Origin of the sequence: Thermus brockianus (assembly GCF_001880325.1) — a bacterium.
GTDB lineage: Bacteria > Deinococcota > Deinococci > Deinococcales > Thermaceae > Thermus > Thermus brockianus.
The window spans coordinates 1,249,171-1,302,830 of the sequence record NZ_CP016312.1 but is presented as its reverse complement, the minus strand read 5'-3'; the positions used below and the strand labels follow the sequence as shown (position 1 = coordinate 1,302,830).

The following is a 53,660-nucleotide window of genomic DNA, read 5'->3' as shown; positions in this document are numbered from 1 at the left end:
CACCTCCACTTTGCCGCCCGAAGCCCAGAGATCAAGGCCCACCCCTTAACCCGCCTCGAGCCGGGGCCCGGGCTGGTGCCCGTCCTCACCGGACGGAACCTCCTGCCTGGGAGGGTGGACTACGAAACCCCCCATTCCGGCCTCTACTTCCCCAGGGAAGCCGCCCCTCTCCTCAAGCCCTTCTACGCCTTTCCCCACCTGGTGGTGGGCCACACCCGCCACTACCGGGTGGTGGCGGCCTTGGACGAGCGGGCCTATCCCTGGCGGGAGGAGTTCCACCTGGTGCCCAAAGAGGGGGTAAGGGTGGACCTGGATGGCCTCGTGGACTACCTGAATGGCCCCGAGGTCCAAGCCTACTACCGGGGGCTTTACCGGGAGGTGGTCCCCCACCTCACCCGGCCCATGCTGGAGAGGCTCCCCGTGCCGCCCCACCTCCTCTAGCGCCCCGTGAAATACACCCGAAGCATGAGCCCCACGGCGAAAAGGAGCCCCAGGGCCACGAAGACCTCGGGCCGCTTGGGGGGGTCCTTGAGGCTTCGGTGGAACCACCCCCCGGGCTCGAGGCCCCCCAGGTAGTGGAGCCCCGCCGCCAGCAGGAGGCCATAGAGGAGGTGAAGCCCCTCCTTGGGCCTCAAGCCGAGGAGGAAAAGGCCAAAGCCCAGGACCACCTGGAGGATGGCCACCCAGGCCACCCCCCGGAGCGCCGCATAAAAGCGGGAAGGCAGGGGGCGGAAAAACCCCAGTAGCCCCACCAGGGCCAAGGCGGGCACCGCCACCAGCAAAAGGAGGCCCAAAAGGGCGTGGAGGAAGACCCAGACCGGCATGGCAGCATCATACCGGGGAAAGGGAAAATGTATTGGATTTTTTCCGCAAAAGTCCCCGACCCAAGGCCGCAGTCCTGCCCATGCGCAAGGGAAAAATCCCGACCCGCTAGGTGTGGTATACTGGAGGGGTGAGCTACGACGCTTCCGCCATTAAGGTGCTCAAAGGGCTAGAAGGGGTGCGCCACCGCCCCGCCATGTACATCGGCGGCACGGGGGTGGAGGGGTACCACCACCTCTTTAAGGAAATCCTGGACAACGCCGTGGACGAGGCCCTGGCGGGCTACGCCACGGAGATCGTCACCACCCTGAACCCCGACGGCTCCCTCACCGTGGAGGACAACGGCCGGGGCATCCCCGTGGACCTCATGCCCGAGGAGGGGAAGCCCGCCGTGGAGGTCATCTACACCACCTTGCACTCCGGGGGGAAGTTTGAAAGCGGGGCCTACAAGGTCTCGGGCGGCCTCCACGGGGTGGGGGCGAGCGTGGTGAACGCCCTTTCCGAGTGGACCGTGGTGGAGGTCTTCCGGAACGGCCTGCACTACCGCATCGCCTTCAGCCGGGGCGAGGTGACCGAGCCCCTCCAGGTGGTGGGCGAGGCCCCCAAGGGCAGGACGGGAACGCGGGTTACCTTTAAGCCCGACCCCGAGATCTTCGGCTCCCTCGCCTTTGACCCGAGCAAAATCCGGTCCCGCCTCCGGGAGGTGAGCTATTTGGTGGCGGGGCTTAAGCTCGTCTTCAAAGACCTCCAGCACGGCAAGGAGGAGGTCTTCTTGGACAAGGGGGGCGTGGGCTCCTTCGCCAAAGCCTTGGCGGAAGGGGAGGAACTCCTCTACGAGAAGCCCTTCCTCATCCGGGGCCAGGAAGGCGAGGTGGAGGTGGAGGTGGGCCTCATCCACACCAAGGGCTACACGGCGGAAATCCTCACCTACGCCAACATGATCCCCACCCGGGACGGGGGCACCCACCTCACCGCCTTCAAGTCCGCCTACAGCCGGGCGCTAAACCAGTACGCCAAAAAAGCCGGCCTCAACAAGGACAAAGGCCCCCAGCCCACGGGGGACGACCTCCTGGAAGGCCTCTACGCCGTGGTGAGCGTGAAGCTCCCCCAGCCCCAGTTTGAAGGGCAGACCAAGGGGAAGCTCTTAAACCCCGAGGCGGGGAGCGCCGTAAACCAGGTGGTCTACGAGAAGCTTCTGGAGCTCCTAGAGGAAAACCCCCGCATCGCCAAAACCCTTTACGAGAAGGCCCTGCGGGCGGCCCAAGCCCGGGAGGCGGCCCGGAAGGCCCGGGAACTGGTGCGCCGGCAAAACCCCTTGGAGTCGGACGACCTCCCGGGGAAACTCGCCGACTGCCAGACGGAAAACCCCGAGGAGGCGGAGCTTTTCATCGTGGAGGGGGACTCCGCCGGGGGAAGCGCCAAGCAGGGCCGGGACCGGCGCTTCCAAGCCATCCTGCCCCTTAGGGGGAAAATCCTCAACGTGGAGAAGGCGGGGCTTTCCAAGGCCCTAAAGAACGCCGAAGTGCGGGCCATGGTGGCGGCCATCGGGGCGGGGATTGGGGGCACGGGGGACGAGGCCCACTTTGACCTGGAGGGCCTCCGCTACCACAAGATCATCATCATGACCGACGCCGACGTGGACGGGAGCCACATCCGCACCCTCCTCCTCACCTTCTTCTACCGCTACATGCGCCCCCTCATTGAGCGGGGCCACGTCTACATTGCCCAGCCACCCCTTTACCGCCTCCAGGTGGGGAAGAAGGTGGAGTACCTCTACTCCGACGAGGAACTCGCGGAGCGCCTCAAGGAGCTAGAGGGCAAGAGCTACGAGGTGCAACGCTTCAAGGGCCTAGGGGAGATGAACCCCGAGCAGCTTTGGGAAACCACCATGAACCCGGAAAAGCGGGTTCTCAAGCGGGTGGAGCTCCAAGACGCCCTGGAGGCCAGCGAGCTCTTTGAGAAGCTCATGGGCCAGGACGTGGCCCCCCGGCGGGACTTCATTGAGGAGCACGCCCGCTACGCCGAGCTGGACATCTAGATGGCCTGGCTGGACGAGGCGGTGGCCCTGCTGCTCCAGGCGGGCCGCCTTCTCCTCAAGGCCTACCCCGGGGCGGGCAAGAGCACCCTCTTCCCCTTGAGGCTTCTGGAGGCCCTACCCGGGCGGGTCCTCCTCTTTGAGCCCAGGCGGGTGGCGGCCCGGGCGGTGGCGGCCAGGCTTGCGGAAAACCTGGGGGAGCCCTTGGGGAAGACCGTGGGCTATCGGGTGCGCCTCGAGGCCAAGGAGAGCCCGGAAACCCGGCTCCTTGTCATGACGGAGGGCCTCCTCACCCGGCTCCTCCTGGAAGACCCTACCCTGGAAGGGGTTTCCGCCGTCCTCCTGGACGAGGCCCACGAGCGCCATCTGGAAGGGGACCTGGCCCTCGCCCTCCTCCTAAGGGTGCAGGAGACCCTAAGGCCCGACCTCAAGCTCGCCCTCCTCACCGCCACCCCCGACCCCGACCTGGAGAGGACCCTGGCCGGGGCCACCTTGGCGGTGGAGGGGGAAAGCCACCCCGTGGAGATCCTCCACCTGGAAAGGGTGCCGGAAGGCCCCCTGGAGGCCTTGGCGGCCCGCTACGCCCGGAAAGCCTTCCTGGAAGGGGAAGGGGACGTCCTGGTCTTCCTGCCAGGGAAGGGGGCGATAGAGAGGACGCAAAAACTCCTCCAGGACCTCCCCGCCTTTCCCCTTCACGGGGGGCTTCCCTTGGCGGAGCAGGCGGCCCTCCTCAGGCCCGGGCCCCGGAAGATCGTCCTGGCCACGGACGTGGCGGAAACGAGCCTCACCCTGCCCGGGGTGCGGGCGGTGGTGGACACAGGCCTGGCCAAGAAGCCCCGCTTTGACCCGAGGACGGGGCTCACCCGCCTGGTCCTCGCCCAGATCCCGGAGGATTCCGCCCGACAGCGGGCGGGGCGGGCCGGGCGGCTCGGCCCGGGGAAGGTGTACCGCCTCTACCCCCAAGGCCCCTTTCCCCCCAAGCGGCCCGAGATCCTGGAGACGGACCTTTCCCGGGCGGTCCTCCTGGCCTTGGCCTTCGGGGAACGGCTAGAGGACCTGCCCCTCCCCACCCCGCCCCCCAAGGGGGCCCTGGAGGCGGCCCACGCCCTCCTCCACCTCCTGGGGGCGGTGCGGGAGGGCCGCCCCACCCCCTTGGGCCAGGCCATGCTCTCTCTCCCCACCCACCCCCGCCTGGCCCGGATGGCCCTGGCGGCTGAGGGGCTCGGCCTCTTGCCCCTAGCGGCGGACCTCATGGCCCTCCTGGAGGAGCGGGACCCCCTGGAAGGGGAAAGGGACCTCCTCGCCAAGCTGGAAGCCCTCCTCCTCGCCCGCAAGGAGAGGCGGGGGGCTTTCCTTAGGGTGGAGCGGGCCTCGGCCCTTTGGCGAAGGCGGCTCGGCGCCAAGCCCTTGGAAAGCCTTCCCCCTCCGGAGGCGGTGGGGCGGCTTCTCCTCTTCGCCTACCCCGACCGGGCGGCCATGCGGGTAGGCCCCGGGCAGTACCGCCTGGCCACCGGCCCCCTCCTGGGCCTGGAGGGGGATGGCCCCCCGTACCTGGTGGCCGTGGGGGCGGAGGTATCGGGCGGCAAAGGCAGGATCCTCCTCCACGCCCCCCTGGCCCCGGAGGACCTAGAGGAGCGGGCGGAGGTGGTGGCCCATAGGGGCTGGGAGGAAGGCCGGCTTAGGGGCTACCTGGAAAAGCGGTTTGGGGCCCTGGTCCTGGAAAGGCTCCCCATAGACCCCGGCCCGCCCACTCCCGAGACGTTGCGGGAGGCCCTCAAGGGAGGCCTACCCCTTCCCGAGGAGGCCCGGCAGGTCCTCCTCCGCCTCGCCTTCCTCCGGGAGCACGGGGTGGAGGTGCCCGAGCTCACGGAAGAAGCCCTCCTCCAGGACCTCACCTGGCTCCTCCCTTGGGCGCAAGGGGTGCGGCGGGTGGAGGACCTTCGGGAACTCCCTTGGAAGGAGATCCTCCTAAGCCACCTAGGGGAGGCGAGGAAGGCCCTCGAGGCCCTCGCCCCCGAAACCCTCACCCTCCCTTCCGGGAGAAGGAAGCGCCTCCAGTACCGGGAAGGCGCCCCACCCCTCCTCTCCCTCCTCATCCAAGAGGCCTTCGGCCTTAAGGAAACCCCAAGGGTCCTTGGGGGAAAGGTACCCGTGGTGGTGGAGCTCCTCTCCCCCGCCCGGCGGCCGGTGCAGGTCACCCAGGACCTCAGGTCCTTCTGGGAAAAGCGCTACCCCGAGGTGCGGCGGGAGCTCATGCGCCGCTACCCCAAGCACCCGTGGCCGGAACGCCCGTGAAGACCGCCGCCCGAAAGCCCCTTTGGCGGGCCCGCTCCACGAGGAGGGGGTTGTCGTCCAGGAAGAGGGCCTCCTCCCCCAAGGCCGCCACCGCCTGGGCCAGGGCCTCTAGCTTGTCCGGGTGGAAGAAGGCGGTAAGCCCCTCCGGAGGGGGCAGGTCGGAAACCAGGTAGAAGGGCGTGGGGAAAGCCAGGGGCCGGGGGACAAAGGCCTGGGGGTAAAGCCGGGAAGCCCCTGGGAAAAGGTTCTCCAAAACCCCTGGGCCTTCCTCCTTGAGGCGGGGAAGGAGGTCGTAGAAGGCCTGGGACACATAGAAGGGGCTTTCCCCGCCCGCCTCGGCCAATAGCCGGATGAGGCGGGGCTCCACCGGCTCGCAGTACACCCCCGAGAGGTCCAAGAGGTAGACCACGCCTCTAGCCTAAGCCTTTAGGGTTATACTCGGTGCAAAAGGAGGTAGGGCATGGAGCTCTTTAGCGAGGCCTGGGCGAGGGCGTACTGCGAGAAGCTTTCCCAAAGCGAGGCCTACCGCAAGGCGGCGGCCACCTGGGAGGGGAGCCTGGCCTTGAGCGTCCGCCCCGACCCAGGGGCGGGCCTGCCCCAGGGGGTCGCCGTGGTCCTGGACCTCTGGCACGGGGCCTGCCGGGGGGCGAGGGTGGTGGAGGGCGAAGCCGAAGCGGACTTCGTCATAGAGGCCGACCTGGCCACCTGGCAAGAGGTCTTGGAAGGGCGGCTCGAGCCCCTTACCGCCCTCATGCGGGGGTTCTTGGAGCTCAAAAAAGGCTCCCTCGCCGCCCTAGCCCCTTACGCCCAAGCGGCCCAGGAGCTCGTAAAGGTGGCCCGGGAGGTAGCGTGAAAGGGGTGGTGTACCAGGGACCCTTCCAGGTGGCGGTGGAAGAGGTCCCGGAGCCCAAGCTGGAGGCGGAAACCGACGCCATCGTGGAGGTGGAGCTCGCCGCCATCTGCGGCTCGGACCTCCACATCTACCACGGGAAGATCGCCGGGGTCCTGCCGGGCACCGTCCTCGGCCACGAGTTCGTGGGCCGGGTGGTGGAAAAGGGGCCTTTGGTGCCCTTCGCCCTAGGGGAAAGGGTGGTGGGAAGCTTCCAGGTGGCCTGCGGGGACTGCGCCGCCTGCCGCAAGGGACGCTTCTTCGCTTGCCTTAAGGGCGGCGTCTACGGCTTCGGCCTGGCCCTGGGCAACCTTCAGGGAGCCCAGGCCCAAAGGGTGCGGGTACCCTTTGCCCGGACAAGCCTCTTCCCCATCGGGGACCTCCCGGCGGAGGAGGCCATCCTGGCGGGGGACATCCTCGCCACCGCCTACGGGGGGTGCGGCCCTTCTTGGAGCCGGGGATGAGCGTGGCGGTGGTGGGCTCAGGGCCCGTGGGCCTCATGGCCCAGATGGTGGCCCACGCCCTGGGGGCGGGGGTGGTCTACGCCATAGACCCGGAGGAAAGCCGCCTGGAAAAGGCCAAGGCCCTGGGAAGCCTCCCCCTAAACCCCAAGGCGGAAGACCCCGTGGCCCGCCTGCGCAAGGACACGGAGGGCCAAGGGGCCGACCTGGTGGTGGAGGCGGTGGGCGGGGATGGGGAGGCGTTGCGCCTCGCCTTCCGCCTGGCGGGGCCTGGAGGAATCGTGTCCAGCCTCGGGGTGCCCACGGCAGAGAAGGTGGAGTACCCTTGGCTTTCCGCCTTCAGCCGGGGCATCACCTTCCGGAGCGCCCTGGCCAACATCCCCCGCTACATCGGCGAGGTCTTGGCCTTGCAAAGGGCAGGGAGGCTAAGGGGAAGCTTCGTCTTCAGCCACCGCCTTCCCCTGGCGGAGGCACCGGAGGGCTACCGGCTCTTCCACGAGCACCAGGCCACCAAGGTGGCCCTGGTCCCCTAAAAACAAACCCGCTGCCTCCGCGGGCGGCCTTTCTTCTTCGTCTGACTCCTTTAGTATACCACGCTTTGCCGATATGTAAAGTGGTATGCAGAAAATCCCCGCCCCAAGGGGGTTTCTGCGGGGTTCCCAGGGCTTCCTTGAATTGGCCACAAGTTCTTCCCCAAGGAGAATGTGCCCTTATCCCCATGGCCTTCAAGGCCCCCGGCCTAGGCTAAGGCCAAAGGAGGTGCTATGCGCTACCTGGTGGTGGCCCACCGCACGGCCAATAGCCCCGTTTTGGCGGCCCGGCTCCGGGAAATCCTGGCCCAAGACCCCGGGGCCCAGTTCACCCTCCTGGTGCCCGCCGTGCCCCCGCCGGGCTGGGTGTACGAGGAGGCGGAGGTGAAGCGGCGGGCGGAGGCCGAGGCGGAGGCGGCCAAAAGGGCCCTGGAAGCCCAAGGCATCCCCATCGCCGAGGCCAAGGCGGGGGACATCTCCCCCCTCCTCGCCCTCGAGGAGGAGCTCGCCGCCCACCCGGGAACCTACCAGGCCATCGTCCTCGCCACCCTGCCCCCGGGGCTATCCCGGTGGCTTAGGCTGGACGTGCATACCCAGGCCGAGCGGTTTGGCCTCCCCGTGATCCACGTGATCGCCCATCCCTAGAGGCCTCTTTCGCCCTTCTCATGGTCTTTCCGTATACTCGGCCCAGTGTTGGGCCGCTACGTGCTGCGGGAGGTGCTCCCTCCCTTCCTGGTGGGGGTGCTCCTCTTCGTCGCCCTCCTCACCTTTGACCTCCTCTCCAGCCTCTCGGGGGTCCTCCTCAGCCGGGGGCAGGGACGGCGGACATCCTCCGCCTCGTCCTCTTCCGCCTCCCCTGGACCCTGAGCCTGGCCTTGCCTTTGGGCCTGGTCTTCGCCCTCCTGGTGGGGCTATCCCGCCTGATCCGGGGGTCGGAGCTCAAGGCGGCCTACGCCGGGGGGGTGCCCCCCTTGGCCCTCCTCCGGCCCCTCCTCCTCCTCTCCCTCGCCCTCGCCCTTTTGAACCTGGCCAACCTGGCGGAGGTGAGGCCCAGGGCCCTGGAGGCCTACGACGCCGAGCTTTCCCGCCTCCTCTACGGGGAAGGGGCCCTAAGCGGGGTCTTGCGCAAGGAGCTTTACGCCCCTCCGGGCCTTGGGGTGTACTACGCCGAGGAGATCCGCCCGCAAGGGGCGGAAAACCGGCTTTATGGGGTGCGGGTGGTGGACGAAAAGGGCCGGGTTTATAGCGCCCAAGAAGGCGTGTGGGACGGGGCGGGGTGGCGCCTCGAGGGCCACGTGCTGGAGGGGGAGGAGGTGCGGGCCTTCCAGGGCACCCTCCCCTTCCCCGCAAGCTTCCGCCCCAAGGAAAGCCTGGGCTCCCGCGACCCCTACGACACCACCACCCTAAGGGAGCTTTGGGAGCGGGGCAAGGTGGAGGCTTCGGCCCGCTTCGCCCTGCACCGCCGCCTGGCGGATGCCCTGGGAGCCCTCTTTTTGGGCTGGGTGGCGGCGGCTCTGGGCCTTTCCTTTCGGGAGGCAGCCTGGGCCTTTTTGGCCGTGGTCCTCCTCATCTTCGGTTACTACGTGCTTTGGACCTTTAGCGCCCAGCTCGCCCGTTACGACGTGAGCCCCCTTTGGGCCCACCTGCCCAACCTCTTCTACGGGGCCTTGGCCCTTTTCCTCACCTGGAGGCTACGGTGAAGACCTTAGACCGCTACCTTCTCCGGGAAGCCTTGGGGCTTTTCGGCCTCGGCCTCCTCTTCATTGTCCTCCTCTTCCTGGCGGGGGCGGTCTACGAGGTCCTGGCCCCCCTGGTGGCCAAGGGGGCCGACCCCTACACCCTCCTTCGCTACCTCCTCTACCGCACCCCGGAGGCCGTGGCCCGGGGAGCCCCGGTGGCCTACCTCTTCGCCCTTTTGCTCCTCCTTTCCCGCATGGCGGAGGACTCGGAGCTCAAGGCCCTCCTGGCCTTAGGCGTGCGCCGGGAACGGGTGCTCTTGCCCTTTTTGCTTTTGGGCGGCGGGATAGCCCTCTTCACCTTCCTCCTCGGGGAAAGCCTGGTGCCAAGGGCGCTCGCCCAGGGGCAGGACCTCCTAAGGCGGCAGGTCCTGGAAAGGCCCCGCGCCCTCCTCACCCCCGGGGCCACCTTCCAGGACGCCAAGGGGCGGGTGGTGTACGTGGGCGAGGTGGCGGGGGACAGGATTGGGAAGCTCAGGGTGGTCTCCCGGGAGGAGGTGCTCCTGGCGGAAAGGGGAAGCTTCCAAGGGGGGGTGCTAAGGGTGGAGGAGGGGAAGCGCCTCACCTACGAGGGGGACCGCCCCCGCACCCTGACCCGCTTCCGGCAAGGGGAACTGGTGCTCCAAGACCTCACCTTTGAGCCCTGGCAGAACCCGGCGAACCGCATGACCCTCGCCGAGCTCAGGCAAGAGGTCCAAAGGCTTCGGGCCCAAGGGATGCGGGCGGGCCTCGAGGCCACCACCTACTACCGCCGCTTCGCCGAGCCCGTGGCCTCCATGGTCTTCGCCCTCTTCGCCACGGGGCTCGCCTTCTACCTCCTCGGGGGGAGCCGGAGCCTCGGGCTTGTGGGGGTGGCGGTCCTCACCTTCCTCTACTACGCCACCTGGAGCGTGGGGCGCATCATGGGGGAGCAAAACGCCCTAAATCCCCTCCTCGCCGCCTGGGGACCGAACCTGGCCTTTGGCCTTTTGGGGCTTCTCCTTTTCCTTGGGGGTAGAAGGTGAGGTGGGCCCTTATGCTCCTCGTTCTCCTCTCCTTCGCCTGGGCGGAGGAAAACGTCCTCAAGGTCCTGGAGGCGGAAAGGCTGGAGCTGAGGGAGGAAGGGGGGGAGGAGGTCTACGTCCTGGTGGGAAGCCCCGTGCGCCTGGAGCGGAACGGAGAGGCTTTAGAGGCAGAGCGGGTCACCTACTTTCGCGCCCGGAGGCTCCTTTACCTCTCCGGGAAGGTGCGCTACCGGGACAAGGAGGGCCGCCTCATAGCGGCGGAAGAGCTCCAGGTGGACCTAAAGGACGAAAGCTTTGACGCCCTCTCGGTGCGCATAGAGGCCAAGGACCTCCTCCTCACCGGGCCCCTTTGCCAACGGGCGGCGGGGGCCATCCTCCTCCAAAGGGGCTACGCCACCCCTTGCGCCTCCTGCGGCCAGGAGGTGCCGGACTACGCCTTCCGCGCCCGGGAGATCGTCCTCTATCCGGGGGACCGAGTGGTGGCCCGGGGGGTGGTCCTCCTTTGGCGGGAAGAACCCCTTTTGGAGCTCCCCGTCCTCCTCCTCTACCTCTCGGAGAGGCGGCCCCGGCTGGAGGTGGGCCAGGACGAGGGGGGGTTTTTCTTCAAGGCCGACCTCCCCTACGTGACCGCCTTCGGCCTGGGGTACACCCTGCTCCGCTACTACCAGGGGCGGGGGTTTGGCTTCGGCTTTGACCACCAGGGGGTGGGGGAGGCCAAGGAGCGCTACTTCTTCCTCCACACCCCCCGGACACCTTCCAGTACCGGGGGGAGTACGCCCTGAAAAGGCAGGGGTTTTCCCTCACGGCCCTCCTGGAGCGGGACGACACCCGGGAGAAGCTTTCCCGCTTCCGCCTGGAAGCCCTCCTTCCCGGCACCCCTACCCCCCAGGACTTCCGCTACGCCTTAAGGCTCGAGGGCTTCCTGGACCACGACGAAAGCACCCCACCCCCCCGCACCCTGCAACGCCTCCCCGAGCTGGAGGTCCAGTCCCCCACCTTCCGGGAAGGCCCCTTTAGCCTCCAGGCGGGCCTCACGGTGGGCCGTTACCTGGCGGAAACCAACCCCCTAAACCGCTCCGCACGCGCCCTGGGGCCCTACGCCGAGGCGGGAAGGGCCCTTTTTACCCACTCGGAAAGCCTCGCCCTTAGTCCCTGGCCCGGAGGCTCGCTCAGGGCGGAAGGCCGCTTCCGGGGCTTTTACTACACCACGCAAAACCCGGACGGGGAGTACGAGCGGCAGGTGGACTGGAGCCTGAACTTCAGCCTTCGCCAAGCCCTTGGGGGTTTTAGCCTGGAAGGGACCTACGGGCGGAGCGTCCAGGAGGGGGAAAGCCCTTTCCGCTTTGATGTCCTTCCCCAGCGGCGAAGCCACCAGGCCACCCTGGCCCTGGGCTTCCAGGAAAGGCCCCTTTCCCTAAGCCTCAAGGGGGGGCGGGACCTGGAGGGGAATAGGTACCTCCCCCTCGAGGCCGAGGCGAGGCTGCAGGACGCGGGGTACGCCCTTCGCCTCTACCACAAGCGGGGCCTGGAAGGGGAAGGCCCTTTGGAAACTCAAGGGGAAGCGGGCCTCACCCCCTACCCCTTCTCCCTTCGGATGAGCCTCCGCTACGACCACGCCCAGGCCCGCTTTGACCCCCTCACCCTCCAAGGGGCCTACGCCCTTCCGGGGGGAAGCTTCTCCCTCACCCACCGCCACGGCCTTAACGGGGAAGGGGCCCTCACCACCGACCTCACCTTCGCCCTCCGGGAAGGCGTCAACGCCTACACCCTCCAGGGCCGGCGGGACTGGCAACGGGATATCCTCTCCCTCCAGGGCCAGGCCATCCTGGGCCCCCAAAGCCTCTCCCTCCAGGCCACCCTGGACCGGGAGGCCCTGGCCTACGCCCTGGGCTTCCGCACGGGGGTAACCCCCGGGCCCCTCCTGGACCTCCTCCTCTCGGGCCGGCTCCAGGAGGGCCCCCAGGGCACCAACCTTCGGCTTGCCCTCACCCAAGCCCTTCCCGAAGCGGGCTTCCGCCTGGGGGCGAACCTCCACCTCCCGGAGGTGCAGGACCGGGAGGTCTACCTAAAGGACGCCACCTTTAGCGGGGGCGTGGAGCTTTGGCGACCCGTGCCGGGGGACACAAGCGGGGAAGGGGCCATCCCCGGGCTTTCCCTCTCGGGAAGCCTCAGCTACCAGCGCCAGCCCTTGAGGCCCGAAGGGTACACCCTGGCCCTGCGGGCCTTCGGCCCCACCTTCACCTTCCTGGGCCGGGAGAACACCAAGCTTCACCTTTCTGCCCTCCTCACGCAAAACCTGCCCGGAGAAACGCTAAGGCCTAAGTTCATCCTCACCCTGGACCGGTGCTGCTGGGCCCTGCGCTATACCCTGGACGCCGCCAAGGGCGAGGTGCGCCTGGCCTTCCTCTACGGGGGCCAGGCGGCGGAGGTGCTCATGGACGAGGAAGGCGTGCGCTTGGGAGGTCTGCCGTGAGGAAGCTCCTCTTGCCCTTGGTCCTGGCCCTTGCCGCCTGCACGGGAAGCCAAGAACCCCCCTTGCCCGCCCTGGTGGCGGCGGGGGGAGGTGGGGAGGTGCGGTTCTACCGGGCCTCGGAACTGCAGGCGGGAAGGGCCACCCTCGTGGCCACCTGGACCACCCCAGACCTGCAAGACCTGGCCTACAGCAACGCTTCCCAAAGGCTTTTCCTCCTCTTCCCCGACCGCCTCGAGGCCTACCCCACGGCGGGCTTCACGGAAAGCGCCGCCCCCCAAGCCCCCCCCACCGCTGCCCCCCTCCCCACGGGGGTGGACTGCACCGGGGGCTACCTGCGCCTGGGGGCGAACCGGGCCCTGGTCCACTGCCCGAGCGCCAACCGGGCCTTCCTCTTCACACTACCCGACCCGACCAACCTGGAAGAGGCCGACCTCACCGGGCTTCCCCCCGGGGTGCGCCTCGCCCTCTTCCCCCAAGGGGGGGTGGACCTCCTCGCCTACCTCACGGAAGGGGCCCTAGGCTTCCGCCCCGCCAATAACCCCACGGGCACGCCCTTCCAAGAGGTTAGCCTGCAAAGCCTCACCCCCACCGAGCTCCGCCTGGACCCGGGGGGGAGGCTTTTGGGAGCGGGCTACACGGCCACGGACACCCTTTTCCTCGCCTGGAACGGGGCGGGAAACCCCGCCTCGCAAAGCCTTGGGCTTTTCCCAGGCCCCATTCGCCTCGCCCTGGACCCCGTGCAGGGCCTGGTGGCCTACGGCACGGGCTTCCGCGTCCTATCCCCCCGGGACTCGGGGGCGAGGAACCCTTACACCGCCTACACCGCTGCCGCCGTGGGCCAGGACGGCTACCTCTACCTGGCCCGGGGAAGCTTCTTGGAGGTCTACGACCTCCAGCCAAACCCCCTCCCCACCTTCCCCCAAGGGAGCGCCCCCTTGGGCTTTACCCCAAGCAGCCTGGCCTTCCTCCCCGTACAATAGGGCCATGCTCCAAGGAAAAGCCTTCTTGGTCACGGGAGCGGGCGGGGCCCTGGCCCGGACGCTCATCCCCGCCCTGCACCAGGCGGGGGCGAGGCTCTTCCTCTCCGACCCCCGGCTTGAGCGCATGGCGGAAAGGGCCCAGGCCGTGGGGGCCAGGACCTTCGTGGCCGACCTCACCCGCCTCGAGGAGGCCGAGGCCTTGGCCCGCTTCGTGGAGCGGGAAGCCCCCCTCTATGGCGCGGTGCACACCGTGGGCGGCTTCGCCGCCGGGCGCTTTCTGGACGCCGACCCCGGGCTTTACGACTGGATGCTGGACCTCAACCTCCGCACCACCTACAACCTCCTAAGGGCCGTCCTCCCCTACATGGAAAAGCGGGGAGAGGGCTTCTTCGCCGCCATCGCCGCCGGCCCCGCCTGGACGGGGGCGGGTCCCGGCAGGGCCCTCTACACCATGGCCAAAACTGCCCTGGCGAGCCTCCTGAAATCCCTCCAGGGGGAGGTGGAGGGGGTGCGCTTCCTCGTGGTCTACCCCATGGGCACCCTGGACACCGAGGCCAACCGCCGGGCCATGCCCGAGGCGGACCCAAGCCGCTGGATCGCCCCCGAGCTCATAGCAGAGGCCATCGTGCGGGCCGCTTCCGCTAGGGGCGGGAGGTTTTTGGAGCTTCCCATCTATCCCCCGCTTTAGCCCCAACGAAAGCCCCCAAGGCGTCCACCACCAGGTCCAGGCCGAAGGCCTCCCGGCCGGGAACCAGGCTTTGGTGGTACTCGTCCACCCCCCCGTAGGCCGCCCCCAGGAGGAAGGCCAAGGGAAAGCGCCCCAGGCCCAAACGCAACAGGAGGCCCAAGAGGGCGTAGGCCAGGAAGTGGGCCCCCTTGTCCCAGGGGTGGGGAATCCCAAGCCCGGTCTGGGGCTGGTCGGAAAGCCACCAGAGGAGGCCCATGTGGAGGAGGGCCAAGAGGAGGAAAAGGGGGCGCACTAGGCCTCCACCAGCTCCCAAAGGACCCCAAGGCCAAAGGAGGGGTGGAGGAAGGCCACCCTGTGCCCGCCAAAGCCGGGCCTAGGCACCTCGTCCACCAGCCTCGCCCCCGCCGCCTTCAGGCGGGAGAGCTCCCCTTCCATGTCCCGGGTAGCGAAGGCCAGGTGGTGCAGGCCAGGCCCCCTCTTGGCGAGGAAACGGCCCACGGGCGTCTCGGGGGCCAAGGGGGCGAGGAGCTCCAAAAGGGTTTCTCCCTCGGCCTCCAGGAGGGCCACCCGCACCCCTTGGGCGGGGACCTCCCCTGCCGCCACCACCCGGTAGCCCAGAAGGAGGTAGCGCGCCTTCGCCGCCTCCAGGTCCTCCACGGCGATGCCCACGTGGTGAAGCCGCATGGGGCTATTCTAGCCCCTCCAGAAGCGCCTTCGCCGTCTGGCGCCCCGTGAAGAGGCACCCCCCCAGGAAAGTGCCCTCCAGGGCTTTGGAGCCGTGGAACCCCCCGCCCCCAAACCCTGCCGCCTCCCCCACGGCGAAAAGCCCGGGGAGGGGCTCGCCCCTGGGTGTCAAGGCCCGCCCCTTGAGATCGGTCTGGATACCCCCCAAGGTCTTGCGGGTAAGCGTCCAAAGGCGCACCGCCACCAAGGGGCTCTTCCCCGAAAGGAAGGGGGCGGGCTTGGCCACCCGGAAAAGCCGATCCCCCCGGTAGCGGCGGAAGGCGTGGAGGGCGAGGACCTGGCCGTCCTTGGCGAAGGGGTTTAGGAGCTCCAGGTCCCGGGCGCGGATCTCCGCCTCGAGGCGCACGGGGTCCAAAACCCCAGGGGCCAGGGCATCCATCTTCCGCAGGAGGTCTGAAAGGTGGTCCGCCACGAGGAAGTCCTTCCCCCGCTCCAAAAAGGCCCGCACGGGGGCGGCGGGGCCCAGGAGGCGGTTTTTAAGCACCTGGAGCCAGCGCCTTCCGGTAAGGTCCGGGTTCTGCTCGGAGCCCGAGAGGGCGAACTCCTTCTTTAGGGTGCGCAGGTCCAGGATGAACCAGCTCCAGTCAAAACCGGTGTGGCGCAGGTGGCGCAGGGTTTCCAAGGCGTCAAACCCGGGGAAGAGGGGCGGGGGAAGGCGCTTGCCCGTGGCGTCCACCCAGAGGGCCGAGGGCCCGGGAAGGATGCGGATGCCGTGGCCCGTCCAGATGGGGGAGTGGTTCTCCACCCCCTCGGGGTAGTGCCACATGCGGTCCAGGTTGACCAGGCGCGCCCCCGCCCGCTCGGCCAGGAAGAGGCCCGAGCCGTCCACGTGGTCGGGCACGCCGACGAGCATCCTCTTTGGGGGCTTCCCCATGCGCTCGGGCCAGTGGCGGCGCACCAGGTCCAGGTTGGCCCCCATCCCCCCCGTGGCCAGGACCACCGCCTGGGCGCGGAAGGCGAAGTCCCTTAGGGGCTTGCGGCTCGTGGGCGCCCCTCGAGGCTTGGGGTCCTCCTCCAGGACCACCCCCGCCACCCCCACCGCCCTCCCCCCTTCCACCAGGACCTCCTCCACCCGGTGGCGGAGGAAGACCCGAAGGCGCCCCTCGGCGGACAAAGCCTCCACCCGGCGGAGAAAGGGCTCCAGAAGCCCCGGCCCCGTGCCCCAGACGATGTGGAAGCGGGGCACGGAGTTGCCGTGCCCCGTGGCCAGGCCCCCGCCCCTTTCCGCCCAGCCCACCACCGGGAAAAACCGCACCCCCAAGGAGGCGAGCCAGGCCCGCTTCTCCCCGGCGGCGAAGCCCAGGTAGGCCTGGGCCCAAAGTTGGCCGAAGTAGTCCTCCTCCCGGTGGTAGCCGGCGGCGCCCAACCAGTCTTGGAAGGCGAGCTCCACCGAGTCCCGGATGCCGAGCCGCCGCTGCTCGGGGGAGTCCACCAGGAAAAGCCCCCCGAAGGACCAGTAGGCCTGCCCTCCCAGGTAGGGCTCCTGCTCCAGGAGGAAAACCCGCCTGCCCTTGGCCGCCACCTCCGTGGCCACCACCAAACCGGCAAGCCCCCCGCCCACCACCAGCACGTCCGCATCCATAGCTTGGCGGGGATTATACCCGGTTCAAAGGTCGTACCAAGGGGGTTTGCCCCGGAAAAGCTCCCGCTCCCCTCCCAAGGCCTCCTTGGGGGCGGCCTCGAGGCGGATCACCTGGGGTGGGCAGCTCTCCACGCAGGCCCCGCACCCCGTGCAGGCCTCCACCCTAAGCCTTAGGACGTACTCCTCCCCCTCCCGCACCCGGTAGACCGCCCCCGTGGGGCAGACGTTGGTGCAGACCGGGCAGAGGGTGCACCCCTCCTCCACCCGGATCCCAGGCCAGGCCACCGCCTCCGCCCGGGAGGCGGCGAGGCGGCGGAGGCGAAGCTCCGCCGGCAGGCCCTTTTCCTCCTCGGGCCCTTGGGGCAAGGGAAGCTCGGGGACAAGGTCGGCAGCGGTGCGCTTGGCGCTTCCCAAAAGGGCCTGGAAAAGCTCCCGCCTCCCCACCTTCTCCCCGGGAAGCTCCCCCTCCACCACCTCCACCGCCACGGGGAAGTAGCGCCGGGCCTCCTCCGCCATCCCCTCCAGGTGCTCGGGCACCGCAGGCCCCCCGATAGGGCAGCGGGCGCAGTCCCCCCGGGCAAGGACCACCCGGCCGAAGCGGCTTCCCGCCTCGGCGAGAAGCCCCGGGGTGAGCCGGCCCAGGCAGAGGACCTCCTCCCCCTTCCCCTCCGCCTTGGAGCACCGAAGCTGCCCCTTCCCCCGGATCAGGGCCTCCTGGATGGCCCCCAAGGGGTACTCCAGGGCGAGGCCGGGGCAGACCCCCGTGCAGAGGCCGCAGCCCGTGCACAAGACCTCGTCCAGCTCCACCCGCCACCCCTCCAGGCGCACCGCCCCCTTGGGACAGGCCTGGTAGCAGCGGTCGCACCCTCCCACGCTGTTCTTGTAGAGGAGGCACCGGGACTCGGTGTAGCGGGGCCTCGGGTCGGTGGCCTTGAGGAAGGCGTTGAGGAGGTTGTCCAAAAGGCCCATCAGCCCTCGAGGAGGAGGCCTTGGATGGCCTCCAGGAAGCGGTCAAACTGGGCGAAGTCCATCTGCTGTTGGTTGTCCGAGAGGGCCACCTTGGGGTTGGGGTGCACCTCCACGTGCACCCCGTCCGCCCCCACGGCAAGGGCGGCCCGGGCCAAGGGGGCGAGGAGGTCCGTGCGCCCGGCAGCGTGGGTCACGTCCACGATGACGGGGAGGTGGGTTTCCTGCTTGGCCAAGGCCACGGCGGAGAGGTCCAGGGTGTTCCGGGTCCAGCGCTCAAAGGTGCGGATACCCCTTTCCGCCAGGATCACCTGCCCGTTCCCCTGGGAAAGGATGTACTCGGCGGCGTAGAACCACTCCTCCATGGTGGCAGAAAGCCCCCGCTTGAGGAGGACGGGCTTCCCCGCGCGGCCCACCTCCTTGAGAAGGGCGAAGTTCTGCATGTTGCGGGCCCCGATTTGGAGAATGTCGGCGTACTCCGCCACCACCTCCACGTCCCGGGTGTCCATGACCTCGGTGACGAAGACCATGCCGAAGGCATCCGCCGCCTTGCGGCCAAGCTTGAGGCCCTCGAGGCCCAAACCCTGGAAACCGTAGGGGCTCGTCCTGGGCTTGAAGGCCCCGCCCCGGAGCACCCTAACCCCCCGGCTCGCCAGGAAGCGGGCCGTTTCCATCATCTGCGTTTCGGACTCAATGGAGCAGGGCCCGGCGATGAGGAGGGGCCTTTCCCCGAAGACCACGTCCTTTACCCGCACCTTGGTGGGTTCGGGCTTGTGCTTTTTGGAGTAAAGGAACTTCTTCTGGTCCTGGCGCTCCTCCAGGTCCAGGCTTGCCTGGAAGATCTCCTTAAAGAGCTTGCGGATGGTTTCGTTGGGGAAGGGGCCGGGGTTTTCCGCCGTGAGGTAGGAAAGCATCTCCTCCTCCCGCTTGGGGTCGTAGTGGGGAAGGCCCAGCTCCGTCTGGATGCGGCCGATTTCCTGCACCAGCCTCCCCCGCTCGGAAAGGAGGCGGAGCAACTCCCGGTTCACCCGGTCCACCTCTTTGCGCAGGGCCAGGATGCGCTCGTCCATGGGCTATTCTATGGGGCAAAGCCCCTTAAGGTGTCAAGCGGCCTCTTCCTTGGGCCTTTGCCGCTCGGCGAAGCGGGCCACCAGGACGGAAACCCAGTAGAGGACGAGAAGGGGCAGGGTGACGATGGACAGGGAAACCACGTCCACCGTGGGGGTGATGACCGCCGCCAGGGTGAGGAGGAGGACCACGGCCACCCGCCAGTTCCGGGCCAAGAAGGCGGAGGTGAGGAGGCCCAAACGGGCCAAAAGGTAGCTCACCACCGGCATCTCAAAGACCAGGCCCATGACGGTCATCATCATGAGCACCTGGCCCATGTAGCGGCCGATGGAGATCTGGGGGGTGACCACGTCCCCCAGGAAGCCCAGGAGGAAGGGGATGGCGAAGGGCAAAAAGCCGTAGTAGGCGAAAAGGGCCCCCAGGGCGAAGCTAAACCCCGCCCCCAGGAGGAAGGGCCCCGCCAGGCGCTTCTCGTGCTCGTAGAGCCCGGGGGCGATGAAGGCCCAGACCTGGTAGACGATGAAGGGGAGGGCCAGGACCAGGCCGCCAAAGGCCGCCACCTTCAAGGACACCAAAAAGGGCTCGGTGATGTCCAAAACGATGAGGTTGACCTGGATGCCGTTTTGCCGGGCCGCCAGGTCCAGGGGGCGTTTGAGCCAGTCCAAAAGCTGCACCCGGAAGGTCCAGGCCACCCCCGTGCCCACCGCCCAGGACAAAAGGGACCAGAGGAGCCGGGCCCTAAGCTCCTCCAGGTGTTCCACCAACGGGGCTTCTTTCAAGCCTTGGGCTCCTCCTTGGCCTCAGGGGAGGCCCCCGCCGGGGCAGGCTCCGCCACCTTGGGCTTCACCTCCTCCTTCACGTCCACCGCCTTTTCCAGCTCCTCGCGGATCTCCTGCGCCCCCCGCTTGAACTCCCGGATGCTCTGGCCCAAGGAGCGGCCGAGCTCGGGAAGCTTCTTGGGCCCAAAGATGAGGAGGGCCACCACCAGGATCACCAGGATTTCCGGCATGCCCAGGTTCATAACCCCCAGTTTAGCACCCCGCCGGAAAGGGAACTGAAGCCTTAGCCCTCCTCCCGCTTCCGCTTGGCGTAGCCCTCCAGGTTCCGCTGCCGCCCCCGGGCCACGGCCAGGGCGTCCTCGGGCACGTCGTGGGTGATGACGCTCCCCGCCCCCACCATGGCCCCATCCCCCACCCGCACCGGGGCCACCAAGACGCTATTGGAGCCGATGAAGGCCTTCTTGCCGATAACGGTCTTGTGCTTGCGCTTGCCGTCGTAGTTGGCGGTGATGACCCCCGCCCCCACGTTGGTCCCCTCCCCCACCTCGGCGTCCCCCAGGTAGGCGAGGTGCCCCGCCTTGACCCCGGGCTGGAGGAGGCTACTCTTCACCTCCACGAAGTTCCCCACGTGGGCGCCCTCCCTGAGCACCGCCCCCGGGCGGAGGCGGGCGAAGGGGCCGGCATCGGCCCCGGGGAAGAGGTGGGCCCCCTGGGCCACGGTGTGGGCGTGGACCTTGGCCCCCGGTTCCAAGGTGGTGTCCTCGAGGACGGCATACGCCCCCACCTCGCACCCCTCGCCGATGCGGGTGTTGCCCCGTAGCACCACCCCGGGCCAAAGGGTCACGTCGGGGGCGAGCTCCACCGTGGGCTCCAGGTAGATGGTCTCGGGGAGGAGCATGCGCACCCCCCGGCGCATCCACTCCGCCCGTAGCCGCCCAAGAAGCACCCCCTCCACCCGGGCCAGCTCCTCCCGGGTGTTCACCCCCAAAGCCTCCTCCGCCACGCCCTTTACCGCCACCACCCTTTTGCCGTGGCTCCGGTAGATGGCGATGAGGTCGGGCAGGTAGTACTCCTGGGCGGCGTTTTCGTTTCTCACCTCCTTTAGGGCCTGGAAGAGGAAGCCGTCAAAGGCGTAGGCCCCGGCGTTCACCTCCCGGATGGCCCGGACCTCGGGCGAGGCGTCCTTCTCCTCCACATTGGCCAAGACTTCCTCCCCTTCCCTTAGGATGCGGCCGTAGCCCGTGGGGTTTTCCAGCTCCACGGTGAGGAGGGCCATTCCCGCCCCCTCCGCCACCCCCGCCAAGAGGGCCTTGAGGGTTTCGGGGGAAAGGAGGGGGGTGTCCCCCTGGGTGACCAAAAAAGGCCCCGGGAAACCCCTAAGGGGGCCTTCCGCCTGCAAGAGGGCGTGGGCGGTGCCGAGCTGCGCTTCCTGGCGGACCGTCTCCACCGGGTAGCCTTCCAGGGCCGCCTCCACCTCCTCCGCCCCGTGGCCCACCACCACCACAAGCCTTTCCGGGCCTAAGGCCATGGCGGTCTCCACGGCGTAAAGGAGCATGGGCTTGCCCAAAAGGGGATGCAGGACCTTGGGCAAACGGGACTTCATCCGGGTCCCCTGCCCTGCGGCCAGGATCACGTGGGCGTGCATAAGGCTATGCTACCCCGAGGAAGCCCTCCGGAACCGCCTCAGCATGTAGAGGGAAAGGAGGATGAGGGGCAGGCTCACCACCTGGGTGGCGGTGAAAAGGCCGATGCCCAGCTCGTCGTTGCGGTAGACGGGAAGCCAGAGGGGGTTCAGGCGGAAGGGCTCTTCTAAGACCGAGCGAAGGACGCTATACCAAAGGAGAAAGTTCCAGAAGGCGTACCCGGGGAAGGGGTTTTTCCGAAGCCAGTAGAAGGTAAGGGGCAGGAGGATGACCCCCACCAAGGCCCCGTAGACCTGGGTGAGGTGGACCGGGCCCCTTAAGAGCTCGGCGCACTGGTAGACCTGGGAAATGTCGTCAATCCCCGGGCAAATCCCGGGAAACCCCTTGGCCCACTCCGGCCAGGTGAAGCCGATGGGCAAGGAGGTGAGGCGGCCCACGGTGTCCGAGCCGTTCATGAGGTTGCCGATCCGCCCGGCGATGATCCCCAAGGCCACCCCGGGGGTGGCGGCGTCCAGGTAGGGCCAAAGGGGGTAGCCCTTCTTCCGGTGGTAGTAGAGGAAAACCAGGGCCCCGCCCAAAACCGCCCCGTGGAAGGAAAGCCCCCCGTGCCAGATGTAAAGGACCTCCACAGGGTTTTGTAAGAAATAGCCGGGGGAGGTGAGGACGTAGCCGAGCCTTGCCCCCACCACGCCCCACACCACCGCCCAAAAGGCCGCGGTTTCAAACCGCTCCGCATCCAGGCCCCACGCCTTCAGGCGGCGCTTGGCCAGCTCAAAACCGATAAAGATGGCGAGGGTTAGGAGGAAGCCGTACCACTGGATGCGCAAGGGGCCTATCTGGATCAGGGTGGGGTCCACGGCTTACCTTCCCAAAAGTTCCTGCGCCAAGGCGCTTAGCTCCCGTTCGCCGAAGGCCCCTTCCAAAAGGACCCTATCCCCTAGGAGCAAGACGGGTACCCGGAAGGTGTAGAGGCGAAAAAGCTCCGGGTCTTGGTCCACATCCCGGCGGACGTAGGGCACCCCTAAGGTCCAAAGCGCCCTTTCCGCCTTCTCGCAAAGCCCGCACCCCTCGCGGGTGACGAAGACAAGCTCCATGCCCCCAAGCATACCCCTAGAAGATGGCCCGAATCACCCAAAGCCCCATGGCCAGGTGGAGGAAGACCTTGGCCACCACCCCCCCATGAGGCCCACCAGGGTGCCCCAGGCGGCCCTCAGGGCCTCCTCCGGCTTTCGGCCCGATAGGTACTCAAAAAGCCAGGCCAGGAGGAAGGGAAGGACCAAGACCCCCACCACCCCCAGGAAAAGGCCCAAGATGCCTCCCAAAAAAGCCCCCCATAGCCCCGCCCGGCCCGCCCCGTAGCGCTTGGCGCCCCAGAGGGCCGCCAGGTTATCCAGGGTCATGGCGAGGAGGGCCAAGACGCCGAGGCCGAGCCAAAGCCAAAGGGAAAGCTCCCGGAATCCGACCAAGAGCTCGTGCAAAAAGGCGGCGAAGAGGATGACCAAGGTGGCGGGTACGAAGGGAAGGAGGGTGAGGAAAACCCCCGCCACCCAAAGGACCACAAAGAGCCAGTCCGCCAAGGCCTCCACGGCCCAAGCCTAGGGTAAGGGGAGATGAGAAAGGCAAGGGACATCCGCCACCCCCTAAGGGCGTAAGCTCAAGGGTAGGAGGCGGGCATGGACTTTGGCCTACCCAAGGAACGGGCAAGCCTAAAAATCCCCCCTCCCCTCGGGGAGGAGGTGCGGGAAGGCCGGGTGGCCCTTACCCCCCAAGGGGTGCGGGAGCTCTCCGCCCTAGGCCACCGGGTTTTTGTGGAGCGGGGGGCCGGGGAACGGGCGGGCTTCCCGGACGAGGCCTACGAGGAGGCGGGGGCCAAGCTGGTGAGCCGGGAAGAGGCCTTTGGCCGGGGCGAGGTGGTGCTCAAGGTGGGGCGGCCCACCCTCGAGGAGATCGCCCTCCTGCGCCCCGGGGCCACCCTCATGGGCTTCCTGCACCTGGCGGTGGCGGAAACGGGCCTTCTAGAGGCCATGGCGGAAAAGGGCCTGAGCGCCATCGGCTACGAGCTCATCGGGGAAGGCGCCAAGCGCCCCATCCTCAAGGCCATGAGCGAGATCGCCGGGCGCATGGCCCCGCAGATTGCGGGGAGGCTCCTCGAGGCCCCCTTGGGCCCGGGGATGCTCCTTTCCGGCCTCCCCGGCATCCCGCCGGCGGACGTGGTCATCCTGGGAGCGGGCACCCTGGGCCGGGCAGCGGCCCGGGCCTTCCTGGGGGCCGGGGCCTCCGTCTACCTCCTGGACAAGGAGCTTCCCGCCCTGGAGGAGGCGAGCCGGGAGGCCCCTGGGGCCATCACCGCCCTCATCACCCAAAGCCGCCTGGAGCGGTACGTGGCCTTCGCCGACGTCCTGGTGGGGGCGGTGGCCGTGCCGGGGGAAAGGGCCCCCGTGCTCCTCACCCGGGAGCTCCTCGCCCGCATGCGCCGGGGCTCGGTGCTTTTGGACTTCGCCATTGACCAAGGGGGCGTGGCGGAAACAAGCCGGCCGGGCATCTACCAAGAGCTTGGCGTCACCCACTTCTGCCTGCCCAACGTCCCCGCCCTGGTGCCCCGCACGGCGAGCCACGCCCTCACCGCCACCCTCCTTCCCTTCCTGCGCCAGGTGGAGGACGACCCCCTCAAGGTCCCCGCCCTCCGCCAAGGGGCCTACCTCCTCCTGGGCCAGAAAGGAGGCCACCTAGAATGAGCTACCGCAAGAAGCTCACCTCCCCCGAGGACGCCGTGACCCTCATCCGCTCGGGGATGCGGGTCTTCGTTTCCGGCAACGCCGCCACCCCCACGCCCCTCCTCAAGGCCCTCGCCGCCCGCAAGGACGAGCTGGAAGGGGTGGAGCTCGTCCACCTCCTGCAGATGGGGGAAGACCCCTTCGCTAGCCCCGAGATGGAGGGGCATTTCCGCCGCCGCTCCCTCTTCGTGGGCCCGGCGGACCGGGAGGCGGTGAACCAGGGCCGGGCGGACTACGTGCCCATCATGCTCCACCAGGTGCCCTGGCTCTTCAAAAGGCGCATCCTGCCCCTGGACGCCGCCATCATCCAGGTATCCCCGCCGGACGAGCACGGCTTCTGCTCCTTGGGGGTGGAGGTCATCGCCACCAAGGCGGCGGTGGAGGCAGCCCCCATCGTCATCGCCATGGTGAACCCTAGGATGCCGAGAACCCTGGGGGACACCTTCGTCCACGTGTCCCGCCTCACCGCCATCGTGGAGCTGGACTGGCCCCTGCCCGAGCTGAAAAGGGAGGGCTTCGGCGAGGTGGAGCGCAAAATCGGGGAGCACGTGGCGAGCCTCATTGAGGACGGGGCCACCCTGCAGATGGGCATCGGGGCCATCCCGGACGCCGTCTTAGCGAGCCTTTCTGGGCGGCGGGATCTCGGGGTCCACACGGAGATGATCTCCGATGGGGTCCTCGAGGCCCTGGAAAAAGGCCTCATCACTGGGGCCAAGAAGACCCTCCACCCGGGCAAAATCATCGGCACCTTCGTCCTGGGCTCGGAAAGGCTTTACCGCTTCGTCCACGACAACCCCCTCTTTGAGCTCCACCCCGCCGACTACGTGAACGACCCCTTCGTGGTGGCGCAAAACCGCAAGATGGTGGCCATCAACTCCGCCATTGAGGTGGACCTCACGGGCCAGGTGGTGGCGGACTCCATCGGCACGCGCATCTACTCGGGCTTCGGCGGCCAGCTGGATTTCATCCGGGGAGCGGCGAGGAGCGAAGGAGGCAAGCCCATCATCGCCCTCCCCTCCACCGCCAAGGGGCATAGCCGCATCGTCCCCTACCTGCGGCCAGGGGCGGGGGTGGTGACCACCCGGGCCGACGTGCACTACGTGGTGACGGAGTGGGGCATCGCCGAGCTTTTCGGCCGCTCCCTAAGGGAAAGGGCCAAGGCCCTCATAGAGGTCGCCCACCCCGACTTCCGGGAGGAGCTCACCCGGGCCGCCTGGGAGAGGAAGCTCCTTCCCCGAAGCTACCCCGGCGCCGACCTGAAGGGCAAAAGCGGGCCCAGCTCTTGACAACCCCGCCCCCACCCCCCTAAATAGGGGGCGATGCCGAAGAAGCCCACGCAAGGGACCAGCGCACCGGCCAAGGGCGGGGCCACCACCTTGGTGGTGGTGGAGTCCCCCGCCAAGGCCAAAAGCATCCAGAAGATGCTGGGCCCCGCCTACGAGGTGCGGGCGAGCCGCGGCCACGTGGCCGACCTCCCCGAGCGGGAGCTGGGGGTGGACGTGGAACGGGGCTTCGCCCCCACCTACGAGGTGAAGAAGGATAAGAAAGCCGTGGTGGAGGAGCTCAAGCGGGCGGCCCAAGGCAAGCGCCTCCTCATCGCCACCGACCCTGACCGGGAAGGGGAGGCCATCGGCTGGCACGTGGCGAGGCTTTTGGACCGCGACCCCAAGGAGCCCATCCGGGTGGAATTCCACGAGATCACCCCCAAGGTGGTGCGCCAGGCGGTGGAAAACCCCCGCCCCATTGACCAGAACCTGGTGGACGCCCAGCAGGCCCGCCGGGTCTTGGACCGGCTCCTCGGCTACAACCTCTCCCCCCTCCTCTCCCTGGAGTTCCGCAAGCGGGCCCTCTCCGCCGGCCGGGTGCAGAGCGTGGCCCTGAGGCTCGTGGTGGAGCGCGAGGAGGAAATAGAGGCCTTCCAAAAAGAAGGGTACTGGCTCCTAAAGGGCCTCTTCCAGGCGGAAGGGAAGGCCTTCCCCGCCCTCCTCCACGAGGTGGACGGAAAGCGCCTTTGGACGGGGCAAGGGGAGAAGGAGGGAAAGCTCCACCTCAAGACGGAGGCCGAGGCCAAGGCCCTGGCGGAGGAGGCCCGGAAGCGCCCCTACCGGGTGGCCCGGGTGGAGGTGAAGGAAAGGCGCAAGGCTCCTCCCCCCCCCTTCACCACCTCCACCCTCCAGCAAGCCGCAAGCAGCCGCCTAGGCTACACCGCAAGCCGGACCATGCGCATCGCCCAGCGCCTCTACGAGGGGGTGGACCTCCCCGAGGGCACCGTGGGCCTCATCACCTACATGCGCACGGACTCGGTGCGCGTATCCCCCGAGGCCCTGGCCCTAGTCCGGGAGGTCATCGCCGAACGCTTTGGGCCGAACTTCGTGCCTGAAGCCCCCAGGTTCTACAAAAACCGCAAGGAAGGGGTGCAGGACGCCCACGAGGCCATCCGCCCCACCGACCCGAGGCGCACCCCGGAAAGCGTCCGCCCGTACCTCTCCGAGGAGGAGTACCGCCTCTACGACCTCATCTGGCGGCGGTTTCTGGCGAGCCAGATGAAGGACGCCCTCTACGAGCAGACGGCGGTGGTCCTCGAGGGGGAAGGAACCCCCCGCCTCCTCTTCCGCGCCTCGGGCTCGGTGCTCAAGTTTGAAGGCTACCTGAAGGCCTGGGGCAAGGAGGAAGAGGAGGAGGAGCCCCCGGTGCCCGCGGTGCCGGAAGGGGCCCCGGCAAAGCTTTTGGAAATCACCCCCGAGGAGCGCTTCACCGAGCCCCCGCCCCGCTACACGGACGCCAGCCTGGTGAAGACCATGGAAGAGCTGGGCATCGGCCGCCCCTCCACCTACGCCCCCACCCTGGAAACCTTGGAAAAACGGGGGTACGTGGAGCGCAGGGGGCGCACCCTCCTCCCCACCCCCCTGGGCCGGGAGGTGACCCACTACCTCAAGGAACGCTTCCCCCAGGTGGTGGCCTACGAGTTCACCGCCCGCATGGAAGACCGCCTGGACGAGGTGGAGGAGGGCAAGGCCCCTTGGCCCCAGGTGGTCTGGGAGTTTTACGAGCCCTTCTTGGGGGAGCTCGCCCAGGTGCCCAAGAAGACCTGCCCCCGGTGCGGCCGTCCCCTGGAGCTCAAGGTGAGCCGCTACGGGCAGTTCTTGGGCTGCACCGGCTACCCGGCGTGCACCTACACCGAGCCCCTGGAAAAACGGGAGGCGGAGCCCATCGGGGAAGCCTGCCCCAAGTGCGGCAAACCCCTCTTGCGTAAAGAAGGCCGCTACGGGAGCTTCATCGCCTGCTCCGGCTACCCGGCGTGCGACTACACCCGGGACGATGGCCGCCCCACGGGGCACACCTGCCCCAAGTGCGGCGGCCGGGTACTGGAAAAGAGGAGCAAGCGGGGCAAGCCCTACTACAAGTGCGAGGAGAACACCTGCGACTTCCTCTCCTTCTACCCCCTCCTGGACCAAACCTGCCCAAGTTGCAGCTGGCCCCTGGTGAAAAAGGGAGAGGGTGCCTGCATCAACCCAAGCTGCCCGGCCCACGACCCCAAGCTCCTTCCCGCCCCCAAAACCCCAGGCCCCGCCAAGGGCAAGGGCAAGGCCCCAAGCCCCCCTAAGCTCCCCCAGGACTTTGAGGCCCTAAGGGCCTTTCTCCCGAGCCTGAAAGAGGAAGAACGCCAAGCGCTGGAGGCCTTGGCCCAGGGGAAGAAGCTTGCTGCAGAGGAAGCCACCTTGGCCAAGCGGGCCCTCTTCAAGCTCCGGATGCAAAAGGGCCGGGCCAAGAAGGAGGTGGCCCCCGCCTGATGGAAAGCTACAAGCTCCACCTCCTGCGCCTGGCCCGGGCGGAAAGGGTGGAGGTGCCGGGTACCTCCCTAAAGGCCTACCCCCTCCTCGAGGCGGAGGAGCGCCAAGGCACCGCCTTTTACCTCCTCTTGGAAGGGGAACTGGTCATAGACCTCCCCGAGGGGCGCTACCTGCACCTGAGGAAGGGGGAGGCCGCCCGGGTCACGGAGCCCCACCGCCTCCTGCCGGTGGAGCGGGCGGTGCTTTTGGAGTGGGGCTAGGTCCCACCCGATAGACCGCCCCCCAGGGGCGGTAGACGCTCACCAAGCGGTCTTCCCGCACCCGGCCGTCGGCGTAGCGCACCCTCCGGCGCACCTCCACCCGGGCCCCTTCGGCGGCGAAGTCCACCTGCTTGCGCACGCCCGGGGGCAGGGAGGGGTCGGGGATTTCCTTCGGGGGAAGGGGCGGCTTGCGCTCGCTGAGGAAAGGACCTTCCCAGGCCACCTCCCGGTCCTTGGTCCCGAAAAGGTGGAAGCGGAGCTTGGTGCCCACCACGGAGCGCTGCACCAGGATGTGGCCCGGGGTGTCGTTTAGGGCCTTCAGGTCCTTGTAGGGCTGGATGACCGCCGCATCCAGGCCCGGGGGTTTGTAGTAGGCCACCTGGTAGCTGTGGGCGTGGCGCTCCAGGATGGGAAGCCCGGCGAAGAAAAAGGCGCGGAAAAGGGTGGTGGACACCTGGCACACCCCGCCCCCTACCCCCTGTTCCGTGCGCTCCCCCACGATGACGAAGGCTTCCTTATACCCTTCCTCCTCCGTAATGGGCCCGAGGGCCCGGTTGAAGGAGAAAGCCCCCGGGGGGAGGAGGAGGCCATCCAGCTTGGCCGAGGCGAGAAGGAGGTTATGGGCCCGCTCCCGGCTGGAGCCCCTAAAGTCCGTCTCCCCCGTGGCCAGGTGCTCCCGCACCCCCAGGGCGTAGAGGTCCCTTAGGCTTGGGCTTGGTGGGGTATAGCGCACGGGAAGCCGGAAGTTTCGCTTCCCTTGGGCCAAGGACTCCCGGTAAGCCTCTAGGGCCAGGGCCTCGTCAAAGGCGAGCCCCTTCTTCTCCACCCCCCGCCACCGCCCCTCCTGGTAGACGAAACGGGGCGGGCGGGGTGGGCGGGCGAGGCGCTTTAGGAGGGCCTTTAGCTCCGCCTCCGAGGCCACGGGGTAACGCTGGACCCCCGTGTAGGCCACAAGCCTCCCCTCCTCTATAACCTCCTCCTCCAAAACCAAAAGCGCCTCTAAGGGGGCTCCCTGCCCCCAGGCCACGCCAAACCCGAGAAGGAGGAGAAGCCAAAGGCCCCGGCGCATGCCCCAAGGGTAGCACGCCCATGGTGAAAGGCCTGTGAAAGGTGCCCCTTGCACCCCTAGCGTCCACGTGGTAATCTCCGGCCTAGGTCCCAGCTTTCACACCGTTTTCACACGCCACGCCCATACTGGGACCTGTAAGGGAGGTGGCAGAGATGAGGGCAAAAGGCTTCACGCTCATAGAGCTTGCTATCGTCATTGTCATCATCGGCATCCTGGTGGCCATCGCCGTGCCGCGGTTTGTGGACCTGTCCGGGGATGCCAAGGATGCGGCTGTCCAAGCTACTGCGAGCTCCATCCGCTCCGCTTACGCCATTTATGTGGCCCAAAACAAGGACTATCCCGACACCTGCGCAGACGTTCTTAACGGGCTGGAGGGAGTAAACATCAACAGCGCTTCGTCCCAGGTTACCCTTCAAGGCAACGTGACCATCGAGTGCAGCGCCCCGAACCCCCCTGCGGGTAACGCTGACATATCCATCTACGCTAGTGGGGCAAAAACCCATCATAGCGGTACTCCCTTAAAGGTGAACCTACGCTTCAAGTGAGGAAATGACCTTGGCCCCTTCCCCCTCGAGGCCTACCCTCCTCGAGGGGGTTCTTTTGCTTAGCCTGCTTGCCGCCCTCACCGCCATTAACCCCTCCGGCCAGGGACATGCGGAGATCTGGAACGCTCCCCGAGAAGCCGGAATGACGGCTTTTGTCCTCTTAGCGCTCCTCGGGGTGCTTACCCGAAAAAGCGGCCCAACCCATCTGGGAAAGCCGTTTCTGGCCCTCCTTGCTTCCCTAGGTTTTCTCCTTTCCGGTATCGCCGCCACGGTCCTTTCACCCCAACCCATCTGGAGCTTTACCGGGTATCCCAGCGTGGGAGACGGGTTACGGTTTTGGGCCTTAGGGGTGGCCTTCGCTTGGGCGGTCTACTTGGCTCTAGAAACCGGTCTTGTTTCCCCTAAGCGGTTCGCCGCCGCGCTCTTTCTGGGCCTAGCCCTCCATGCCCTGGCGGTATTGCCCCAGGTCGTGAACTGGAAGCTGGACTACACGCAAACCCAGGGCCAAACCTACGTGCGCTGTTTTGATGTGGCCAAAAGCCAGTGCCAAGAAAACCCTGAGGCCACCGCTTCCGGGGTGCACGGAGGACAGATGCCCATCGGCCTTACCTCCCACCGAGGGCACGCCGCCGGGGTTCTCGCCTTGCTCGGACTTTTCCTCGCCGGCCAATACCTCTCTCGGCCAAACCCAAAGCTTCTCTTCCTCTTTGCCTTGGGAAGCCTTGCCCTCTGGCTCACGCAAACCCGCGGCGGATGGCTCGCCCTGTGGATACCCCTCTTGTCCCTAGGGCTCTTTGGGGCACGCTACAAGCAAACCCAAGGGGTTTGGAAACTTCTGACCATTGGAGCCCTTACTTTCGGGGCTTACTGGGGATTAGCCCACCTCCAACTGGCAGAATTCCGAAGGGTTCTCCCCGAGTTAGGCGCAGGCTTCACCGAAGCCAACGCCTACAGCTCGGGTCGGCTGGAGCTATGGCAAAAAGCGCTGGCAGCACTTCCCCTAAGGCCCCTTTTGGGTTGGGGTTTTGATGGCTTCGCTCGGGCTTACCCCTACGTCGTAGACTGGAACGGCAAGGAGAAAAGCCGAGTGCCCATTGCCCTTACACCCCCTGTGCAGGTCATTCAAGGCGAGGACCGCCTTATTTACCTGGAAGACGCCAAAGGCCTTCGCCTCCTCGCCCCCTCCCCCTACGCCAAAGCGCACAACTGGGTCCTGGACCTCCTCTTGTCGGTAGGCGTTCTAGGGGGTCTCGCCTACCTCCTATGGCTCGGCCTCACCCTCGGCCAGGCCACCTGGGAGAAACTGCCATGGGTCCTCGTCCTGGTGGGCTATATCCTCTACGGGCTCACCTGGTACGATAGCGTCCACGTCACCCCGATCGCCCTGCTTGCCTTGGGCGCATCCTGGGTCCGGAACGAGGTATGGCAAGAGGCTTGACCCTAGTGGAGCTTGCGGTCGTCCTCCTGATGGTAGGCATCCTCGCCACCGTGGCCGTACCCCGCTACCTAGACCTCCAAACCGAGGCTCGGAAGGCCCAGCAACAGGAGGTCCTAAGAAACCTCCGCTCCGCCTACGCCATCTTCATTGCCCAAAACCAAGCCGTACCCACCTGGAACCAGCTGAAAGCCCTTTTAGGAAACCCCCAAGATCTTAGGCTTTCCTCCTCTTGCCCCTCGGGAAGCACCGTGGCCTACTGGGACCACAACCAAAACGCCACCTGCAACGCCGGAGAACGCCTGGCCCACCTGTATGCGGACGCGGCCTGTACGGTGTACTTGATTGCCGTTAGCTCCACCACGGTTACCGTGCCCATCCGCTGCCTTCGGGGGCATTCAGATACGATAGAGTGAGGAAGAAGACATGCGGGCCAAAGGCCGCGGCTTTACCCTGATAGAGCTCGCCCTAGTGGTGGTCCTTTTGGGAATTCTCGCCGCCATCGCCGTCCCCAGATTTGTAGACCTATCCCAGGAGGCCGAAAAGGCAGCGGCGCGCCAGACCCTCATGGCCCTGAATTCCACCGTGCGCATTCTCACCGTCAAGCTTGGGCGTCCCCCGGGCCTGGATGAGGTCTGGGATGCGCTGGAGTCGCCCTACAAGAAGGACACCTGGGAAGCCCCTTTCCTGAAACGGAACCCTTATGGCCCCTACAACTACCAAATCATCCTCCGCCACCGGCCGGGGCGGGAGTACTGCATGGACGGGTATAACCCCTTCGGCCAGCTGGCCGAAGCGGGGGACCCCGCCACCCAACCGGAGGCCCGCATCGTGGTGTTCCGCCCTTACACCTCCGGGATAAGCGCCTATTGCCAGGGGGAGTTCTGATGGGGGTAAGGGGTTATCTCCTCTTGCTGGTGGCCTTGATTTTAGCGTTTTTGGGTATCCTCGTCCTCCCCTATTCCCTGCTGGCTCGTCTTAATGCGGAAAGAACCCTCAAGTCTCAAGCAGCCTTGCAGGCCCTTTACCTGGCGGAAGCAGGCGCCTGGGAAGCCATCGCCTTCATCCAAGCAAACCCCACCAACCCCACCTACGCCCCTCAACCCGTGTTGGTGTGCCAAACCTCTTCCCCCTGCACCTCCAACTCCGGAGACTTCGTGGGAAGATACTGTTACAGCACGGGGAGCCTGGGGGGGGTGAGTTGCGCTATCGCTCAAACCATCTCCGGAGGCAAAAGGCGTTTCACCATCAGCGCCGTGGGCGAAAGCGATGGCGCCATAGCACGGGTGAGGGCGGTCTATAACGCCACGGACGACGTGGTAGAGGAATGGGAGGTGGGCCCGTGAACCCCAAGGGCTTTAGCCTGCTTGAAGCCGCCATAGCGTTACTCCTCACCTCTGTCCTCATTCTGGTGGTAAACGCTCTATCCTCCGCAATCCGCAGCGGCGGAGCTACCCAAGCCTCGCAGGAGGGGCTTTTCGTAGCAGAAACCCTTCTGGAAGAAGGGTCCTCTTTCCCCAGCTGTCCTACCACGCAGAGCCTCACCTTGGGGAGCAAGACCTATCAAGTCTGCCAAAGCTTGAGGAACGAAACGCTTTCCGGCATCTCGCGGGTTATCAGCACGATAAAGGTGTATGACGGCACCCAACTTTTGGCCGAAGCAACCCAGGTGGCGGTCTCCCCCTCGAGCCCTCCCCCTCTAGCAGGAAGCTGCGCCCCTGGTGGAAACCGCAGACAGGTCGTCTTCACCTTGCCTTCCACAGGCAACACTTACACCGCCTTTTCCCTAAGCTGGTCCCCCCAGGCCCCTGCAAACCAACGGCTGCGAGAGATCCGGCAAGTGGCCCCTCTACTCCTGATCCACTACACCGGAACCTATGCCTCAGGAAGCGGGTTCACTAGCTTCGCCTTGCCCCTTTCCTTACTCACCTCTACCCAAATCCGCTTGCAATTTTCCAGGAACTTCTCGCGGAACACAACCTACACCTTTACCCTCCGCCTGCGCGATGCGTTGGGCAGGGAGTACTCGGTAACCCCATGCGAGGTGAGGTGGTGAAGCAACGAGGCCTAACCCTCGTGGAGCTGGCCGTCGCCATGCTCCTGGCTGGCCTTCTGGCCCTGGCCCTTTCCACCCTTCTCCTCTCCGGCACGCAAAGCCAAGGGGAGGGAAGCCTCCTACAGGCCCAAGCCCTCATGGCGGACCTCAGGGGCTACCTGGGCAAGGACCTGCGCAGCGCCACCAGCACCGGCCTCACCATGGCTAGCCCCACGGGCTTAGTGGTCCAGGTGAGCGCTTCCCCAAGTCCCCTCTGCGTGCAGTACCGCCTGCAAGGGGGCCGCCTGCAAAGAGCCTCGTGGTCGGCGAGTAACTGCGGTAGCGGCACGAACACGGGTTTCCAAGACCTCCTCACCCCCGCCCTCCTTCCCTACGCCGCCTTCTGCTACGAGAACGAGAGCGTCTACCTAATGGATGCGCCGTGCGACCCCAACACCCTGAACGGCAAAAACCTCACCCTACGGGTGGGGGAACGGGACCACCGCTTCCCCCCTGTGGTGGTGGCCCTGCGTAGCGGGTAAACTGGGAGCGAACCGAGTATGCCCCTCTTTCTCGTCCTACGCCAACGCATCCTGCGCCTTTGGGAAGGCCAGGTGGAAAGCTTCCCCGCCGAGGGGCTCTTGGACGAGGAGGGAAGGCCCCGGTACGAGCGCCTCCTCCACCGCCTGCGCGAGCTGGGGGCCAAAGGGAGCTACATTGGCTTAGGGCCAGAGTTCGCCCTCCTGCGCTGGCAGGCCTTCCCGGCCCTCGAGGGCTTCCCCCTGGAGGAAGCCGTCCTCGCCGAGGCGGAGCGAAGCCCCCTTTTCGCCGGGGAAGAGCTGGCGGCCGATTACCTCCTCGCCGCCCCCGAGGACGAGCGCCGGGTGCGGGTCCTATACGCCGCCATGCCCAAGAAGGGGGCCGCCCTTTTGGGACGCCTGCGGCCAAGCCGCATAGAACCCTTACCCCTCCTCCTCTGGCGCCACGCCCTCCAAAGGAGCGAAGCGCACACCCTTTTGGTCCTGGAGAACCTGGCCCACACCGTGGCCCTTTTTGAGGGGGGCGTGCTCAAGGGCTTCCGCTACCTTACCCTCGAGGCCGATGCCGGCACGGAGGCCCTGACCGAGGAAGTGGCTCGCTCCCTCGCCCTCTTTGGCCATGCGGGGCGCCCGGAGGAGGCCTGGCTTCTGGGCCTCCCCACCCCACCGCCCTTGCCCCCGGGGCTCCCTGGGGAACGCATCCACCAGGAGGTGCCCCAGGGCCTGGAAACCCTAGCCCTGGCACGGGCGCTTTCCCTGGATCTCAAGCCGAGGCGCCGCCCTTTGGGCGAGGGGTTGCCGCGGGAGGCCCAGCTCGCCATCTTCCTGGCCTCCCTCTTTTTCGCCCTGGGGCTTCTTGGGCAGAGCCTCCTCACCCAGATGACCGCCCGAGAGAGGAGCCGCCTAGAGGCTCTAGGGCGGGAAGCAGCCCTCCTGCGCGAGCAAGCCTTTCAGCCAGCAAGGCCCCAGGGGCTTGGCCTAGAGGAGATCCTCAAGGTGGCGGCGGAAAAGCCGGAAAGCCTTTGGCTGACCCGCCTCGAGGCGGAGCAGGGCCGCCTCCTCCTAGAGGGCAGGGCCCTGGACCCCTACGCCCCCCTCCTCCTCGCCCAACGGCTTGGGGGGAGGGTGGGCCCCCTGGAACGGGCGAGCCTGGGGGGGAAAACCGTCTACACCTGGGAGGTGGAGGTTGCAAAGGCCCAAGCTCGGTGAACTCCTCCTGCGCCTAGGGTACATCACGGAAGCCCAACTGCAGGCGGCCCTGGAGGAGCAGGCCCGCACAGGGGACCTCCTGGGCCAAATTCTCCTTAGGCGGGGCTATGTGAAGGAGGAGGACCTGGCCCGGGTCCTGGCGGACCAGCAACGGGCCCCCTTAGTCCGCCTTTCGGAAATCACCCCCGACCCCCAAGCCCTGCGCCTCCTGGACCCCCGTTTTGCCCGGGAAAAGCGGGTCTTCCCCTTTAGGGTGGAGGGGAACCGGCTCCATGCGGCCATGGCCCACCCTTCGGACCTGGCCCTTCTGGACGAGCTTCGCTTCCTCACAGGGAAGGAAATCGTCCCCTACCTGGCCCCAGACCGGGAGATCCTGGAGGCCCTAGACCGCCTCCTGGCGGAAGAAGCCCGGCCGAAGGAGGAGACCCGGCGCGAGGAGGCCGCCCAGGTGGACCTCACCCTGGAGGCCATGCCCGCCGTGCGCCTGGCCCAGGCCCTTTTGGAACGGGCCATCGCCCTTAACGCCAGCGACCTTCACCTAGACCCCGAGGAAACCCACCTGGCGGTGCGGGCCCGCGTGGACGGGGTTATCCAGGAGCTTGAACGCCTCCCCAAAGACCTGGAAGCCTCCTTGGCCGCTCGCTATAAGGTCCTGGCGGGCATGGACATCGCCGAAAAGCGCCGCCCCCAGGACGGCCACTTTACCTTCTCCTTTGAAGGGAAGCGGTACGAGGTGCGGGTGGCCTCCGTGGGTAGCCTCCATGGGGAAAAGCTCACCCTGCGCATCATCTACCCCACGGGGGTGCGGCTTGGCCTCACGGAACTCGGCATGCTCCCCGAGGAGCTTTCCCTCTTTCAAACGCTCCTTCGGAAGCCCCACGGCATCCTCTTCGTCACCGGCCCCACGGGAAGCGGCAAGACCACCACCCTCTACGCCGCCCTGGACCGCCTTTACACCCGGGAGAAGACCTTCGTCACCATTGAAGACCCCGTGGAGTTCCCCCTGGAGGGCGTGGTGCAGATTCCCGTGCAGCCCAAAATCGGCCTCACCTTCGCCGAGGCCTTGCGGAGCGTTTTGCGCCTGGACCCCGACGTGATCCTGGTGGGGGAGGTGCGGGATGGGGAGACCCTGGACACCGCCCTCCGGGCCGCCCTCACCGGACACCTGGTCCTGGCCACCCTCCACGCCAACGACGCCATCGCCGCCGTGACCCGGCTTTTGGAAATGGGGGCGGAAAGGCACCTCCTGGCCTCCACCCTCCTCGGCACCGTGGCCCAGCGCCTGGTGCGCCGGGTCTGTCCCCAGTGTGCCCGGCCCCAGCCCCTTTCCGAGGAGGCCCGTCTCTTCTTCGGGGAGGAGGCGCCCGAGGAGGAGGTGCGGGGGGAAGGGTGCCCCTTTTGCCGGGGCACAGGGTACAGGGGACGGGTGGGCCTGTACGAGGTCTACGCCCCTGACCGGGAAGCCCTCTACCGCCTAGGGCTAGGTGCCAGCGAAGGAGAGCTGCGAGAGCAGGCCAAAGCCCAAGGCCACCGGGACTTGCGGGCGGTGGGGCTCCACCAAGTGCGCGCTGGCGTCACCACGGGAAGCGAGCTTCTGCGGGTGCTTGGGACTTGGGAGTAGGGTATGCGCTTCCTCTACGAGGCCACGGACGAGAAGGGAGAACGGATTTACCGGGGGGTCCTCGAGGCGGAAACTCCCCAAGGAGCCAGGCGCCGCCTCCGGGAAATGGGCCTCTACCCCCTGCGCTTGGAAAGGGTAAGGCGGCCCCCAAGGGGGCGGGTACCCCTCCCCGAACTCGTCCTCTTCATGGAGGAGTTCGCCACCTTGGTGGGCGCGGGGGTTTCCGTGACCCAAGCCCTTCACACCCTCTCCTTGGAAAGCCGGCACCCCCTTTTGAAGGAGGCGGCCCGGGGAGTACGGGAGCGGGTGGAAGGGGGTGAGGGCCTGGCCCAGGCCATGGGCCAGTACCCTGAGGTTTTTCCCCCCTTGGTCCGGGCCCTGGTGGGGGCGGCGGAGGTGGGCGGGGCCTTGGAGGTGGTGCTCCGGCGCATCGCCGAGTACTTGGACAAAAGCCACGACCTGCGGGAGAAGGTGCGCACCGCCCTCCTCTACCCCTCCTTCGTGGTGGCGGTCTTGGTCCTGGTGGTGGCGGTCCTCCTCCTTTTCGTCATCCCCGTCTTCGCCCGGCTTTACGGGGCAGCGGGGGCGGAGTTACCCTGGCCCACCCGCTTCCTCATCGGTACCTCCTCCTTCGTGCGGCAAAACGGGTTTTGGCTCCTCCTCTTCCTTGCGGGCCTGGTGTATTTCCTTAGGGCCTACCACCAGACCCCCGGGGGCGCCCGGCTCATAGACGGGCTTCTCCTCCGGTTTCCCCTGGTGGGACCCATCCTGCACAAGGCAGCCATGGCCCGCTTCGCCCGCACCCTGGCCACGCTTTACGAAGGGGGCGTGCTCATCACCCAGGCCCTCGAGGCCACCCGCAACACCCTGGGCAACGCCGCCCTCGCCGAGGCCCTGGACCGGGTCCTAGAGCGGGTGGTCCGGGGGGAGTCCCTTAGCGCCGCCATGGGGCGCGAGCCCCTCTTCCTGCCCATCCTGGTGCGCCTGGCCCTGGTGGGAGAAGAGGCGGGGAGCCTGGACCAGATGCTCTACCAAGCCGCCTTCCACCTGGAACGGGAGGTGGACTACGGGGTCAAGCGGCTTTCCTCCAGCATTGAGCCCGCCCTCACCGTGGTCTTAGGGGGTATAATGCTCGTGGTCGCCTTAGCGCTTTATCTTCCGCTCTTTGACCTCTCTCGGATCCTGCGCCGATGAAGCTTCCTATCTGGCTTTGGTTCTTCCTGCCCCTAGCGGTTCTCCTTTGGAGCGCCAACGCCCTTTTTTCTACCTACCGGAGCTACCAAAGGACCAAGGCGGAGGTGGTGGCCCTGGAAAGGGAGGTGGAGGCCCTCGCCCAGCGCCTTCCCCAAGCCCTGGCCGAAGCCCCCCTACGGGAAGAGGAGCTTCCCCGCCTTTACCAGGACCTCTTCCGCCTAGCGGAAAGCCAGGGCCTAGAGCCCCACGCCCTGGAGCCCGGGGAAGCGGAAAGCGCCGGCAACGTCCGGGCTTGGCGGCTACACCTTAAGCTCCAAGGGCCTTATGGGGGGGTTTTGGGCTTCTTCCAGGCCCTCCCCTCCCTGGATCAGCCCCTCTGGGTGGAAAGCTACGCCCTCGAGCCCGCAGGGGAACGGGGAGAGCGCCTGGCCCTAGACCTCACCCTCCGGGCCCTCGCCCCTTAGGCCCACCGCCCGGTAAAGGGCCTCCTCCTCTTCCGCCGTTAGGTACCGGGCCTCCCCCAAAGGCAAATCCCCCAGGGCCAAGGGCCCCAGGGATAGCCGCTTCAGGTACAACACCCGGTTGCCCCGGGCGGCGAACATCCGCTTCACCTGGTGGAAGCGTCCTTCCCGAAGGACGAGCTCCACCCACCTGGGGTCCTCCCCGAGAAAAAGCTCGGCGGGAAGAAGCCTCTTGCCATCCAGCCAAAGCCCCTCGGCGAAGGCCCTTTGGTCCTCCGGCGTGGCCGGTTGGAGGAGGTGGACGAGGTAGCGCTTTGCCACCTTGTGCCGGGGGTGGGTGAGGCGGTGGAGGAGCTCCCCGTCCGTGGTGAAGAGGAGTAGCCCCTCGGTGTCCTTGTCCAGCCGGCCCACGGGGGAAAGGTCCCTAAGGGGAAAGCCCTGCAAAAGGGCGTAGACGGAAGGCCCCTCCGCCCGGCTCGTCACGTAACCCCCAGGCTTGTGCAGGAGCACGTGGTGGTGGCGCCGCACCCTAAGGGGCTTCCCGTCCAAGGCCACCTCGGCCCCCTGGGGCACGCGGAAACCGGGGTCCCGCACCACCTCCCCCGCCACGGAAACCCGCCCCGCCCGCACGAGGCCCGCCACCTCCTTGCGGCTCCCAAGGCCCAGGTGGGCGAGGAGCTTGTCCAAGCGCTCTCCCTTCACAACTCCCTAGCCCCTTCCCACCACCAAAGGGCTACCCTACCCTTTCCGGTGGCCTCCCAGGCCTCTTTAGCCTTCGCCTCGGTGGAGCATGGGGACTTCCCTCAGGGTAGGCATCGGGGCAACGGGCAAACTCCTCCCGGTCCAAGGCCACCATCCTCCTTATCCTAAGGGGCATGAGGCTTTACCAGTTGGACAGCTACGCCACCCGTTTCCGCGCCCAGGTGGTGCGGGCCTGGAGCGACGTAAAGGGGCACTACGCCGTGCTCTCGGAAACCCTCTTCTACCCCGAGTCCGGGGGGCAGCCTTCGGACACCGGGGTCCTCAGGGGGGCGTTCGGCGAGGTGCGGGTCCTCGGCGCCTACGAGGAGACCAAGGCCTTTGGGGACGTGGTCCACGTCCTCGCCCACCCCGTGCCCCAAGGGGCCTCTGTGGAGGGGGAGATTGACTGGGAAAGACGCTTCCGCCACATGCAGCGCCACACGGCCCAGCACATCCTCTCCCAGGCCCTCCTAAGGGCCGGCGGCTACCACACCATCGCCGTGAGCCTGGACTCGGCGGTGTGCACGGTGGACCTCGAGGAGGAAGCGGAAGAGGAGAAAATCCGCCAGGCGGAAGCCCTGGCCAACTTCGCCGTCTACGCCGACTACCCGGTGGAGGCCTTCTTCGTGAGCGAAGGGGAACTGGCCCAGTACCCCCTCAGGCGCCCCCCCAAGGTGCAGGGCCAGGTGCGCCTGGTGCGCATCGGGGATTTTGACCTCGCCGCCTGCGGGGGCACCCACCTGAAGACCAGCGCCCAGGCCGGGCCCATCAAGGTCCTGAAGTGGGAGCGGTACAAGGGGGGAAGCCGGGTCTACTTTATGGCGGGGTGGGAGGCCTTGGAGGACTACCACGCCAAGCACGCCCTCCTCGCCCGGCTCGCCCTCAGCTTTTCCACAAACCCCCTAGACGTGGAGAAGCCCATCCAGAAGCTCCAGGAAGAGCTTTACGCCCTGAAGGGGGAAAACCTAACCCTGAAGGAGGCCCTGGTGGAGGCCCTCCTGCCCAAAGCCCTGGAGGAAAGGGCCATCCTGGTTCCGGCACCCGTCCTCGGGGAGCTCGCCAAAAAACTCCTCTCCTGGAGCGACCAAACCTTCCTCCTCCTCTCCCCCGAGGGCCGCTTCGCCCTCCTGGGCCCCAAGCGGATGGAGGTCCTGGAAAGCCTCAAGGCCCTCGGGGCCAAGGGCGGCGGCAAGGAGGTGGTCCAGGGGGCCTTGCCCAAGGAGAGGGTGGCGGAGGCCCTGGACCCCAAGCGGGTAAGCTAGGGGCATGGGGCTATTTGAGGGAAAAGGCGTCCTGGTCACGGGAGGGGCCAGGGGGATCGGCCGGGCCATCGTCCGGGCCTTCGCCCGGGAAGGGGCCTTGGTGGCCCTATGCGACCTCAGGCCCGAGGGCCAAGCGGTGGCGGAGGAGGTGGGGGGGTTTTTCGTCCAGGCGGACCTGGCGGAGGAAAGGGACCGGGTGCGCTTCGTGGAGGAGGCGGAAAAGGCGTTGGGCCGGATTGACGTCCTGGTCAACAACGCAGCCCTCTCTGCCCCCGGCTCGGCCCTCACGGTGAGGCTTCCCGAGTGGCGCAGGGTCTTGGAGGTGAACCTCACCGCCCCCATGCACCTCTCCGCCCTGGCGGCGAGGAGGATGCAGCGGGTGGGGGGTGGGGCCATCGTGAACGTGGCCAGCGTCCAGGGGCTTTTCGCCGAGCAGGAAAACGCCGCCTACAACGCCTCCAAGGGAGGGCTCGTGAACCTCACCCGCTCCTTGGCCCTGGACCTCGCCCCCCTCAACATCCGGGTAAACGCCGTGGCCCCGGGGGCCATCGCCACGGAGGCGGTCCTCGAGGCCATCGCCCTCTCGGAAGACCCCGAACGGACCCGGCGGGACTGGGAGGACCTCCACGCCCTAAGGCGGCTCGGCCGCCCGGAGGAGGTGGCGGAGGCGGTGCTCTTCCTGGCCTCGGAGAAGGCCAGCTTCATCACCGGAGCCATCCTCCCCGTGGACGGGGGGATGACGGCGAGCTTCATGATGGCGGGCCGCCCCGTCTAGCGGTAAAGCTCCCGGGCGATGACGAGGCGCTGGATCTCCGAGGTGCCCTCGTAGATCTCCGTGACCTTGGCGTCCCGGTAGTAGCGCTCCACCCGGTAGTCCCGGTGGTAGCCGTAGCCCCCTAGGACCTGCACCGCCTCTCGGGTCACCTCCACCGCCACCTGGCTGGCGAAGAGCTTGGCGGCGCTGGCCTCGAGGGTGAACCTTTCCCCGAGGTCCTTCTTCCGCGCCGCCTCCAACACCAAAGCCCGGGCGGCGGCGATTTTCACGTGCATGTCGGCGATCTTGAAGGCGATGGCCTGGTGCTCCCTAAGCTTCTTGCCAAACTGCTCCCGCTCGTCGGCATAGGCCTTGGCGATCTCGTAGGCGCCCCGGGCGATGCCCACCGCCTGGGCCGCCACCCCCACCCGGCCCGAGTCCAGCCCCGCCAAGGCGTAGGCGAGACCCCGCCCCTCCTCCCCCAGCCGGTTCTCCTCGGGAACGAAAACCCCTTCCAGGCGCACCTCGGCGGTGTGGGCGGCGTGGAGGCCCATCTTCTCCTCCGGGGGGCCAAAGGAAAGCCCCTTGGCGTCCTTTTCCACCAGAAAGGCGCTGATGCCCTTTTCCGTGCGGGCCATGACCACGTAGAGGTGGGCTTGGCCAGCGGAGGTGATCCAGCTCTTCACCCCCCAAAGCTCGTACCCCCCCGGCACCCTGCGGGCCTGGGTGCGGAGGCTCGCCGCATCCGAACCCGCATGGGGCTCCGTGAGGCAGAAGGCCCCAATCCACTCCCCCCGGGCCAGGGGCACCAAATACCTCCGCTTTTGCGCCTCGGTGCCGAAACGGAGGAGCATGTACTGGGGAAGCCCGCTGGTCACGGAAAGGACCACCGCCACGCTGGGGTCGGCGGCGGCGATTTCCTCCAAGGCCAAGGCCCAGGTGACGGAGTCCAACCCCACCCCGCCCCAGGCCTCCGGGGTGGTCATGCCGAGGAGGCCCAGCTCCGCCAGGGCCTTAAGTTGCGGCCAGGGGTACTTCCCCTCCTTGTCGTACTCCGGGGCCAGGGGGTAAAGCACCCCCTTGGCCACCTTGCGCACCGTGTCCAAGACGAGCCGCTGCTCCTGGGTAAGGGTCATCGCCCCTATCGTATCACCGCAAGGAGGTAAAAAAACGTCAGGTTTCGCCCCAGCGGGGGGCGCGCTCGGCCTTCAGGCCCAGGTGGTCCAGGATGCGCTGGGTGATGAAGCCCAGAAGGTCCTTGACCTCCTTGGGCCGGTGGTAGAAGCCGGGGCTTGCCGGAAGCACCACCGCCCCCGCCTCGGCCGCCTGGACCATGGCCCTTAGGGTGGGCAGGGGCAGGGGGGTTTCCCGGGGCACCAGGATGAGGGGCCTCCGTTCCTTAAGGTGAACATAGGCCGCACGGGTGAGGAGGGTATCGGCGAGGCCCCAGGCCACCTTGGCCAGGGTGGTGGCAGAGCAGGGCACCACCACCATCCCCCGGGTGGGGAAGGAACCCGAGGCGATGGGGGCGCCCAGGTCCCCGTCCTTGTACACCCGGCTTGCCAAGGGGTAAAGGTCCTTGGGGCTTAGGCCCATCTCCTCCCAAAGCACCCGCTTGGCCCCCTGGGAGAGCACCAGGTGCACCTCAGCAAGGCCCTGGAGGGCTTCCAGGAGGTCCAAGGCGTAGGGCATCCCGCTCGCCCCCGAAATCCCCACCACCACCCGGGGAGGTTCCATGCCCCCCATCCTAAAGGGAAAACCCCAGGCCCTTTGGGCCTGGGGGGCACCCCGTGGGGCGGGGGCTTACTTCAGCTCCACCACCGCGCCCACGGCCTCGAGCTTCTTCTTGATCTCCTCCGCCTCGGCCTTGGGGATGCCCTCCTTGATGGGGCCGCCCTTCTCCGCCAGGTCCTTGGCCTCCTTGAGGCCCAAGCCGGTGATGGCACGAAGCTCCTTGATGACCTCCAGCTTCTTGGCCCCGGCGTCCTTGAGGATCACGTCAAACTCGGTCTTCTCCTCGGCGGGGGCAGCGGCCGCCGCCTGGGCGGGGGCCGCGGCCACGGCCACGGGGGCCGCAGCGGTCACGCCCCAAGCCTCCTTGAGGACGTCAATGAGCTGCTTGAGTTCCAAAACCGTCGCCTGGGAAAGCTCTTCCTTGATGCGTTCAATGTCCAAAGCCATCTTCCACCTCCTACGCCGCCTTCTTCTCCGCGTACGCTTCCAAGATGCCTACCAGTTCCCGGGCCACGCCCCCCAGGACGCCCACGAGCTCGGCCATGGGCGCCTGCAGGACGCCCACCAGTTCCGCCCGGAGCTCGTCCATGGTGGGAAGCTCCGCCAGGGCCGCCACGTCCTTGGCCGAAAGCACCTGGCCCTGCAGAAGGCCGCCCTTCGCCTCGGGAATGCCCTTGGGGTTCTTCTTGGAGAACTCCACCAGGGCCTTGGCCGCCGCCACCGGGTCCTGGTAGAAGACCACGGCGCTCGGCCCCTGAAGCCCATCCAGTTTGGGTAGGCCAAGCTCCTCCAAGGCGATGCGGATCAGGGTGTTCTTGGCCACGAAGAGCCGTGCCCCCTTCTCCTTAAGCGCCTGGCGCAGGGCGTGGGTTTCCTTGGCGGAAAGCCCCTGGTAGTTCACGAGGAAGAAGGAGCCTTTCGCCTGCTCAAGGTTTTCCTTGAGGGCGGCAAGAAGCTCAACGTTGCGCTTGTTTGGCACGCCTTCCTCCCTTTTGGGGCAGGGGAACCCCAACCGGTTTTCGGGCTTTACGAAACGCTCCCCCTCAAGCGCCTCGGCGGGATGTTTAAGGCCTGAAGCCCCCCGCTGTCTTGGGCCTGGGCGCCAATGCGCCCGGGGTGCCACCCTGGAGTGTAAAAGAAAGGGGGCCTGGCGTCAAGCCAGGCCCCCAAGGGTTCCCCTTAGGAGTGGGGGTTGATGCGGATGCTCGGCCCCATGGTGCTCGTCACGTAGACCGAGCGCAGGAAGGTGCCCTTGGCCGCCTCGGGCTTGCTGGCCTCGAGGGCCTTGATGAAGGCGCGGATGTTATCGGCCAGCTTCTCCGGGGGGAAGCTCGCCTTGCCCACAGGGGCGTGGATGGCCCCGGTCTTGTCGTTGCGGAACTCAATCCGCCCCGCCTTGATCTCCCGGATGATCTCCCCGATGTTGAAGCCCACGGTGCCCGCCTTGGGGTTAGGCAGGAGGCCCCTAGGGCCCAGGATGCGGCCCAGCTTTGAGCCCACCGCCCCCATCACGTCCGGGGTGGCCACCACGGCGTCAAAGTCCATCCAGCCATCCAGGATCTTCTGGATGATCTCCTCCCCGCCCACGTAGTCGGCCCCGGCCTCCTCCGCCTCCTTGATCTTCTCCCCCTTGGCGATGGCCAGAACCCGCACCTGCTTGCCCAGGCCGTGGGGCAAGGCAACGGTGCCCCGCACGTTCTGGTCGGACTTGCGGGGGTCAATGCCCAGCTTGGCGTGGACCTCCACGGTCTCGTCAAACTTGGCCGTGGCCAGCTCCTTCACCAACCGGGCCGCCTCGTCAATGGTGTAGACCTTGCTGGGGTCCACCTTCTCCAAGAGGGCGCGGTAGCGCTTGCCGTGCTTAGGCATCCTTCACCTCCGGCGCACCCACCACCTCCACCCCCATGGACCGGGCCGAGCCAGCGATCATGCGGGCGGCGGCCTCCAGGTCGGTGGTGTTCATGTCGGGAAGCTTCTGCTTGGCGATCTCCAGCACCTGTTGCCAGGTGATGCGGCCCACCTTTTCCCGCCCCGGCTTGTGGGCCCCCTTCTCCAGCCCCGCCGCCTTGCGGATCAGGTAGCTAGCGGGCGGGGTCTTGGTGATGAAGGTGAAGGAGCGGTCGGCGTAGATGGTAATCTCCACGGGGACGATGGCGTCCCCCATGTTGGCGGTGGCCGCGTTGAAGGCCTTGACGAACTCCATGATGTTGGCCCCGTGCTGGCCCAAGGCCGGGCCCACCGGGGGTGCGGGGGTAGCTTTGCCCGCGGGCAGCTGCAGCTTAACTACGGCAACGACTTTCTTCATTTTTCCCTCCTAGGCTCCCCCCAAGTTGGGGGTGCAGACGCCTTTAGGCCTTGACCACCTGGGAGAAGTCCAACTCCACAGGGGTCTCGCGCCCGAAGATGGTGACCATGACCTTGACCTTACCCTTTTCCGGGTTGATCTCGGTCACGGTGCCGGTAAAGTCCGCAAAGGGGCCGGAGACGACGCGGACCTGGTCCCCTTCCCGGAAGGCCACCTGGGCCTTGGGGGCCTCCCGCTTGCCCAGGAGGCCGGAGACCTCGAGGATGTGCCGCACCTCGTCCGGGGAGAGGGGTACCGGGCGGCTACCCGCCCCCACGAAGCCGGTGATGCCCGGGGTGCTCCGCACCACCTCCCAGGCCTCGTTCGGCTCCTCCTCATCCCCCAGGTCCATCTGCACGAAGAGGTAACCGGGGAAGAGCTTCTTCTTGACGACCTCCTTCTTCCCCCCCTCGCGGAGCTCCACCACCTCCTCCGTGGGAATGAGGACCTGGAAAATCTTATCCTGAAGGCCAAAGGCCTGGATGCGCTTTTCCAGGTTGGCCTTGGCCTTCTCCTCCTGCCCCACGTAGGTGTGGACCGCGTACCATTCAATGCTCATCGCAAAAGCCCTATGAGAAAGCGGAAAACCAGATCGTAGAAACCCAGGATCACCATGGCCACCACGGTGAAAAGGAGGACCGCCTGGGTGCCCTCCACGATCTGTTCCCGCGTGGGCCAGGTAACCCGGGCCAGTTCCGCCCGGGCTTCCTGGAAGTAGCGGACAATCCGGGCAAACATCAGACCTTCACTTCCCGGTGCACGGTGTGCTTGTCGCACCAGGGGCAGTACTTCTTCAGCTCCAGCTTGGAGGTGGTGTTGCGCTTGTTCTTCTCGGTGGCGTAGTTGCGGCGCTTGCACTCGGTGCACTCCAAGAGGATCTTGATGCGGACCTCGCTGGCCATGCCTCACCTCGCAAAGAGGGGGGAGGAGGCCTCCCCCCTAGGGCTCACTCCAGGATTTTGGTGACCACGCCGGCGCCCACGGTCCGCCCACCCTCACGGATGGCAAACCGCAAACCCTCCTCCAACGCCACCGGCTTGATCAGCTCCACCGTAAACGTCACATTGTCCCCAGGCATCACCATCTCCACACCCGGGGGCAACTCCACCACTCCCGTCACATCCGTCGTCCGAAAGTAAAACTGCGGACGGTACCCCGTGAAAAAACCCGTGTGCCGCCCACCCTCCTCCTTCTTCAACACGTACACGGAGGCCTCAAACTTCGTGTGCGGCGTAATGCTCCCAGGCTTCGCCAACACCTGCCCCCGCTCCACCTCCTCCCGGCTTACACCCCGCAACAACAACCCCACATTGTCCCCAGCTATCCCCTCCTGCAGCGTCTTCCGGTGCATCTCCACCCCAGTCACCACCGTCCGACGCGTCTCCGGAGACAACCCCACAATCTCCACCTCGTCCCCAACCTTCACCTTACCCCGCTCAATCCGTCCCGTCGCTACCGTACCACGCCCAGTAATCGTAAACACATCCTCCACCGGCATCAAGAACGGCTTGTCCACGTCCCGCTCCGGCGTCGGTATGTACTCGTCAATCGCATCCAACAACGCCCAAATCCGATCCACCCACTCGTTCTCCCCTCGCTTCGTCTGAGGATTCCGGTGCATCTGCTCCAACGCCAACAACGCGCTCCCGCGGATCACCGGCACCTCATCCCCAGGAAACTCGTACTGGTTCAACAGATCCCGAACCTCCATCTCCACCAAGTCCAACAGCTCGGGATCGTCCACCATGTCCACCTTGTTCATGAACACCACAATGTACGGAACCCCCACCTGACGCGCCAGCAAAATGTGCTCCCGCGTCTGCGGCATCGGCCCGTCCGCCGCCGATACCACCAAAATCGCCCCGTCCATCTGCGCCGCACCCGTGATCATGTTCTTGATGTAGTCCGCATGACCCGGGCAGTCCACGTGCGAATAGTGCCGCTTCGCCGTCTCGTACTCCACATGCGCCGTGTTGATCGTAATCCCCCGCGCACGCTCCTCCGGCGCCTTGTCAATCTCCCCGTAGTCCTTCACCTCTACATTCGGGTTCTCCGCCGCCGCCACATACGTCAACGCCGCCGTCAACGTCGTCTTCCCGTGGTCCACGTGCCCAATCGTCCCCACGTTCACGTGAGGCTTCGTCCGTACAAACTCGCCCTTGGCCATGGTTCCTCCTCTTTTCTTGCACGCAAAGGCCGCCCTGGGGGCCTAAGGCCCAGGGCAGACAAAAAGATGGAGCTCGCGGCCGGGCTCGAACCGGCGACCTCACCCTTACCAAGGGTGTGCTCTACCTGCTGAGCTACGCGAGCTCGTGGAGCGGGAGACGGGACTCGAACCCGCGACCCTCGGCTTGGGAAGCCGATGCTCTACCAACTGAGCTACTCCCGCATGGGGTGTGCTTAAGCACACCGTTTGGTGGGCAGGGCTGGATTCGAACCAGCGTAGGCGTGCGCCAACGGTTTTACAGACCGTCCCCTTTGGCCGCTCGGGCACCTGCCCACGCCCTCTTTTGGAGCCACCCAGGGGAGTTGAACCCCCAACCCCCCGATTACAAGTCGGGTGCTCTGCCTGTTGAGCTAGGGTGGCAGGACCGGGGATGGGACCCTGTCCGAGGGAATAGGCTAACACACCCCAGGATGAGTGTCAAGATAAGGGCATTGGCATGAGGACTTTACCCACATCTCCGTTTCGTGGTAAATCTCCCCTTGCGGGCGCAGCCCGTATCTGGTACCGGGGGTGATCCATGGACATGCTCAAGGTGGCCGAGGCCAGGCTCCAGGAGTTCACGGGCCGTTTTGCGAGCGTTTTCCCCCGATAAGCGCCTCCACCGACGGTTTGAAGAGGTGGTGCGGGGCGCCTTGGCCGCAGGCTCAGCCCGGGTGAGCGAGATGGTGGCCTCGCTCCCTTCTCCCCTCCAGAACCGCTTCCACCAGGCCAAAGCCCTTTACCGCTTCCTGTCCAACCCACGGGTGGAGGCAGAAGCCCTCCTTGACCGGGTCTATCAGGAGAGCGCGACTGCCCTGGAGGGTGAGGAGGTTCTGGTCCTCCTGGACCTGAGCCCGGTGGCCAAGCCCTATGCCCGGGCCCTGGAGGGGATAGCCCGGGTGGGGAAGGATAGGCGGCCCGGGTACGAGCTCCTCACCGCCCTGGGGTTGGACCCCGCGGGGCGGCTGGCCCTGGGGTACGCCCACCTGGTGGCCTACGGGGAGAGGGGGTTTGCCAGCCTGCCCAAGGAGGTGGAGGGAGCCATTGAGGCGGCCCGGGAGCGATTGGGGGGCGTGGGCAGGAGGCTGGTGTATGTGGCGGACCGGGGGTTTGACGACCGGAAGGTGTTTGGGCAGGTGCTGGCCCTGGGGGAGGAGTTCGTGGTGCGGGTCTACCGGGACCGGAAGCTTGGGGAGGGGGGTTCTCTGGCGAAGGTGGCTTCTTCCCTGGCCCTTCCCTGTGGGGAGGAGGTGGAGCTGAGGGTAGGGGGCAGGTACCAGCGGGTGCGGCTCCACTTCGGATGGAGGGAGGTGGAGGTGGAGGGGAGGCGGCTCCACCTGGTGGTCTGCCGGGTGCCAGCCCTGGGGCGGCGTGGGGAGTGGTGGCTACTGACCAGCTTGCCGGTGAGGGGGAGGGAGGAGGCGGCGCAGGTGGTGGAGGCGTACCGCAGGCGGTGGGAGGTGGAGCGGTTCTTCCGGCTTTTGAAGACGGGGCTGGGGCTTGAGACCTTCCAGGTGCGGGGGCTTGCCCGGATCCGGAAGGTGGTGGCGGTTTTGCTGGGGCTGGCGGTGTTCCTTTGGGAAGTTGAGCGGTTGGGGGATCCGTTCAAGGGGTTTCTTTTGCAGCTCGGGGGCAAGCTGGGGCTGCCCAGCGAGAGGGATGGTCCGTACCTGCTCCTGAGGGGCCTGGTTCGCCTGCTCAACTATGAAGTCACCCAAGAACTCTTGAAGCAGGCTAAGGGAGGGCGAGGAAGGAGTTTTGGGTAAAGCCCTGAAGGGCATGCGCATCGTACCTTTTGGCGCCGCCCGGGAGGTGACGGGAAGCTGCCACCTCCTTTGGGCCGAGGGGAGACGGGTGCTTTTGGACTGCGGCATGTTCCAGGGCAAGGAGGAGGAGAAGAACCACGCCCCCTTTGGCTTTGACCCCAAGGGGGTGGAGGCGGTGGTCCTCAGCCACGCCCACCTGGACCACGTGGGCCGCCTCCCCCGGCTCTTCCGCGAGGGGTTTCGCGGCCCCGTCTACGCCACCAAGGCCACCCTCCTCCTGATGCGCATCGTTCTGGAGGATGCGTTGAAGGTTATGGAAAGGCCCTTCTTTGAGGAGGAGGACGTGGAGGAGGTCTTCCGCCACGCCAAGCCCCTGGAGTACGGGGAGTGGCTCCGCTTGGGCGACCTCACCCTTTCCCTCTCCCAGGCCGGGCATCTACCGGGGAGCGCCTTCGTGGTGGCCCAAGGGGAGGGGAAGACCTTCGTATATAGCGGGGACTTGGGTAACCGCGAAAAGGTGGTGCTCCCCGACGCCTCCCTTCCCCCTAGGGCGGACCTGGTCCTCTCCGAAGGCACCTACGGCGACCGGCCCCACCGCTCCTTCGCCGCCACGGTGGAAGAGTTTTTGGAGATCTTGGACCGGGTCTTGAGCCGGGGCGGGAAGGTCTTCATCCCTTCCTTCGCCGTGGAGCGGGCGCAGGAAATCCTTTTCCTCCTTTACGAGAACGGCCACCGCCTCCCCAAGGCCCCCATCCTCCTGGACTCCCCCATGGCAGGAAGGGTTTTGGAGCTATACCCGAGGCTCGTGCCCTACTTTAGCGAGGAGGTGCAGGCCTACTTCCTCCAAGGGAAAAACCCTTTCCGTCCCCGGGCGCTGCGGGTGGTGGAAAGCGCGGAGGAGTCCAAAGCCTTGGCCCAAGAAGCTGGGCCCATGGTGGTCATTGCGGGAAGCGGGATGCTTTCGGGAGGGAGGATTCTGCACCACCTGAAGCACGGGCTATCCGATCCCCGAAACGCCCTGGTCTTCGTGGGGTACCAGCCTCGAGGGGGCCTGGGAGCGGAGATCATCGCCAGGCCCGAGCGGGTGCGCCTCCTGGGGCAGGAGGTGCCCCTTAGGGCCGAGGTGCACACCCTGGGCGGCTTCTCCGGCCACGCGGGGCAGGACGAGCTTCTGGATTGGCTCGAGGGCCAACCCCGGGTGCTCCTGGTCCACGGGGAAGAGGACAAGCTCCTGGCCCTGGGCAAGCTCCTTGCCCTCCGGGGGCAGGAGGTGGGGCTCGGGAGTTTCGGCGAAGGGGTGGAGGTCTAGGCCCCCGGGCGGAAGCCCAGCCTCTCCAGGACCATGCGGGTGGCGGGGCTTTTGTTCAGGGTGTAGAAGTGGACCCCTTCCACCCCGGCCTCCAAAAGCTCCGCCACCTGGCGGGTGGCGTGGTCTACCCCAATCTCCAGGATGGCCTTGGGGTCGTCCTGGTGGCGCTCCAGTTGGGAAAGAAGGGGCCCAGGGATGCTGGCCCCGCAGACCTCGGTGAAGCGGCGGAGCTGGGCGTAGTTGGTGATGGGCATGATGCCAGGAAGAATGGGGATATGGATGCCCATGCGCCGGGCCCGCTCCAGGAAGCCGAAGTAGTGGGCGTTGTTGAAGAAAAGCTGGGTGATGGCGAAGTCCAAGCCCGCCTCCACCTTGGCCTTGAAATGCTGGAGATCGGCCTGGAGGCTTTCGCTTTCCGGATGGCCTTCCGGGTAGGCGGCCCCGCCCACGGAAACCCCCTCCCCGTAGCGCGCCCGGATCAGGGCCACGAGCTCGGCGGCGTAGCGGAAGCCCTCGGGATGGGGCCGGAAGACCCGCTCCCCCTGGGGCGGGTCCCCCCTAAGGGCGAGGAGGTTTTCCACCCCGCTTTCCACGAAGCGCCCCAGGACCTCCTCCACCTCTTCCCGGCTTTGCCCCGCCACGGTGAGGTGGGCCAGGGGGGTTAGGCCGAGGGCGAGAATCCTCCTCGCCCAGGCCACGCTCCTTTCCCGGGTGCTCCCCATGGCCCCGTAGGTGATGGACACGAAGGCGGGGCGGAAGGCCTTGAGCTCGGCCATGGTGCGGAAAAGCGCCTCCTCCCCCTCCGCCGTCTTAGGGGGGAAAAATTCAAAGGAGAAAAGGGGCCCCTGACGGTTTTTGAGGAGGTCCCGTATTTTCATGCTATAGGAGTGTAGCCCCTCCCCTACCCCCGGTCAAGGGTGGCACAATGGGGGTATGGTGGAGATTCCCGAGATCCCCAAGGTAGAAGGCCTAGATCTGCCCGCCAAGGAAACGGCCCTCCTCGTGGTGGACATGCAGAACGATTTCGCCCATCCCCAAGGGGCCCTCTTCGTGCCCGACGCCCCCAAGAGCGTTCCCGCCATCCGGCTCCTTTTGGAGCGGGCCCGGGCGGCGGGGGCCAGGGTGGTCTACACCCAGGACTGGCACCGGGAGGACGACCCCGAGTTCCAGATCTGGCCCCGGCACGCCGTGGCCGGCACCTGGGGGGCGGAGATTCTGGACGAGCTTAAGCCCGAGCCCGGCGACCTCATCGTGCAGAAGGTGCGCTACGACGCCTTCTACGGCACCCCCTTGGACCACTACCTGCACCTATGGGGGGTAAAGTACGTGGTGGTCACGGGCACCGTGGCCAACATCTGCGTCCTCCACACCGCCGGTTCCGCCGCCCTCCGGTGGTACCAGGTGGTCCTGCCCGAGGACGCCACCAGCGCCCTGACCCCCTTTGACCTCCAGGCCGCCCTCCGCCAGGTCACCTTCCTCTACCAGGGCAAGGTGACCCGGGCCGAAGGGGTGCGGTTTGTTTGAGCACCCCCTCCTCCTGGCCTTCTGGGAGCGCCACGGGCCCGCCCCCTTCCATCCCCACCCCGTGCCCCGGCGGGACCCCTTCCGGGTCCTGGCGGAAAGCATCGTGGCCCAGCAGCTTTCCACCAAGGCGGCGGAAACCATCGCCGGAAGGCTTTGGCAACGGGTGGAACCCAGGCCTGAGGCCGTGCTACGGGCCCCCCTCGAGGCCCTGCGCCAGGCGGGGCTTTCCCGGTCCAAGGCCCTAGCCCTAAAGGACCTGGCGAAGAAGGCCATGGAAGGGCTTTTCCAGGACCTTGCAGACCTGGAGGACGAGGCCGTAAAGGAAAGGCTTTGTGGCGTGCGGGGCGTGGGCCCTTGGACGGCGGAGATGTTCCTCATGTTCGGCCTGGGGCGCCCCGATGTCTGGCCCGTGGGGGACCTGGGCCTAAGGCGGGCGGCCAAGGCCCTCTTCGGGATAGAGGGCGAGGCCCTCGCCGCCTTTGGCGAGCCCTTCCGTCCCTACCGGAGCCACCTGGCGTGGTACCTATGGCGGAGCCTGGAATCATCCCCTTGGAAAGGGCCCTAGGCGAGGGGGAGATGGCCCTTTTGCGGCGGGCTTTGGCCTTGGGCTTCCCCCTGGCTCCCACCTGGGTGGTGGGGCTAGAGGAGGAGTTCTTCCGCTTGAACAACCTCCCCGAGCGCATAGAAAGGCTTTTCCACGGGGTCTTTGGCGTGCGCATTGACGAGGAAAGGCTGGTCTGGGCCGCCGAAGAGGCCAAGAAGGCGGTGCGGGAAAGCTACCTCCTGCCCGAGCGGGCCGAGGCCTTCCTGGAGGGCCTAAAGGGGCGGGGGCCCTTCCTCCTCCGCCGGGCGGGAAAAGGGGATGCCCACCCAGCCCCAAGCCCCAAGGAGGCCCTCTTCGCCCTCAAGCGGATCTGGGCGAGCGCTTTTGAGGTGGAGGCCATCTTGGAGCGCTACCCTTCCCTCCTTTCCCCGCCTGCCCCGGTTTTGGTCCAGGAAGCGGAAATCCCCACGGAGGACCCCTTTCTCTCCCTAGACCTCACCCAGGCCCTGGGAGAGGAGGTGGTGGCCTACGCCTGGCGGGGGCTCCTCGTCCGAATAGAATGGCCCCATGGTGGATAGCCACGTCCACACCCCCCTCTGCGGCCATGCGGAAGGGGCCCCGGGGGAGTACCTCTTCCAGGCCAGGAGGGCGGGGCTAAGGGGCCTCATCTTCACCGACCACAGCCCCATGCCCGCCTGGTACGACCCCCAAAGCCGCATGCGCCTTTCCGAGCTTCCCTTCTACCTCCTGGCCCTGGAACGGGTGCGGGAGCTTCACCCGGACCTCTATGTGGGGATCGGCCTCGAGGCCGACTTCCACCCGGGCACGGAGGCGTTCGTGCAAACCCTCCTCAAGAGCTACCCCTTTGACTACGTCATCGGGAGCGTCCACTACCTGGGCGCCTGGCCCCTGGACCACCCGGACCACCAGGAGGAGTACGCCTGGCGCGAGCTCAAGGAGGTCTTCCGCTCCTATTTCCACGAGGTGGAACGGGCGGCGCAAAGCGGCCTCTTCCACGCCATCGGCCACCTGGACCTGCCCAAGAAGTTCGGCCACCGCTTGCCCGAGGAGGCCCTTTTGGAACTGGCCGAGCCCGCCCTAAAGGCCGTGGCCGAGGCGGGGCTCTTCCTGGATGTGAACACCGCTGGGCTTCGCAACCCGGCCCGGGAGGTTTACCCTGCCCTTGTCCTTCTAAAGCGGGCCCGGGAGCTTGGCATTGGCGTGGTCCTGGGCTCGGACGCCCACCGGCCGGACCAGGTGGGCTTCGCCTTCCAGGAGGCGGCGGCGCTCCTCCTACGGGCAGGTTACCGGGAAGCCTTCTACTTCCAGGAGGGAAGGCCCCGGGCCTATCCCTTGTCTAGGGCCTCGTAGACTTTTTCTTCCTTGCCCCTAAGGTCCAGCTCCTCCCGCCTTCCCCCCGCCGCCTCGTAGGCCCGCACCGCCGCCAGCAGGCGGGAAAAGGCCTCGGCGCAGGGGTCGGGCGCGGGGGCTTCGTACTCCATGTACGTGACCCGCTCGTACTCCTCCCCGTACTCCATGGCCTCCCGTTCCACACAGGCCTCGTAGGCCCGCAAGGCCTCCTCTACCCTGACCTGGGCTTCCCTCAGGGCCATCCTCCCACCTCCTTAGCCCTATTATATCAAGTTTTCTTACTGCGAAACCTAAGGCTTGCGGCGGGGATGGGGCCCTCCTGGAAGCGCTCCTCCCGCCAGGGATCCCCCCGCCAGTGGTAGCCCATCCGCTCCCAGAAGCCCAGCTCCAGGTGGTCTAGGAGCGTTATGCCCCGCACCCACTTGGCGCTCTTCCAGGCGTAGAGATGGGGGACCAAAAGGCGCACGGGGCCGCCCC

At 66.9% G+C, this 53,660-nt stretch carries 56 protein-coding genes, 4 tRNA genes and 4 pseudogenes (2 of these 64 only partly in view); 32 read left to right on the top strand and 32 right to left on the bottom strand.

The window, feature by feature from the left end:
* On the top strand, window positions 1–441 hold the 3' end of the coding sequence (locus tag A0O31_RS06920; protein ID WP_071677234.1) for an N-6 DNA methylase family protein. 747 nt of this gene lie to the left of the window's left edge; only the last 441 of its 1,188 coding nucleotides appear in the window; its start codon lies off the left edge, out of view; the stop codon is at window positions 439–441.
* Here A0O31_RS06920 and A0O31_RS06915 read toward each other — a convergent pair.
* Window positions 438–824: a hypothetical protein gene (locus A0O31_RS06915; RefSeq protein WP_071677233.1), complete on the bottom strand. Its 387-nt coding sequence runs from the start codon at window positions 822–824 to the stop codon at window positions 438–440. The two genes, A0O31_RS06920 and A0O31_RS06915, sit on opposite strands and share 4 nt — an antisense overlap.
* A 128-nt stretch (window positions 825–952) precedes the next feature.
* Here A0O31_RS06915 and A0O31_RS06910 point away from each other — a divergent pair, with 128 nt between their 5' ends.
* Window positions 953–2,860, top strand: coding sequence for a DNA topoisomerase subunit B (locus tag A0O31_RS06910; RefSeq protein ID WP_071677232.1), 1,908 nt, complete (start codon window positions 953–955; stop codon window positions 2,858–2,860).
* Window positions 2,861–5,152 (top strand): ATP-dependent helicase HrpB, encoded by a 2,292-nt coding sequence (hrpB, locus tag A0O31_RS06905; RefSeq protein ID WP_071677231.1) that lies wholly within the window; start codon window positions 2,861–2,863, stop codon window positions 5,150–5,152.
* Here the strand turns inward: hrpB and A0O31_RS06900 are convergent.
* Complete coding sequence (locus A0O31_RS06900; protein ID WP_071677230.1) at window positions 5,109–5,561, bottom strand: HAD family hydrolase; 453 nt, start codon at window positions 5,559–5,561, stop codon at window positions 5,109–5,111. The two genes, hrpB and A0O31_RS06900, sit on opposite strands and share 44 nt — an antisense overlap.
* A 51-nt stretch (window positions 5,562–5,612) precedes the next feature.
* Here A0O31_RS06900 and A0O31_RS06895 point away from each other — a divergent pair, with 51 nt between their 5' ends.
* From A0O31_RS06895 to A0O31_RS06860, 8 genes and pseudogenes are all read left to right on the top strand, one after another.
* On the top strand, window positions 5,613–6,005 hold the full coding sequence (locus A0O31_RS06895; protein WP_071677229.1) for an SCP2 sterol-binding domain-containing protein: 393 nt from the start codon (window positions 5,613–5,615) through the stop codon (window positions 6,003–6,005).
* Window positions 6,002–7,035: pseudogene (locus A0O31_RS13575) on the top strand (alcohol dehydrogenase family protein). The gene A0O31_RS06895 and the pseudogene A0O31_RS13575 overlap by 4 nt, the downstream one beginning before the upstream one ends.
* A gap of 231 nt (window positions 7,036–7,266) precedes the next feature.
* Window positions 7,267–7,677, top strand: a complete 411-nt coding sequence (locus tag A0O31_RS06885) for a hypothetical protein (RefSeq protein ID WP_071677228.1) — start codon at window positions 7,267–7,269, stop codon at window positions 7,675–7,677.
* A 45-nt stretch (window positions 7,678–7,722) separates the two neighbouring features.
* Window positions 7,723–8,732, top strand: a pseudogene (locus tag A0O31_RS06880) (LptF/LptG family permease).
* On the top strand, window positions 8,729–9,772 hold the full coding sequence (locus A0O31_RS06875; protein WP_071677227.1) for an LptF/LptG family permease: 1,044 nt from the start codon (window positions 8,729–8,731) through the stop codon (window positions 9,770–9,772). Before A0O31_RS06880 ends, A0O31_RS06875 begins: the two are co-directional and overlap by 4 nt.
* Window positions 9,769–12,245: pseudogene (locus tag A0O31_RS13490) on the top strand (LPS-assembly protein LptD). Before A0O31_RS06875 ends, A0O31_RS13490 begins: the two are co-directional and overlap by 4 nt.
* Window positions 12,242–13,225: a hypothetical protein gene (locus A0O31_RS06865; protein WP_071677226.1), complete on the top strand. Its 984-nt coding sequence runs from the start codon at window positions 12,242–12,244 to the stop codon at window positions 13,223–13,225. The pseudogene A0O31_RS13490 and the gene A0O31_RS06865 overlap by 4 nt, the downstream one beginning before the upstream one ends.
* A 4-nt stretch (window positions 13,226–13,229) precedes the next feature.
* Window positions 13,230–13,913: an SDR family NAD(P)-dependent oxidoreductase gene (locus A0O31_RS06860; RefSeq protein ID WP_071677225.1), complete on the top strand. Its 684-nt coding sequence runs from the start codon at window positions 13,230–13,232 to the stop codon at window positions 13,911–13,913.
* On the opposite strand, the gene A0O31_RS06855 is transcribed toward A0O31_RS06860, so the two are convergent.
* From A0O31_RS06855 to A0O31_RS06805, 11 genes and pseudogenes are all read right to left on the bottom strand, one after another.
* The gene (locus A0O31_RS06855) at window positions 13,867–14,205 is read right to left on the bottom strand and encodes a VanZ family protein (RefSeq protein WP_071677224.1); all 339 of its coding nucleotides are present in this window, start codon (window positions 14,203–14,205) and stop codon (window positions 13,867–13,869) included. The genes A0O31_RS06860 and A0O31_RS06855 overlap by 47 nt on opposite strands.
* Window positions 14,205–14,597: a methylmalonyl-CoA epimerase gene (mce, locus tag A0O31_RS06850; RefSeq protein WP_071677223.1), complete on the bottom strand. Its 393-nt coding sequence runs from the start codon at window positions 14,595–14,597 to the stop codon at window positions 14,205–14,207. The genes A0O31_RS06855 and mce overlap by 1 nt, the downstream gene beginning before the upstream one ends.
* Before the next feature lie 4 nt (window positions 14,598–14,601).
* The gene (locus A0O31_RS06845; RefSeq protein WP_071677222.1) at window positions 14,602–16,239 is read right to left on the bottom strand and encodes an FAD-binding dehydrogenase; all 1,638 of its coding nucleotides are present in this window, start codon (window positions 16,237–16,239) and stop codon (window positions 14,602–14,604) included.
* 24 nt (window positions 16,240–16,263) lie between these two features.
* On the bottom strand, window positions 16,264–17,208 hold the full coding sequence (locus tag A0O31_RS06840) for a 4Fe-4S binding protein (protein WP_071677221.1): 945 nt from the start codon (window positions 17,206–17,208) through the stop codon (window positions 16,264–16,266).
* Window positions 17,208–18,275 (bottom strand): bifunctional 3-deoxy-7-phosphoheptulonate synthase/chorismate mutase, encoded by a 1,068-nt coding sequence (locus tag A0O31_RS06835; protein ID WP_071677220.1) that lies wholly within the window; start codon window positions 18,273–18,275, stop codon window positions 17,208–17,210. Before A0O31_RS06835 ends, A0O31_RS06840 begins: the two co-directional genes overlap by 1 nt.
* Window positions 18,276–18,308: 33 nt before the next feature.
* Window positions 18,309–19,052, bottom strand: a complete 744-nt coding sequence (gene tatC / locus A0O31_RS06830; RefSeq protein ID WP_071677219.1) for a twin-arginine translocase subunit TatC — start codon at window positions 19,050–19,052, stop codon at window positions 18,309–18,311.
* The gene (locus tag A0O31_RS06825; RefSeq protein ID WP_071677218.1) at window positions 19,049–19,294 is read right to left on the bottom strand and encodes a TatA/E family twin arginine-targeting protein translocase; all 246 of its coding nucleotides are present in this window, start codon (window positions 19,292–19,294) and stop codon (window positions 19,049–19,051) included. Before A0O31_RS06825 ends, tatC begins: the two co-directional genes overlap by 4 nt.
* A gap of 41 nt (window positions 19,295–19,335) precedes the next feature.
* The gene (gene glmU / locus A0O31_RS06820) at window positions 19,336–20,697 is read right to left on the bottom strand and encodes a bifunctional UDP-N-acetylglucosamine diphosphorylase/glucosamine-1-phosphate N-acetyltransferase GlmU (protein ID WP_071677217.1); all 1,362 of its coding nucleotides are present in this window, start codon (window positions 20,695–20,697) and stop codon (window positions 19,336–19,338) included.
* A gap of 9 nt (window positions 20,698–20,706) precedes the next feature.
* Window positions 20,707–21,540 (bottom strand): prolipoprotein diacylglyceryl transferase, encoded by an 834-nt coding sequence (lgt, locus tag A0O31_RS06815; RefSeq protein ID WP_152024457.1) that lies wholly within the window; start codon window positions 21,538–21,540, stop codon window positions 20,707–20,709.
* 15 nt (window positions 21,541–21,555) lie between these two features.
* The gene (locus A0O31_RS06810) at window positions 21,556–21,801 is read right to left on the bottom strand and encodes a glutaredoxin family protein (protein WP_152024410.1); all 246 of its coding nucleotides are present in this window, start codon (window positions 21,799–21,801) and stop codon (window positions 21,556–21,558) included.
* A gap of 4 nt (window positions 21,802–21,805) precedes the next feature.
* Window positions 21,806–22,281: pseudogene (locus A0O31_RS06805) on the bottom strand (DUF456 domain-containing protein).
* Between the two features lie 87 nt (window positions 22,282–22,368).
* On the opposite strand from A0O31_RS06805, the gene A0O31_RS06800 reads away from it, so the two are divergent.
* From A0O31_RS06800 to A0O31_RS06785, 4 genes are read left to right on the top strand one after another with little or no spacing between them, the layout of a single operon-like run.
* Window positions 22,369–23,430 carry an alanine dehydrogenase gene (locus A0O31_RS06800; RefSeq protein ID WP_071677215.1) on the top strand — a complete coding sequence of 354 codons (1,062 nt, stop codon included), beginning with the start codon at window positions 22,369–22,371 and terminating at the stop codon, window positions 23,428–23,430.
* Window positions 23,427–24,755 carry an acetyl-CoA hydrolase/transferase family protein gene (locus tag A0O31_RS06795; RefSeq protein WP_071677214.1) on the top strand — a complete coding sequence of 443 codons (1,329 nt, stop codon included), beginning with the start codon at window positions 23,427–23,429 and terminating at the stop codon, window positions 24,753–24,755. Before A0O31_RS06800 ends, A0O31_RS06795 begins: the two co-directional genes overlap by 4 nt.
* Before the next feature lie 33 nt (window positions 24,756–24,788).
* Window positions 24,789–27,260, top strand: a complete 2,472-nt coding sequence (gene topA / locus A0O31_RS06790; protein ID WP_071677213.1) for a type I DNA topoisomerase — start codon at window positions 24,789–24,791, stop codon at window positions 27,258–27,260.
* Complete coding sequence (locus A0O31_RS06785; RefSeq protein ID WP_071677212.1) at window positions 27,260–27,520, top strand: hypothetical protein; 261 nt, start codon at window positions 27,260–27,262, stop codon at window positions 27,518–27,520. Before topA ends, A0O31_RS06785 begins: the two co-directional genes overlap by 1 nt.
* Here the strand turns inward: A0O31_RS06785 and A0O31_RS06780 are convergent.
* Complete coding sequence (locus A0O31_RS06780; RefSeq protein WP_071677211.1) at window positions 27,462–28,589, bottom strand: VanW family protein; 1,128 nt, start codon at window positions 28,587–28,589, stop codon at window positions 27,462–27,464. The two genes, A0O31_RS06785 and A0O31_RS06780, sit on opposite strands and share 59 nt — an antisense overlap.
* Before the next feature lie 152 nt (window positions 28,590–28,741).
* Between A0O31_RS06780 and A0O31_RS06775 the strand changes: the two genes are divergently transcribed.
* From A0O31_RS06775 to pilO, 9 genes are all read left to right on the top strand, one after another.
* Complete coding sequence (locus tag A0O31_RS06775; RefSeq protein WP_071677210.1) at window positions 28,742–29,134, top strand: type II secretion system protein; 393 nt, start codon at window positions 28,742–28,744, stop codon at window positions 29,132–29,134.
* 4 nt (window positions 29,135–29,138) lie between these two features.
* A complete protein-coding gene (locus tag A0O31_RS06770; protein ID WP_071677209.1) occupies window positions 29,139–30,572 on the top strand; it encodes an O-antigen ligase family protein in 1,434 nt (477 codons plus the stop codon).
* 5 nt (window positions 30,573–30,577) lie between these two features.
* A complete protein-coding gene (locus A0O31_RS06765) occupies window positions 30,578–30,985 on the top strand; it encodes a type II secretion system protein (RefSeq protein WP_237259039.1) in 408 nt (135 codons plus the stop codon).
* A 10-nt stretch (window positions 30,986–30,995) separates the two neighbouring features.
* Complete coding sequence (locus A0O31_RS06760; protein WP_071677207.1) at window positions 30,996–31,457, top strand: type II secretion system protein; 462 nt, start codon at window positions 30,996–30,998, stop codon at window positions 31,455–31,457.
* A 1,149-nt stretch (window positions 31,458–32,606) separates the two neighbouring features.
* The gene (locus A0O31_RS06745) at window positions 32,607–33,146 is read left to right on the top strand and encodes a prepilin-type N-terminal cleavage/methylation domain-containing protein (RefSeq protein ID WP_071677204.1); all 540 of its coding nucleotides are present in this window, start codon (window positions 32,607–32,609) and stop codon (window positions 33,144–33,146) included.
* 18 nt (window positions 33,147–33,164) lie between these two features.
* Window positions 33,165–34,352, top strand: coding sequence for a hypothetical protein (locus A0O31_RS06740; RefSeq protein WP_071677203.1), 1,188 nt, complete (start codon window positions 33,165–33,167; stop codon window positions 34,350–34,352).
* Window positions 34,330–35,973, top strand: a complete 1,644-nt coding sequence (locus tag A0O31_RS06735; protein ID WP_071677202.1) for a GspE/PulE family protein — start codon at window positions 34,330–34,332, stop codon at window positions 35,971–35,973. Before A0O31_RS06740 ends, A0O31_RS06735 begins: the two co-directional genes overlap by 23 nt.
* A gap of 3 nt (window positions 35,974–35,976) precedes the next feature.
* Complete coding sequence (locus A0O31_RS06730) at window positions 35,977–37,167, top strand: type II secretion system F family protein (protein WP_071677201.1); 1,191 nt, start codon at window positions 35,977–35,979, stop codon at window positions 37,165–37,167.
* Window positions 37,164–37,631 (top strand): type 4a pilus biogenesis protein PilO, encoded by a 468-nt coding sequence (pilO, locus tag A0O31_RS06725; RefSeq protein WP_071677200.1) that lies wholly within the window; start codon window positions 37,164–37,166, stop codon window positions 37,629–37,631. Before A0O31_RS06730 ends, pilO begins: the two co-directional genes overlap by 4 nt.
* Here the strand turns inward: pilO and A0O31_RS06720 are convergent.
* Window positions 37,599–38,330, bottom strand: a complete 732-nt coding sequence (locus A0O31_RS06720; RefSeq protein WP_071677199.1) for a pseudouridine synthase — start codon at window positions 38,328–38,330, stop codon at window positions 37,599–37,601. The two genes, pilO and A0O31_RS06720, sit on opposite strands and share 33 nt — an antisense overlap.
* Window positions 38,331–38,503: 173 nt before the next feature.
* On the opposite strand from A0O31_RS06720, the gene A0O31_RS06715 reads away from it, so the two are divergent.
* Together A0O31_RS06715 and A0O31_RS06710 are read left to right on the top strand one after the other, a co-directional pair.
* On the top strand, window positions 38,504–39,631 hold the full coding sequence (locus tag A0O31_RS06715; protein WP_071677198.1) for an alanyl-tRNA editing protein: 1,128 nt from the start codon (window positions 38,504–38,506) through the stop codon (window positions 39,629–39,631).
* Between the two features lie 4 nt (window positions 39,632–39,635).
* A complete protein-coding gene (locus tag A0O31_RS06710) occupies window positions 39,636–40,406 on the top strand; it encodes an SDR family NAD(P)-dependent oxidoreductase (protein WP_071677197.1) in 771 nt (256 codons plus the stop codon).
* Here the strand turns inward: A0O31_RS06710 and A0O31_RS06705 are convergent.
* The 14 genes from A0O31_RS06705 to A0O31_RS06640 form a co-directional block, all read right to left on the bottom strand.
* The gene (locus A0O31_RS06705; protein WP_071677196.1) at window positions 40,403–41,521 is read right to left on the bottom strand and encodes an acyl-CoA dehydrogenase family protein; all 1,119 of its coding nucleotides are present in this window, start codon (window positions 41,519–41,521) and stop codon (window positions 40,403–40,405) included. The two genes, A0O31_RS06710 and A0O31_RS06705, sit on opposite strands and share 4 nt — an antisense overlap.
* A 37-nt stretch (window positions 41,522–41,558) precedes the next feature.
* The gene (locus tag A0O31_RS06700; protein WP_071677939.1) at window positions 41,559–42,122 is read right to left on the bottom strand and encodes a UbiX family flavin prenyltransferase; all 564 of its coding nucleotides are present in this window, start codon (window positions 42,120–42,122) and stop codon (window positions 41,559–41,561) included.
* A 66-nt stretch (window positions 42,123–42,188) separates the two neighbouring features.
* Window positions 42,189–42,566: a 50S ribosomal protein L7/L12 gene (gene rplL / locus A0O31_RS06695; RefSeq protein WP_071677195.1), complete on the bottom strand. Its 378-nt coding sequence runs from the start codon at window positions 42,564–42,566 to the stop codon at window positions 42,189–42,191.
* Between the two features lie 10 nt (window positions 42,567–42,576).
* The gene (rplJ, locus tag A0O31_RS06690) at window positions 42,577–43,098 is read right to left on the bottom strand and encodes a 50S ribosomal protein L10 (protein WP_071677938.1); all 522 of its coding nucleotides are present in this window, start codon (window positions 43,096–43,098) and stop codon (window positions 42,577–42,579) included.
* Window positions 43,099–43,298: 200 nt separating this feature from the next.
* The gene (gene rplA / locus A0O31_RS06685; RefSeq protein WP_071677194.1) at window positions 43,299–43,988 is read right to left on the bottom strand and encodes a 50S ribosomal protein L1; all 690 of its coding nucleotides are present in this window, start codon (window positions 43,986–43,988) and stop codon (window positions 43,299–43,301) included.
* Window positions 43,981–44,424 carry a 50S ribosomal protein L11 gene (rplK, locus tag A0O31_RS06680; protein WP_071677193.1) on the bottom strand — a complete coding sequence of 148 codons (444 nt, stop codon included), beginning with the start codon at window positions 44,422–44,424 and terminating at the stop codon, window positions 43,981–43,983. The genes rplA and rplK overlap by 8 nt, the downstream gene beginning before the upstream one ends.
* A 43-nt stretch (window positions 44,425–44,467) precedes the next feature.
* Window positions 44,468–45,022, bottom strand: a complete 555-nt coding sequence (gene nusG / locus A0O31_RS06675) for a transcription termination/antitermination protein NusG (RefSeq protein ID WP_071677192.1) — start codon at window positions 45,020–45,022, stop codon at window positions 44,468–44,470.
* Window positions 45,019–45,201 carry a preprotein translocase subunit SecE gene (gene secE / locus A0O31_RS06670; protein WP_071677191.1) on the bottom strand — a complete coding sequence of 61 codons (183 nt, stop codon included), beginning with the start codon at window positions 45,199–45,201 and terminating at the stop codon, window positions 45,019–45,021. Before secE ends, nusG begins: the two co-directional genes overlap by 4 nt.
* Window positions 45,201–45,365 (bottom strand): 50S ribosomal protein L33, encoded by a 165-nt coding sequence (gene rpmG, locus A0O31_RS06665; RefSeq protein WP_071677190.1) that lies wholly within the window; start codon window positions 45,363–45,365, stop codon window positions 45,201–45,203. Before rpmG ends, secE begins: the two co-directional genes overlap by 1 nt.
* 44 nt (window positions 45,366–45,409) lie before the next feature.
* A complete protein-coding gene (tuf, locus tag A0O31_RS06660; protein WP_071677189.1) occupies window positions 45,410–46,630 on the bottom strand; it encodes an elongation factor Tu in 1,221 nt (406 codons plus the stop codon).
* 67 nt (window positions 46,631–46,697) lie between these two features.
* Window positions 46,698–46,773 (bottom strand) — tRNA-Thr (locus A0O31_RS06655).
* 3 nt (window positions 46,774–46,776) lie between these two features.
* Window positions 46,777–46,852, bottom strand: a tRNA-Gly gene (locus tag A0O31_RS06650).
* 25 nt (window positions 46,853–46,877) lie between these two features.
* Window positions 46,878–46,963: transfer RNA gene (locus tag A0O31_RS06645), tRNA-Tyr, on the bottom strand.
* A gap of 11 nt (window positions 46,964–46,974) precedes the next feature.
* A tRNA-Thr gene (locus A0O31_RS06640) sits at window positions 46,975–47,050 on the bottom strand.
* 260 nt (window positions 47,051–47,310) lie between these two features.
* Here A0O31_RS06640 and A0O31_RS06635 point away from each other — a divergent pair.
* Window positions 47,311–48,435, top strand: coding sequence for a transposase (locus tag A0O31_RS06635; protein WP_008632315.1), 1,125 nt, complete (start codon window positions 47,311–47,313; stop codon window positions 48,433–48,435).
* 13 nt (window positions 48,436–48,448) lie between these two features.
* Window positions 48,449–49,744 carry an MBL fold metallo-hydrolase gene (locus tag A0O31_RS06630; protein ID WP_071677188.1) on the top strand — a complete coding sequence of 432 codons (1,296 nt, stop codon included), beginning with the start codon at window positions 48,449–48,451 and terminating at the stop codon, window positions 49,742–49,744.
* Here the strand turns inward: A0O31_RS06630 and metF are convergent.
* Window positions 49,741–50,622, bottom strand: coding sequence for a methylenetetrahydrofolate reductase [NAD(P)H] (metF, locus tag A0O31_RS06625; protein ID WP_071677187.1), 882 nt, complete (start codon window positions 50,620–50,622; stop codon window positions 49,741–49,743). The genes A0O31_RS06630 and metF overlap by 4 nt on opposite strands.
* Before the next feature lie 55 nt (window positions 50,623–50,677).
* Here metF and A0O31_RS06620 point away from each other — a divergent pair, with 55 nt between their 5' ends.
* Genes A0O31_RS06620 through A0O31_RS06605 form a run of 4 tightly spaced genes read left to right on the top strand, consistent with a single transcriptional unit; the run spans window position 50,678 to window position 53,183 of the window.
* The gene (locus A0O31_RS06620; RefSeq protein WP_071677186.1) at window positions 50,678–51,268 is read left to right on the top strand and encodes a nicotinamidase; all 591 of its coding nucleotides are present in this window, start codon (window positions 50,678–50,680) and stop codon (window positions 51,266–51,268) included.
* Window positions 51,261–51,833: a DNA-3-methyladenine glycosylase family protein gene (locus A0O31_RS06615; protein WP_071677185.1), complete on the top strand. Its 573-nt coding sequence runs from the start codon at window positions 51,261–51,263 to the stop codon at window positions 51,831–51,833. The genes A0O31_RS06620 and A0O31_RS06615 overlap by 8 nt, the downstream gene beginning before the upstream one ends.
* On the top strand, window positions 51,794–52,390 hold the full coding sequence (locus A0O31_RS06610) for a hypothetical protein (RefSeq protein WP_071677184.1): 597 nt from the start codon (window positions 51,794–51,796) through the stop codon (window positions 52,388–52,390). The genes A0O31_RS06615 and A0O31_RS06610 overlap by 40 nt, the downstream gene beginning before the upstream one ends.
* Entirely contained in the window at window positions 52,380–53,183 is an 804-nt protein-coding gene (locus tag A0O31_RS06605; protein ID WP_071677183.1) for a histidinol-phosphatase HisJ family protein, read from the top strand. The genes A0O31_RS06610 and A0O31_RS06605 overlap by 11 nt, the downstream gene beginning before the upstream one ends.
* Here the strand turns inward: A0O31_RS06605 and A0O31_RS06600 are convergent.
* A complete protein-coding gene (locus A0O31_RS06600) occupies window positions 53,159–53,425 on the bottom strand; it encodes a hypothetical protein (RefSeq protein WP_071677182.1) in 267 nt (88 codons plus the stop codon). The two genes, A0O31_RS06605 and A0O31_RS06600, sit on opposite strands and share 25 nt — an antisense overlap.
* A 26-nt stretch (window positions 53,426–53,451) precedes the next feature.
* Window positions 53,452–53,660, bottom strand: partial view of a sulfite oxidase-like oxidoreductase gene (locus A0O31_RS06595; protein ID WP_071677181.1) — the 3' portion only. Its footprint extends 394 nt past the window's final position; only the last 209 of its 603 coding nucleotides appear in the window; its start codon lies off the right edge, out of view; it ends in the stop codon at window positions 53,452–53,454.

What these genes read in the sequence shown, in the direction of transcription:
- A0O31_RS06630 (WP_071677188.1), top strand. Translation starts at nt 48,449, where the DNA reads ATGCGCATCGTACCTTTTGGCGCCGCCCGGGAGGTGACGGGAAGCTGC.
- A0O31_RS06860 (WP_071677225.1), top strand. Translation starts at nt 13,230, where the DNA reads ATGCTCCAAGGAAAAGCCTTCTTGGTCACGGGAGCGGGCGGGGCCCTG.
- A0O31_RS06780 (WP_071677211.1), bottom strand. Translation starts at nt 28,589, where the DNA reads ATGCGCCGGGGCCTTTGGCTTCTCCTCCTTCTCGGGTTTGGCGTGGCC.
- rplL (WP_071677195.1), bottom strand. Translation starts at nt 42,566, where the DNA reads ATGGCTTTGGACATTGAACGCATCAAGGAAGAGCTTTCCCAGGCGACG.
- A0O31_RS06715 (WP_071677198.1), top strand. Translation starts at nt 38,504, where the DNA reads ATGAGGCTTTACCAGTTGGACAGCTACGCCACCCGTTTCCGCGCCCAG.
- A0O31_RS06840 (WP_071677221.1), bottom strand. Translation starts at nt 17,208, where the DNA reads ATGGGCCTTTTGGACAACCTCCTCAACGCCTTCCTCAAGGCCACCGAC.
- A0O31_RS06710 (WP_071677197.1), top strand. Translation starts at nt 39,636, where the DNA reads ATGGGGCTATTTGAGGGAAAAGGCGTCCTGGTCACGGGAGGGGCCAGG.
- A0O31_RS06835 (WP_071677220.1), bottom strand. Translation starts at nt 18,275, where the DNA reads ATGGACGAGCGCATCCTGGCCCTGCGCAAAGAGGTGGACCGGGTGAAC.
- A0O31_RS06770 (WP_071677209.1), top strand. Translation starts at nt 29,139, where the DNA reads ATGACCTTGGCCCCTTCCCCCTCGAGGCCTACCCTCCTCGAGGGGGTT.
- A0O31_RS06745 (WP_071677204.1), top strand. Translation starts at nt 32,607, where the DNA reads ATGCGAGGTGAGGTGGTGAAGCAACGAGGCCTAACCCTCGTGGAGCTG.
- A0O31_RS06760 (WP_071677207.1), top strand. Translation starts at nt 30,996, where the DNA reads ATGCGGGCCAAAGGCCGCGGCTTTACCCTGATAGAGCTCGCCCTAGTG.
- pilO (WP_071677200.1), top strand. Translation starts at nt 37,164, where the DNA reads ATGAAGCTTCCTATCTGGCTTTGGTTCTTCCTGCCCCTAGCGGTTCTC.
- A0O31_RS06600 (WP_071677182.1), bottom strand. Translation starts at nt 53,425, where the DNA reads ATGGCCCTGAGGGAAGCCCAGGTCAGGGTAGAGGAGGCCTTGCGGGCC.
- A0O31_RS06605 (WP_071677183.1), top strand. Translation starts at nt 52,380, where the DNA reads ATGGTGGATAGCCACGTCCACACCCCCCTCTGCGGCCATGCGGAAGGG.
- secE (WP_071677191.1), bottom strand. Translation starts at nt 45,201, where the DNA reads ATGTTTGCCCGGATTGTCCGCTACTTCCAGGAAGCCCGGGCGGAACTG.
- rpmG (WP_071677190.1), bottom strand. Translation starts at nt 45,365, where the DNA reads ATGGCCAGCGAGGTCCGCATCAAGATCCTCTTGGAGTGCACCGAGTGC.
- rplA (WP_071677194.1), bottom strand. Translation starts at nt 43,988, where the DNA reads ATGCCTAAGCACGGCAAGCGCTACCGCGCCCTCTTGGAGAAGGTGGAC.
- A0O31_RS06730 (WP_071677201.1), top strand. Translation starts at nt 35,977, where the DNA reads ATGCGCTTCCTCTACGAGGCCACGGACGAGAAGGGAGAACGGATTTAC.
- A0O31_RS06775 (WP_071677210.1), top strand. Translation starts at nt 28,742, where the DNA reads ATGAGGGCAAAAGGCTTCACGCTCATAGAGCTTGCTATCGTCATTGTC.
- hrpB (WP_071677231.1), top strand. Translation starts at nt 2,861, where the DNA reads ATGGCCTGGCTGGACGAGGCGGTGGCCCTGCTGCTCCAGGCGGGCCGC.
- A0O31_RS06845 (WP_071677222.1), bottom strand. Translation starts at nt 16,239, where the DNA reads ATGGATGCGGACGTGCTGGTGGTGGGCGGGGGGCTTGCCGGTTTGGTG.
- rplK (WP_071677193.1), bottom strand. Translation starts at nt 44,424, where the DNA reads ATGAAGAAAGTCGTTGCCGTAGTTAAGCTGCAGCTGCCCGCGGGCAAA.
- A0O31_RS06895 (WP_071677229.1), top strand. Translation starts at nt 5,613, where the DNA reads ATGGAGCTCTTTAGCGAGGCCTGGGCGAGGGCGTACTGCGAGAAGCTT.
- nusG (WP_071677192.1), bottom strand. Translation starts at nt 45,022, where the DNA reads ATGAGCATTGAATGGTACGCGGTCCACACCTACGTGGGGCAGGAGGAG.
- glmU (WP_071677217.1), bottom strand. Translation starts at nt 20,697, where the DNA reads ATGCACGCCCACGTGATCCTGGCCGCAGGGCAGGGGACCCGGATGAAG.
- A0O31_RS06810 (WP_152024410.1), bottom strand. Translation starts at nt 21,801, where the DNA reads ATGCTTGGGGGCATGGAGCTTGTCTTCGTCACCCGCGAGGGGTGCGGG.
- A0O31_RS06700 (WP_071677939.1), bottom strand. Translation starts at nt 42,122, where the DNA reads ATGGAACCTCCCCGGGTGGTGGTGGGGATTTCGGGGGCGAGCGGGATG.
- A0O31_RS06740 (WP_071677203.1), top strand. Translation starts at nt 33,165, where the DNA reads ATGCCCCTCTTTCTCGTCCTACGCCAACGCATCCTGCGCCTTTGGGAA.
- A0O31_RS06785 (WP_071677212.1), top strand. Translation starts at nt 27,260, where the DNA reads ATGGAAAGCTACAAGCTCCACCTCCTGCGCCTGGCCCGGGCGGAAAGG.
- A0O31_RS06825 (WP_071677218.1), bottom strand. Translation starts at nt 19,294, where the DNA reads ATGAACCTGGGCATGCCGGAAATCCTGGTGATCCTGGTGGTGGCCCTC.
- A0O31_RS06610 (WP_071677184.1), top strand. Translation starts at nt 51,794, where the DNA reads ATGGCGGAGCCTGGAATCATCCCCTTGGAAAGGGCCCTAGGCGAGGGG.
- mce (WP_071677223.1), bottom strand. Translation starts at nt 14,597, where the DNA reads ATGCGGCTTCACCACGTGGGCATCGCCGTGGAGGACCTGGAGGCGGCG.
- A0O31_RS06705 (WP_071677196.1), bottom strand. Translation starts at nt 41,521, where the DNA reads ATGACCCTTACCCAGGAGCAGCGGCTCGTCTTGGACACGGTGCGCAAG.
- topA (WP_071677213.1), top strand. Translation starts at nt 24,789, where the DNA reads ATGCCGAAGAAGCCCACGCAAGGGACCAGCGCACCGGCCAAGGGCGGG.
- A0O31_RS06885 (WP_071677228.1), top strand. Translation starts at nt 7,267, where the DNA reads ATGCGCTACCTGGTGGTGGCCCACCGCACGGCCAATAGCCCCGTTTTG.
- A0O31_RS06620 (WP_071677186.1), top strand. Translation starts at nt 50,678, where the DNA reads ATGGTGGAGATTCCCGAGATCCCCAAGGTAGAAGGCCTAGATCTGCCC.
- A0O31_RS06800 (WP_071677215.1), top strand. Translation starts at nt 22,369, where the DNA reads ATGGACTTTGGCCTACCCAAGGAACGGGCAAGCCTAAAAATCCCCCCT.
- A0O31_RS06795 (WP_071677214.1), top strand. Translation starts at nt 23,427, where the DNA reads ATGAGCTACCGCAAGAAGCTCACCTCCCCCGAGGACGCCGTGACCCTC.
- A0O31_RS06915 (WP_071677233.1), bottom strand. Translation starts at nt 824, where the DNA reads ATGCCGGTCTGGGTCTTCCTCCACGCCCTTTTGGGCCTCCTTTTGCTG.
- tuf (WP_071677189.1), bottom strand. Translation starts at nt 46,630, where the DNA reads ATGGCCAAGGGCGAGTTTGTACGGACGAAGCCTCACGTGAACGTGGGG.
- metF (WP_071677187.1), bottom strand. Translation starts at nt 50,622, where the DNA reads ATGAAAATACGGGACCTCCTCAAAAACCGTCAGGGGCCCCTTTTCTCC.